At 51.6% G+C, this 57671-nt stretch carries 54 protein-coding genes (2 of these 54 cut by a window edge); 39 read left to right on the top strand and 15 right to left on the bottom strand.

Annotation, left to right across the window (positions count from 1 at the left end; genetic code table 11):
- Window positions 1–1068: the 3' portion of an ATP-dependent RNA helicase DbpA gene (gene dbpA, locus NDQ72_14995; GenBank protein WKD27353.1), read on the top strand. It extends 330 nt beyond the left edge of the window; only the last 1068 of its 1398 coding nucleotides appear in the window; the start codon falls outside the window, past its left edge; the stop codon is at window positions 1066–1068.
- A gap of 213 nt (window positions 1069–1281) precedes the next feature.
- Here the strand turns inward: dbpA and NDQ72_14990 are convergent, their stop codons facing one another.
- The gene (locus NDQ72_14990) at window positions 1282–2226 is read right to left on the bottom strand and encodes an IS5 family transposase (protein WKD27352.1); all 945 of its coding nucleotides are present in this window, start codon (window positions 2224–2226) and stop codon (window positions 1282–1284) included.
- A gap of 28 nt (window positions 2227–2254) precedes the next feature.
- Here NDQ72_14990 and NDQ72_14985 point away from each other — a divergent pair, with 28 nt between their 5' ends.
- Window positions 2255–3145 carry a serine protein kinase RIO gene (locus NDQ72_14985; protein WKD30412.1) on the top strand — a complete coding sequence of 297 codons (891 nt, stop codon included), beginning with the start codon at window positions 2255–2257 and terminating at the stop codon, window positions 3143–3145.
- A gap of 73 nt (window positions 3146–3218) precedes the next feature.
- Here NDQ72_14985 and tkt read toward each other — a convergent pair whose 3' ends face one another.
- Window positions 3219–5213, bottom strand: coding sequence for a transketolase (gene tkt / locus NDQ72_14980; GenBank protein ID WKD27351.1), 1995 nt, complete (start codon window positions 5211–5213; stop codon window positions 3219–3221).
- A gap of 32 nt (window positions 5214–5245) precedes the next feature.
- Complete coding sequence (gene tal / locus NDQ72_14975) at window positions 5246–6193, bottom strand: transaldolase (GenBank protein ID WKD27350.1); 948 nt, start codon at window positions 6191–6193, stop codon at window positions 5246–5248.
- A gap of 354 nt (window positions 6194–6547) precedes the next feature.
- Between tal and NDQ72_14970 the strand changes: the two genes are divergently transcribed.
- The 12 genes from NDQ72_14970 to NDQ72_14915 all read left to right on the top strand — a co-directional run bounded on the left by NDQ72_14970 (window position 6548) and on the right by NDQ72_14915 (window position 21473).
- Window positions 6548–7021 (top strand): RpiB/LacA/LacB family sugar-phosphate isomerase, encoded by a 474-nt coding sequence (locus NDQ72_14970; protein ID WKD27349.1) that lies wholly within the window; start codon window positions 6548–6550, stop codon window positions 7019–7021.
- A gap of 94 nt (window positions 7022–7115) precedes the next feature.
- Entirely contained in the window at window positions 7116–8846 is a 1731-nt protein-coding gene (locus tag NDQ72_14965; protein WKD27348.1) for a dihydroxyacetone kinase family protein, read from the top strand.
- A 93-nt stretch (window positions 8847–8939) separates the two neighbouring features.
- Window positions 8940–9920 carry a sugar-binding transcriptional regulator gene (locus NDQ72_14960; GenBank protein ID WKD27347.1) on the top strand — a complete coding sequence of 327 codons (981 nt, stop codon included), beginning with the start codon at window positions 8940–8942 and terminating at the stop codon, window positions 9918–9920.
- 444 nt (window positions 9921–10364) lie between these two features.
- Window positions 10365–11474 (top strand): alcohol dehydrogenase catalytic domain-containing protein, encoded by a 1110-nt coding sequence (locus NDQ72_14955; protein WKD27346.1) that lies wholly within the window; start codon window positions 10365–10367, stop codon window positions 11472–11474.
- Between the two features lie 49 nt (window positions 11475–11523).
- Window positions 11524–12168, top strand: coding sequence for a DUF2291 domain-containing protein (locus tag NDQ72_14950; GenBank protein WKD27345.1), 645 nt, complete (start codon window positions 11524–11526; stop codon window positions 12166–12168).
- Between the two features lie 9 nt (window positions 12169–12177).
- A complete protein-coding gene (locus NDQ72_14945; GenBank protein WKD27344.1) occupies window positions 12178–13734 on the top strand; it encodes a sugar ABC transporter ATP-binding protein in 1557 nt (518 codons plus the stop codon).
- 25 nt (window positions 13735–13759) lie between these two features.
- The gene (locus NDQ72_14940; GenBank protein WKD27343.1) at window positions 13760–14860 is read left to right on the top strand and encodes an ABC transporter permease; all 1101 of its coding nucleotides are present in this window, start codon (window positions 13760–13762) and stop codon (window positions 14858–14860) included.
- Window positions 14861–14938: 78 nt separating this feature from the next.
- Window positions 14939–15895, top strand: coding sequence for a D-ribose ABC transporter substrate-binding protein (locus NDQ72_14935; protein WKD27342.1), 957 nt, complete (start codon window positions 14939–14941; stop codon window positions 15893–15895).
- Between the two features lie 126 nt (window positions 15896–16021).
- Entirely contained in the window at window positions 16022–16933 is a 912-nt protein-coding gene (locus NDQ72_14930; GenBank protein WKD27341.1) for a ribokinase, read from the top strand.
- 543 nt (window positions 16934–17476) lie between these two features.
- On the top strand, window positions 17477–18472 hold the full coding sequence (locus NDQ72_14925; protein WKD27340.1) for an AbrB family transcriptional regulator: 996 nt from the start codon (window positions 17477–17479) through the stop codon (window positions 18470–18472).
- A 60-nt stretch (window positions 18473–18532) separates the two neighbouring features.
- A complete protein-coding gene (locus tag NDQ72_14920) occupies window positions 18533–20419 on the top strand; it encodes an ABC transporter ATP-binding protein/permease (GenBank protein WKD30411.1) in 1887 nt (628 codons plus the stop codon).
- Between the two features lie 46 nt (window positions 20420–20465).
- Entirely contained in the window at window positions 20466–21473 is a 1008-nt protein-coding gene (locus NDQ72_14915) for an NAD(P)-dependent alcohol dehydrogenase (GenBank protein WKD27339.1), read from the top strand.
- Window positions 21474–21565: 92 nt separating this feature from the next.
- Here the strand turns inward: NDQ72_14915 and NDQ72_14910 are convergent, their stop codons facing one another.
- Entirely contained in the window at window positions 21566–21832 is a 267-nt protein-coding gene (locus NDQ72_14910; protein ID WKD27338.1) for a hypothetical protein, read from the bottom strand.
- Window positions 21833–21971: 139 nt separating this feature from the next.
- Between NDQ72_14910 and NDQ72_14905 the strand changes: the two genes are divergently transcribed.
- Entirely contained in the window at window positions 21972–23174 is a 1203-nt protein-coding gene (locus NDQ72_14905) for a hypothetical protein (protein WKD27337.1), read from the top strand.
- Window positions 23175–23182: 8 nt separating this feature from the next.
- Entirely contained in the window at window positions 23183–24010 is an 828-nt protein-coding gene (locus NDQ72_14900) for a mechanosensitive ion channel family protein (protein ID WKD27336.1), read from the top strand.
- 68 nt (window positions 24011–24078) lie between these two features.
- Here NDQ72_14900 and NDQ72_14895 read toward each other — a convergent pair whose 3' ends face one another.
- A complete protein-coding gene (locus NDQ72_14895) occupies window positions 24079–24810 on the bottom strand; it encodes a YebC/PmpR family DNA-binding transcriptional regulator (protein ID WKD27335.1) in 732 nt (243 codons plus the stop codon).
- 188 nt (window positions 24811–24998) lie between these two features.
- Here NDQ72_14895 and NDQ72_14890 point away from each other — a divergent pair, with 188 nt between their 5' ends.
- Entirely contained in the window at window positions 24999–25616 is a 618-nt protein-coding gene (locus tag NDQ72_14890; GenBank protein ID WKD27334.1) for a LysE family translocator, read from the top strand.
- 77 nt (window positions 25617–25693) lie between these two features.
- Window positions 25694–26179 carry a glutathione peroxidase gene (locus NDQ72_14885; protein ID WKD27333.1) on the top strand — a complete coding sequence of 162 codons (486 nt, stop codon included), beginning with the start codon at window positions 25694–25696 and terminating at the stop codon, window positions 26177–26179.
- Window positions 26180–26195: 16 nt separating this feature from the next.
- Here the strand turns inward: NDQ72_14885 and NDQ72_14880 are convergent, their stop codons facing one another.
- Window positions 26196–26579, bottom strand: coding sequence for a hypothetical protein (locus NDQ72_14880; GenBank protein ID WKD27332.1), 384 nt, complete (start codon window positions 26577–26579; stop codon window positions 26196–26198).
- 158 nt (window positions 26580–26737) lie between these two features.
- Between NDQ72_14880 and NDQ72_14875 the strand changes: the two genes are divergently transcribed.
- From NDQ72_14875 to NDQ72_14835, 9 genes are all read left to right on the top strand, one after another.
- A complete protein-coding gene (locus NDQ72_14875) occupies window positions 26738–27943 on the top strand; it encodes a trans-2-enoyl-CoA reductase family protein (GenBank protein WKD27331.1) in 1206 nt (401 codons plus the stop codon).
- 69 nt (window positions 27944–28012) lie between these two features.
- The gene (locus tag NDQ72_14870) at window positions 28013–28228 is read left to right on the top strand and encodes a hypothetical protein (GenBank protein WKD27330.1); all 216 of its coding nucleotides are present in this window, start codon (window positions 28013–28015) and stop codon (window positions 28226–28228) included.
- Window positions 28229–28406: 178 nt separating this feature from the next.
- Window positions 28407–29381: a GlxA family transcriptional regulator gene (locus NDQ72_14865; GenBank protein ID WKD27329.1), complete on the top strand. Its 975-nt coding sequence runs from the start codon at window positions 28407–28409 to the stop codon at window positions 29379–29381.
- 100 nt (window positions 29382–29481) lie between these two features.
- Window positions 29482–30696 (top strand): aspartate aminotransferase family protein, encoded by a 1215-nt coding sequence (locus NDQ72_14860; GenBank protein ID WKD27328.1) that lies wholly within the window; start codon window positions 29482–29484, stop codon window positions 30694–30696.
- Window positions 30697–30731: 35 nt separating this feature from the next.
- Window positions 30732–31796: an arginine N-succinyltransferase gene (locus tag NDQ72_14855; protein ID WKD27327.1), complete on the top strand. Its 1065-nt coding sequence runs from the start codon at window positions 30732–30734 to the stop codon at window positions 31794–31796.
- Window positions 31796–32827 carry an arginine N-succinyltransferase gene (astA, locus tag NDQ72_14850; protein WKD27326.1) on the top strand — a complete coding sequence of 344 codons (1032 nt, stop codon included), beginning with the start codon at window positions 31796–31798 and terminating at the stop codon, window positions 32825–32827. The genes NDQ72_14855 and astA overlap by 1 nt, the downstream gene beginning before the upstream one ends.
- Before the next feature lie 144 nt (window positions 32828–32971).
- A complete protein-coding gene (astD, locus tag NDQ72_14845) occupies window positions 32972–34447 on the top strand; it encodes a succinylglutamate-semialdehyde dehydrogenase (GenBank protein ID WKD27325.1) in 1476 nt (491 codons plus the stop codon).
- A complete protein-coding gene (astB, locus tag NDQ72_14840) occupies window positions 34444–35826 on the top strand; it encodes an N-succinylarginine dihydrolase (protein WKD27324.1) in 1383 nt (460 codons plus the stop codon). Before astD ends, astB begins: the two co-directional genes overlap by 4 nt.
- 208 nt (window positions 35827–36034) lie before the next feature.
- Entirely contained in the window at window positions 36035–36529 is a 495-nt protein-coding gene (locus NDQ72_14835) for a DUF523 domain-containing protein (GenBank protein ID WKD27323.1), read from the top strand.
- Between the two features lie 56 nt (window positions 36530–36585).
- On the opposite strand, the gene NDQ72_14830 is transcribed toward NDQ72_14835, so the two are convergent.
- Both NDQ72_14830 and NDQ72_14825 read right to left on the bottom strand, forming a co-directional pair.
- Window positions 36586–37224, bottom strand: coding sequence for an NAD(P)H-binding protein (locus NDQ72_14830; GenBank protein WKD27322.1), 639 nt, complete (start codon window positions 37222–37224; stop codon window positions 36586–36588).
- Between the two features lie 43 nt (window positions 37225–37267).
- Window positions 37268–38203 (bottom strand): DMT family transporter, encoded by a 936-nt coding sequence (locus NDQ72_14825; GenBank protein ID WKD27321.1) that lies wholly within the window; start codon window positions 38201–38203, stop codon window positions 37268–37270.
- A 100-nt stretch (window positions 38204–38303) separates the two neighbouring features.
- Here NDQ72_14825 and NDQ72_14820 point away from each other — a divergent pair, with 100 nt between their 5' ends.
- Window positions 38304–38789 (top strand): MarR family transcriptional regulator, encoded by a 486-nt coding sequence (locus NDQ72_14820; GenBank protein ID WKD27320.1) that lies wholly within the window; start codon window positions 38304–38306, stop codon window positions 38787–38789.
- Window positions 38790–38859: 70 nt separating this feature from the next.
- The gene (locus NDQ72_14815; protein ID WKD27319.1) at window positions 38860–39453 is read left to right on the top strand and encodes a class I SAM-dependent methyltransferase; all 594 of its coding nucleotides are present in this window, start codon (window positions 38860–38862) and stop codon (window positions 39451–39453) included.
- A gap of 49 nt (window positions 39454–39502) precedes the next feature.
- On the opposite strand, the gene NDQ72_14810 is transcribed toward NDQ72_14815, so the two are convergent.
- The gene (locus NDQ72_14810; protein WKD27318.1) at window positions 39503–40339 is read right to left on the bottom strand and encodes a PhzF family phenazine biosynthesis protein; all 837 of its coding nucleotides are present in this window, start codon (window positions 40337–40339) and stop codon (window positions 39503–39505) included.
- Window positions 40340–40446: 107 nt separating this feature from the next.
- Between NDQ72_14810 and NDQ72_14805 the strand changes: the two genes are divergently transcribed.
- The gene (locus NDQ72_14805) at window positions 40447–41400 is read left to right on the top strand and encodes a LysR substrate-binding domain-containing protein (protein ID WKD27317.1); all 954 of its coding nucleotides are present in this window, start codon (window positions 40447–40449) and stop codon (window positions 41398–41400) included.
- Between the two features lie 25 nt (window positions 41401–41425).
- Here the strand turns inward: NDQ72_14805 and NDQ72_14800 are convergent, their stop codons facing one another.
- Window positions 41426–42322 (bottom strand): LysR family transcriptional regulator, encoded by an 897-nt coding sequence (locus NDQ72_14800; protein ID WKD27316.1) that lies wholly within the window; start codon window positions 42320–42322, stop codon window positions 41426–41428.
- 88 nt (window positions 42323–42410) lie between these two features.
- Here NDQ72_14800 and NDQ72_14795 point away from each other — a divergent pair, with 88 nt between their 5' ends.
- Window positions 42411–43166, top strand: coding sequence for an NAD(P)H-dependent oxidoreductase (locus tag NDQ72_14795; GenBank protein ID WKD27315.1), 756 nt, complete (start codon window positions 42411–42413; stop codon window positions 43164–43166).
- Window positions 43167–43174: 8 nt separating this feature from the next.
- Here the strand turns inward: NDQ72_14795 and NDQ72_14790 are convergent, their stop codons facing one another.
- Window positions 43175–44152, bottom strand: coding sequence for a YafY family transcriptional regulator (locus NDQ72_14790; GenBank protein WKD27314.1), 978 nt, complete (start codon window positions 44150–44152; stop codon window positions 43175–43177).
- Window positions 44153–44339: 187 nt separating this feature from the next.
- Here NDQ72_14790 and NDQ72_14785 point away from each other — a divergent pair, with 187 nt between their 5' ends.
- The 4 genes from NDQ72_14785 (at window position 44340) to NDQ72_14770 (ending at window position 47713) form a co-directional block, all read left to right on the top strand.
- On the top strand, window positions 44340–44975 hold the full coding sequence (locus NDQ72_14785) for a glutathione S-transferase family protein (GenBank protein WKD27313.1): 636 nt from the start codon (window positions 44340–44342) through the stop codon (window positions 44973–44975).
- A 197-nt stretch (window positions 44976–45172) separates the two neighbouring features.
- On the top strand, window positions 45173–45868 hold the full coding sequence (gene bluB / locus NDQ72_14780; protein WKD27312.1) for a 5,6-dimethylbenzimidazole synthase: 696 nt from the start codon (window positions 45173–45175) through the stop codon (window positions 45866–45868).
- Between the two features lie 30 nt (window positions 45869–45898).
- Window positions 45899–46279: a DUF1294 domain-containing protein gene (locus tag NDQ72_14775; protein WKD27311.1), complete on the top strand. Its 381-nt coding sequence runs from the start codon at window positions 45899–45901 to the stop codon at window positions 46277–46279.
- 81 nt (window positions 46280–46360) lie between these two features.
- Entirely contained in the window at window positions 46361–47713 is a 1353-nt protein-coding gene (locus tag NDQ72_14770) for a DUF2252 domain-containing protein (protein ID WKD27310.1), read from the top strand.
- Window positions 47714–47732: 19 nt separating this feature from the next.
- Here NDQ72_14770 and NDQ72_14765 read toward each other — a convergent pair whose 3' ends face one another.
- The 3 genes from NDQ72_14765 to NDQ72_14755 form a co-directional block, all read right to left on the bottom strand.
- Complete coding sequence (locus NDQ72_14765; GenBank protein ID WKD27309.1) at window positions 47733–49532, bottom strand: GGDEF domain-containing protein; 1800 nt, start codon at window positions 49530–49532, stop codon at window positions 47733–47735.
- A 296-nt stretch (window positions 49533–49828) separates the two neighbouring features.
- On the bottom strand, window positions 49829–50878 hold the full coding sequence (locus NDQ72_14760) for an SPFH/Band 7/PHB domain protein (protein WKD30410.1): 1050 nt from the start codon (window positions 50876–50878) through the stop codon (window positions 49829–49831).
- 14 nt (window positions 50879–50892) lie between these two features.
- Complete coding sequence (locus NDQ72_14755; protein WKD27308.1) at window positions 50893–51387, bottom strand: nodulation efficiency, NfeD-like protein; 495 nt, start codon at window positions 51385–51387, stop codon at window positions 50893–50895.
- 178 nt (window positions 51388–51565) lie between these two features.
- Here NDQ72_14755 and NDQ72_14750 point away from each other — a divergent pair, with 178 nt between their 5' ends.
- Window positions 51566–52282, top strand: coding sequence for a trimeric intracellular cation channel family protein (locus tag NDQ72_14750; protein WKD27307.1), 717 nt, complete (start codon window positions 51566–51568; stop codon window positions 52280–52282).
- A gap of 87 nt (window positions 52283–52369) precedes the next feature.
- Here the strand turns inward: NDQ72_14750 and NDQ72_14745 are convergent, their stop codons facing one another.
- Entirely contained in the window at window positions 52370–55333 is a 2964-nt protein-coding gene (locus NDQ72_14745; GenBank protein WKD27306.1) for a hypothetical protein, read from the bottom strand.
- A gap of 107 nt (window positions 55334–55440) precedes the next feature.
- On the opposite strand from NDQ72_14745, the gene NDQ72_14740 reads away from it, so the two are divergent.
- The 3 genes from NDQ72_14740 to NDQ72_14730 form a co-directional block, all read left to right on the top strand.
- Complete coding sequence (locus NDQ72_14740) at window positions 55441–56148, top strand: DUF3581 domain-containing protein (GenBank protein WKD27305.1); 708 nt, start codon at window positions 55441–55443, stop codon at window positions 56146–56148.
- A gap of 127 nt (window positions 56149–56275) precedes the next feature.
- Entirely contained in the window at window positions 56276–57262 is a 987-nt protein-coding gene (locus NDQ72_14735; GenBank protein ID WKD27304.1) for a TRAP transporter substrate-binding protein, read from the top strand.
- Between the two features lies 1 nt (window position 57263).
- On the top strand, window positions 57264–57671 hold the 5' portion of the coding sequence (locus tag NDQ72_14730; protein WKD27303.1) for a TRAP transporter small permease subunit. 156 nt of this gene lie beyond the right edge of the window; only the first 408 of its 564 coding nucleotides appear in the window; its start codon is at window positions 57264–57266; its stop codon lies off the right edge, out of view.

The following is a 57671-nucleotide window of genomic DNA, read 5'->3' as shown; positions in this document are numbered from 1 at the left end:
GCGCCGTTTGGGCCGCAGCTAGGCTCCTTGGAGCATGGTGCGCATATTGTCGTGGGCACGCCGGGACGTATCGACGAGCATTTGCGCAAAGGCTCGTTGACACTGGGGTCGCTTACCACCTTGGTACTTGATGAAGCCGATCGTATGCTCGATATGGGTTTTCAAGACACCATTGATGCGATCATTGATGAGACCCCAGCTGATCGCCAAACGCTGCTGTTTAGTGCGACATTCCCAGACGATCAGGCTTCAGGTGGCCTGACTGCTATGACCCGCGGCATTATGCGTGAGCCAGTGATGGTCAAAGTGGCCGAGGTTCATGATGCCACTACTATTGATCAACACTTCTATGACGTTGCCAATGAAGAGGCGCGTTTCGCGGCCCTTCAACAGCTGCTACTGGTTTATCGGCCAGCGACCAGCGTGGTGTTCTGCAACACTAAACGCGAAACTCAGGCAGTGGCTGAGCAACTGGTGGATGCTGGCTTTAGTGCCGTGGCGCTCAACGGCGACTTAGAGCAGAAAGATCGTGATCGTCGCCTAATTCTGTTTGCTAACCAAAGTGCGTCTATTCTAGTAGCAACGGATGTTGCTGCGCGCGGTTTAGATATTGCTCAGTTAGATGCGGTGTTTAATTATCAGATTGCCCGTGAGCTTGATGTCCACGTGCATCGAGTAGGGCGAACCGGGCGCGCAGGGGCTAGCGGCATTGCCTGTACGCTGGTCACACCTAAGGAGCATTATCGGCTGGAGCGGTTGGAAGGCTTGCTAGAACAACCGATTACCACCGAACCCTTGCCCAAACCCCAGCATTCAGTGCCCTTTGAACCGCCTATGGCAACACTGCAGTTGGCGGGTGGTAAGAAAGACAAACTGCGCCCGGGGGATATCCTAGGGGCGCTAACCAGCGAAGGTGGCCTGCGTGGTGATCAGGTAGGCAAAATTAAAGTGCTGGCCCGCAGTGCCTATGTGGCAGTGGAGCATGGGGCTGTTCAAAAAGCCCAGGCCAAACTTGAACGTGACAAACTTAAAGGGCGCGCTTTCCGCGTCCGCCGTATTCGCTATTGATCGATTAATGATTGTGCACAGATAGTAAAGAGGAGCCGACGCAGCTAACCATGAAAATCCCTAAGGAGGGTCTGATTAACGCCTGATTTGTCGCTGAATCGCTTTTCAATTCGAAAAAAAGCCGTTCAAACTCGATTTCGGCGTAATTTTTCCCTTTTTTGTTCGTTTTTTGCCCGTTTCCCGCCGTTTTGGCGGAATTCGGGCGCACTGGCCCTACGCCAGCAAGTATTTTTCACCGATCAGTAAATTGGTGAATGCTGCTAGCAAGTGCAACCGGGTACTGTTTTTGGCCAGGCCGCGATAGCGGACTTTGCTGTAGCCAAAGACCTGTTTGATGTAGCGGAATGGGTGTTCCACTTTGGCCCGAGCACTGGCTTTGAGCTTTTCAGCTTTCAACTGACGGTCATCCATTTTCTTGCGAGAGCCAGGACGTTTAGCAATGAACCAGGATACGTTTTTACGATTTTTATGCTCATCGCGCTTTTGAATCCCAAGATAACCAGCATCACCGAACACGCGCTGCTCGTCACCATGAAAAAGGTTACCGGCGGGCACAATGTCGTGGATGTTGGCTGCCGTGGTATCGATGCTGTGGATCAGGCCGAGCGTGTCATCGACGCCGATGTGCATCTTCATGCCGAAGTACCATTGATTGCCTTTTCGGGTCTGGTGCATCTCTGGGTCACGCTTGCCGCTCTCGTTCTTCGTGGAGCTTGGAGCAGAAATGATGGAAGCATCCACAATGCTACCTTCGCGCAGCATCAGACCGTTCTTCTCCAAGTGTTTGTTCACTTCTTTGAACAACACCTTGCCGAGGCCATGGCGTTCAAGGAAATGACGGAACTTGAGAATGGTGGTTTCATCCGGTAAGCGATCCAACTTCAGGCCGGCGAAGTGCCGCATGGATTCAATCTCGTACAGGGCATCTTCCATGGCCGGGTCGCTGAGGTTATAGAACAACTGCATGCAGTGGACTCGCAGCATGGTCGGCAGGGGATACGGTGGCCTGCCAGTCTGGCCCTTGGGATAATAACGAGCGACCTTCTTCTCCAACTGCTTCCACGGAATCAGTTTGTCCATCCGCTCCAGAAAGATCTCGCGGCGAGTCTTGCGCTTTTTGGTCTGGTACTCGGCTTCGGAGAAGGTGATCTGATCCATGGTGGCAACGAATCCTATGCGGTTGACGATGGCCGTATTATCGCTGATTTTGAGACTTAATCAGAGTCTCCCTAAGCGATTACAGCCCCTGGTCGATGATGGAATGGTCGACGAGGTGCTGGTGCAGTTAATGAGTGGTAAAGAGGCACAGGTGTATGTCGTGCGCTGCGGTGAAGAAGTACGTTGCGCCAAGGTCTTTAAAGAAGCTAAGCAGCGTAGCTTTAAACAGGCCGTGCAATACCAGGAAGGGCGCAAGGAGCGCAATAGTCGTCGTTCGCGCGCCATGGCCAAAAAGACTCGCTACGGTCAAAAAGAGCAGGAGCAGGCGTGGCTGAATGCGGAAGTCGATGCGCTATATCGTCTTGCTGCCGCTGATGTACGTGTGCCTGAGCCACATGGTTTTGTTGATGGCGTACTGCTCATGGAAATGATCAGTGATGCCGAGGGGAACGTAGCGCCACGTTTGGATGAAGTGACTCTAACCGAGGAACAAGCGCTGCGCTATCACGCCAAAGTGATTCAAGACGTAGTGCGAATGCTGTGCGCAGGTTTGATCCATGGCGACTTGTCTGAATTCAACGTGTTGGTTGATGCAGAAGGGCCGGTGATTATCGATTTGCCCCAGGCGGTGGATGCGGCGGGTAACAACAGCGCGGCGGCAATGCTAGAGCGCGATGTTGATAATATGCGCGCCTACTTCGGTCGTTTTGCCCCCGAGCTACTGACTACCCACTACGGTAAAGAAATGTGGGCCTTGTATGAAGCAGGCAAGCTACACCCTGATAGTAAGCTGACTGGCCATTTTGAACTTGATAGTCACATAGCTAATGTCGATGAGCTATTGGAAGTGATTGATGATGCCATTGAGGAAGAGGCTGATCGTCAGGCGCGCATGCGCGGTGATGATGACGAAGATTAATGTTTAATAGGGCATGGCTTTTATTGCAATGCTAGCCATGCCCTAGATTGGAAAGTTGTTTAACGCTTTCTTACTAGCTCCTTAGTATTTCCTCTGCTTCGCTTAATATATTCTCGACCGTAAAGCCGAAATGTTTGAACAGTTCGCCCGCAGGTGCAGATTCACCGTAGGTGGTCATACCGATAACACGACCATCCAGGCCAACGTACTTGTACCAGTAGTCGGCATGGCCCGCTTCGATCGCAATCCGTTTGGTGACTGCTTTGGGCAGTACACTTTCACGGTATTCCGCGTCCTGGCCATTAAAACGGTAGGTTGACGGCATGGAGACCACGCGCACCGCTTTACCCTGCTGCTCTAGTTCTGCTGCGGCGTCCATGGCAAGCGATACTTCAGAGCCGGTGGCAATCAAAATCAGCTCGGGCGTGCCGTCACTGTCTTTCAAAATGTAACCACCACGCTGAATAGCCGCTAGTTGCGCCTTGGTGCGCTGCTGATGAGGCAGGTTCTGGCGCGAGAGCACCAACGCGGTGGGGCCAGAGTGGCGTTTCACCGCGGCATCCCAGGAAGCCGCTGTTTCAACCGCGTCACAGGGGCGCCATGTGTTCAGGTTAGGCGTTGTGCGCAGGCTGGTCAGCTGCTCAATCGGCTGGTGGGTGGGTCCATCTTCGCCCAGGCCAATAGAGTCATGGGTAAATACATAAATGGCTTGTTGGCCCATCAGCGCGGCCATCCGCACGGCATTACGCATGTATTCCATGAAAATCAGGAAGGTCGCGCCATACGGAACGAAACCACCGTGAAGGGCGATACCATTCATCACCGCGCCCATGCCGAACTCACGTACCCCGTAGTGCAAGTAATTGCCGCTAGCGTCTTCCGGGGTGATAGCTTTGGCGCCCTTCCAGAAGGTCAAGTTAGACGGCGCAAGATCGGCGCTACCGCCGAGCAGCTCGGGCATTTGCGGGCCGATAACATTCAACGCTTCAAAAGAGGCCTTGCGAGAGGCAATGCTTTCACCTTTCTCTTGAGCCTGCTCAATGAGCGCGGCGGTTGAAAGTTCTGCCGGTAGCTGCGCCTTCATGCGGCGCTCAAACTCTTTGGCTTCGGCTGGGAATGCTTGGGCATAACGGGCGAAGCGGGCATCCCACTCCTGCTGGCGGGTTTTGCCAGCGTTACGGGCATCCCAAGCAGAATAAACGGGCTCGGGGATATGGAACGGTGCGTGTTCCCAGCCGAGTTGCTTACGGGCGAGGGCCACTTCGTCGTCACCTAAAGGTGCGCCGTGTGCCTCTTCTTTACCCTGTTTGTTAGGTGCGCCAAAGCCAATGATCGTTTTGCAGATAATCAGGCTAGGCTTATCGTCGTGGCTCTTGGCTAATTCAATAGCCGCTTTGATCTCTTCCGGCTTATGGCCGTCGACGTTTGGCACCACGTGCCAGCCGTACGCTTCAAAGCGCTTAGCGGTGTCGTCGGTAAACCAGCCTTCAACCTCGCCATCAATAGAGATGCCGTTGTCGTCATACAGGGCAATCAGCTTGCCAAGCTGCTGAGTACCGGCCAGCGATGCGGCTTCATGGGAGATGCCTTCCATTAAGCAGCCGTCACCCAGGAAGCACCACGTATGGTGATCAACAATGTTGTGGCCAGGGCGATTAAACTGCGCGGCCAGCGTTTTTTCAGCAATCGCAAAACCAACGGCGTTGGCGAACCCTTGGCCCAGCGGGCCGGTGGTAGTTTCGATGCCTGGCGCGTAGCCAAATTCCGGGTGGCCAGCCGTGGGCGAATGCAACTGGCGGAAGTTCTGCAGCTGTTCCAGGCTTAATTCATAGCCGCTGAGGTGCAGCAGCGAATAAAGCAGCATTGAGCCGTGGCCATTAGACAACACGAACCGGTCGCGATCAGCCCATTTGGGATCTTCGGGGTTGTGCTTGAGGTAGTCATTCCACAGCACCTCGGCGATATCAGCCATGCCCATAGGCGCGCCAGGGTGGCCAGATTTGGCCTTCTGAACAGCATCCATGGAAAGGGCGCGAATGGCATTGGCCAGCTCAAAACGGTTGTTCATATCGATTATGCCTTGAATGTTGATAGTTATCGTTAGTCGCCAGCCGTTAAGCGTTGAGCAATGAGTGTCTCTAACGTTTGCTGATCGCTGGCGAAACGCCGGATACCATCTGCCAACATGTCGTTAGCCATGGCGTCTAGATTGTGTTCCCAGCGAAACCTCGGTTCTGATAATGGTGAGGGGGCAATATGTTTAGCCTTGTGGAACTCAATAGTGGGAGTTAAATTCCCCTCCAGGCTGTTAAGTTGCTCAAGCAGCGAGGGCGAGATAGTCAGGCGATGACAGCCCGCTAATGCCAAGACTTGATCTGTCGTACGAAAACTTGCCCCCATAACGACCGTTTCATAATTGCCAGCAGCAGCCCTCCCGCAAATCCCCTTGACGAATAGCACGCCGGGATCATCGTCTGGTGTGAATTGTTTGCCTGTTTTATGTTTATACCAATCGCTAACGCGACCAACGAAAGGCGAAATCAGATAGACCCCAGCATCAAAGCAGGCTTGGGCCTGAGCGTCGCTGAACAGAAGCGTTAAGTTGCAATTGATGCCTTCGCGTTCTAACTGCTCGGCGGCGCGAATCCCTTCCCAGGTGGCAGCAAGTTTGATGAGTACTCGGTCACGCTGGATGCCGAGCTCTTCATAGCGTTCTATCAATTCGTAGGCTTTACGGATGCTCGCTTCCGTATCAAAAGAGAGATGTGCGGACACTTCTGTAGAAATTCGTCCTGGTATCACTTTGGATATCTGCTCACCAATAGCAACTGAAAGCCGGTCAACCACAAGGCTTGGGTTGCTCTTCTCAAAGCAAGAATCGGCAACCACCTTATCGATCATCGTTTGGTAGTGAGGGAATTCGAAGGCTTTAAGAATGAGCGAGGGGTTAGTGGTAGCGTCTTGCGGCTGGTAGCGGTTTATAGCATCTAAATCGCCTGTGTCGGCCACGACCAGAGAGTGCTCACGTAATTCATTCAGAAGTGACATGATGTCTCCATTTAAAATGAACGATTGCTGATCAAATGATTGTGCATTACGGGCGTATCAGTCAAATAAAATGCCGATTTTTTGCGATTTTACGCTATGCTACAAAAGTATAGTGATACTTATTTATGCAGTTTAATGATTTATTTTTGATTAAAAATCAATATTTTAATCTTTATTGCATAGGCTTTATGGTCTTGCCGTCTTTATCTTTCCTGATTGATCCTATGATCGGGTCATTTACAAATGAACAGTTGGTGGTAGATTGAACGCTGCTAGCAAATGGTTTGTGACTGAGTCTCAGCATGAATCGCTAAAAGTTGCCTTGTATCTATTGTTTGGAAAGGGAGAGCATGAATGTCTAGAGCAATGCCTTCTCTTAAAGTCGCAATTGGCGGTGATGAGGCCGCTTACGACCTGAAAGAGATCCTGATTAGTTATATCCGTGAGTTGGGCTATGACGTCGAAGATTTTGGTACGTTTAATGCTCAGCCAGTAATGTACCCGGATGTTGCCTTTGAGGTTGCTACGGCCATTAAAGAGGGGCGCTTTGATCGTGGCATACTGGTATGCGGTACGGGAATCGGCGTAGCCATTTCTGCTAATAAGGTTCCAGGGATACGCGCTGCTCAGGCGCATGATACTTACTCAGCAGCTAAAGCGCAGACCAGTAATAACGCGCAGATTGTAACGCTAGGCGCTAGAGTTGTTGGTCCAGAGCTAGCTAAGTCTATTGTTTCAACCTTTCTGGATAATACTTTTCCAGGTGGGGCATCCGAGCTGAAAGTGGCAAAAATTACCGAATATGAGTCCCGGCTGCATATTAAGTAACCGAAAACCGGTTGTACTTGTCGGCGCTGACTTTAATAACAACACCCTACAAGCTGTGATAAAGCAGTTTGTCCTCATTCCATAGGAAATGACGATGACACGCCTATTCAATGACCCAAGTGATTTCCCTGAAGAAGCCCGCTTAGGATTGGTGGCTGCACATCGCGATAAGCTTATGGCTGTGTCTGGTGGCGTTGTGCGCAGCACGCGCAGTAAGCCGGGTACGGTTGCTGTCGTGATTGGCGGTGGTAGCGGCCATTATCCAACATTTGCAGGGTTGGTCGGGCAGGGGCTGGCTCATGGAGCTGTTATGGGGAATCTGTTTTGCTCGCCTTCATCGCAGCAGGTTTACTCCGTGGCCAAAGCGGCCAGTAATGGGGGAGGCGTGTTGCTTTCGTTTGGTAACTATGCGGGTGATGTGCTGCACTTTGGTGAAGCGCGTGAACGTTTGATAGCTGAAGGTATTCCGTGTGAAATCGTTTTGGTTGCCGATGATGTGGCCAGCGCCCCTTTGAAAGAGCTTGATAAGCGCCGTGGTATTGCAGGTGATCTAACGGTTTTCAAAGCCGCTGCTGCTGCCGCTGAGCAGGGTTTATCGCTTGAAGAGGTGGTTGTTGTCGCCAAGGAAGCAAATCGCTGCACGCGTTCGTTCGGAGTCGCGTTTGCTGGCTGTACGCTGCCAGGAGCGGATGATTCGCTCTTTCATGTGCCAGAGGGCAGGATGGCCATTGGTCTGGGGATACATGGTGAGCCCGGAATTGATGAGACTGATACTCCCTCGGCGGATGGCTTGGCAGAAATGCTTGTTAGCCGGTTACTGCAAGAAGTTCCTGATGGTATCAATGTTCAAGGCGCCCGTGTCGCAGTGATTCTCAATGGTTTGGGCACCGTTAAGTATGAAGAGTTATTTGTTATTTACCGTAAAATCGATGAGTTATTGCAGGAAGTAGGGATAAGTATTGTAGAGCCGGATGTCGGTGAGCTGGTCACTAGTCTTGATATGGCTGGAGTTTCACTGACGTTTTTCTGGCTTGATCAGCAGATGGAGGCGCTTTGGACCGCTGCGGCTGATGCGCCTGGCTATCGAAAAGGCAGTGTCAAACCCGCAGAGGCGTTGGATCCAGCTGAAGTAGACGTGGTGGTGCAAGAGGCGATTCCTGAGGCAAGTGAGTCTTCTCGCAAGTTGGCGCGCGGAGTGGTCGATGCGCTGCAAGTGCTGGCCAGTACTGTCAATAATAATTGTGACCTGTTAGGCCAAATTGATGCTGTTGCTGGTGATGGAGACCATGGAATCGGCATGCAGCGTGGCAGTAAAGCGGCGCTTGAAGGCGCTAATGAAGCGCTCAATGGAGGCGCGGGGGCAGAAACAGTGCTGCAATGGGCAGGTCAGCGCTGGTCAGATAAGGCAGGGGGTACGTCAGGCGCTATCTGGCGGGTTATCTTGAAGGCACTGGGTGAGTCGTTTGGCAATGATAGGCCGCTCACAAGTCAGCGTCTTGCGGCTGGGGTGGTGAGCGCGCGTCAGCAGGTAATGGCATTCGGCAAGGCTGAACTGGGTGATAAAACGCTAGTAGATGTGTTGGCACCGGTTGCCGATGCCTTATCCTGCGCAGCTGAAAAGGGGGAAAGCGTAGTGGCCTGCTGGGAAGTTGCTGCGAATACAGCCAGTGAGGCCGCTGAGGCTACGGCAAAATTACTCCCTCGGGTCGGGCGGGCTCGCCCATTGGCAGAAAAGAGCTTGGGGACACCTGATGCTGGGTCAGTTTCATTGGCATTGATTATTCAAGCTCTTATCCCTGTGTTGAAAAAATGTGAGGCAAGCTGACATTATACGCGTTCATGCGAGGCTCTTCTTGTGTTGGAGAGCCTCGTTTTTGAGCCTGATTAAGCGCTCCTCAACAGTCCCTGGGTGCAAAGCATGAATGGTCAAGACGCTGCAGATATTGACTTAATGACAGAAATTTCAACGCTCTACTATGTGCAGGGGGAGACGCAGGAAGTTATTGCTAAAAGGCTTGGGCATTCGCGTGTGCGGATAGGGCGGCTGCTAAAGCGCGCGCAGGCGGAAGGCATTGTTGATGTTCGGGTGCGTTTGCATCCTGCTGTTAGTGTTGAGATTGAGCAGGAGTTAAAACGGCGCTTTGGTCTAAAGCGAGCGCTGATTGCGTTGGATAATTCCGACCCTGATGTACAGCGCTCGGCAGTCGCGAGTCTGGTGGCTGATCATCTTTCACGCAGTTTGACGGATGGTCAGATTGTGGCGGTTGGGATGGGACGTAACGTCGCCGCTGTGGCTGATAACGTTTTCCGGGCAGAGTCTTTAAATGTGTCTTTTGTCTGTGCGATTGGCGGCTCGTTGCGCGCGGGTGAGCATATGAACCCTGATCATATTTGTCGACGGTTGGCGAGTCGGTTCGGAGGTGATAGTGAGACCCTATATGCCCCTGCTTTGGTTCAGAACAGCGAGCTAAGGGATTCCTTGTATGAAAACTCCACCGTACGCCAGACGTTAGATCGCGCTCGACGCGCAGACACTGCTCTGATTGGCGTTGGTGACGTGAGCGAAGATAGCAATATGGTGCGTATGGGGTGGTTCTCAGCCCAGGAGATCGCTGAAGCACGGCTCTCTGGAACGGTGGGCGATATGATGGGCTATGATTTTATCGATATTCACGGACGACCCTCTGATACGCGCATGCAGGGGCGCGTGGTGGGGCTTAATATTCAGGATCTTACCCGTATTCCTGATGTGATCGCTATCGCCAGTGAGAATACTAAGGCTGTCGGTATACTGGGTGCGCTACGTACGGGGGTCATTGATACCTTGGCGACCAGCGTCACCAATGCTCATACGATTCTTCGCCTCGATGAGGCCACTCAGGGAGATGTTCAAGCTTAATAGCTGCTTATTAATTGCGAGGCGTCGGGTATTTTAGCTAGCGAATTCTGATCCTCCCTCTCTCCTGCGCTAACGTTCTATCTTCGTCTGTTACTCCTTTAGGCATGCTCAAGTTTTGGCATGCCGGGTTAGTTGCGCGCTTACTTTGCGTGGAGTGAGGGGGCGTGGATGGCAATTGGTGTGAACATTTGAACGTTGCTGGATCATATATAAGAAAGGTTTTGTTTCATTATTATGCAGACTTTATGAGTAATCTCCAATAGGTTTATTTTTTTATTATTAAAATCAATAAATTACATTGTAGTCCTAAAGTATAATAGTTAAAAATTGTGCTAGGGATTGACTCGATTGGTCTGAAAGTACTTAATTCATATGTGCATATTAAGATCTTTTGTAATGCGGGCGTAGATATTACTACAACACAAGAGACATAAGGAGTGATCCATGCGTAACACCGATAACGATAGCCACACTCAATTGCCGCTGACAATGCAAGCCGTTGTTGCCTACGCCCCTGGTGATTATCGCCTTGAAGAGGTCGATGTGCCTAAGGTGGGAGAGGGAGAGGTACTGATTAAGGTCGAAGCATGTGGCATCTGCGCAGGTGATCTAAAAGCATACGAAGGCGCTCCCAGCTTTTGGGGAGATGATACTCAGCCCGCGTACATAAAAGCGCCGATGATCCCAGGTCATGAGTTTATCGGCCATGTTGTGGCCTTCGGTGAAGATGTAAAGAGTTTTGAAATTGGTGATCGCATTATTTCTGAGCAGATTGTGCCTTGTTGGGGGTGCCGCTTCTGTAATCGCGGGCAGTATTGGATGTGCGAAAAGCACGACGTATATGGCTTTCAGAACAACGTAAACGGTGGCATGGCCGAGTACATGGTATTCCCCAAAGAGGCTATCAATCACAAATTACCAGATGAGCTACCGATAGAAAAAGCTGTACTTGTAGAGCCTTATTCCTGTTCCCTACACGCTGTTAAACGTGCCCAGGTTGAGTTGGGTGATGTAGTAGTGCTCTCAGGTGCGGGCACTTTGGGGCTTGGCATGATAGGAGCGATCAAGAAGTCAGGAGCTTCCACGCTTGTTGTGTTAGACCTCAACAATAAACGCCTGGAATTAGCCAAGCAATTTGGCGCTGATATTATTCTCAACCCTGCTGAAGTTGATGTTGTTGATTATGTGAAAGGCATTACTGAAGGTTATGGCTGCGATATCTATATTGAAGCCAGTGGTGCAGTACAGTCGGTAGAACAAGGGCTTCATATGATTCGTAAGCTTGGCCGCTTTGTTGAGTTTAGTGTATTCAAAGAGCCCGTTACTGTCGATTGGAGCATTATCAGTGACCGTAAAGAGTTGGATGTATTGGGTGCACACTTAGGCCCATATTGTTACCCACTTGTGATCGAAGGTATCGGCAATGGTGATTTCCCAACAGACCATGTGGTCACTCACAAATTACCGTTAAAAAATTTCCATGAAGGGCTAGATCTAATGCGTAATGATCCTGATGCGTTAAAGGTTGTATTGATGCCTGACTGGAAAAAATAGCGGTGGTTCTGTTTTTATATTAATAAATACAATGATAGCCGGAGTGGTTATGTCGATGACATCAAGTTCGGTGCCCCGTGATAAGCCAATAAAAGTTTATACCGCAGGGGCATTTGTTTTAATACTATTTGCACTAATGGTGTTTGATACCAAAGTGGTTAACCTCACCGAACTTGAGAGTGCGGTAGGTTTTTCGCCACAGCAGTTTGCGCAGGAGAACTTCCCTGATGTGCAAGCGTATATCGAGGCGAATGCTGTCAGTGCTCCAGTATTAGCTTCGGAAGTGCTCCAGGATGCAAGCGGGGCTGGCGATAAATATGGTATCGCAGCTGGTATTGGACATATTGTGCCGGTTTCATTGATGGGGACTGCAGTGGAAAGTCGAGCGGGTGTTTACACCATCGAGGTTGCTGATGTGCCTTCAGAGATAGAAATCCGTGTGCAGACTGGTCCGGCGATTAATGGCACTACGCTGCGAGATACAACCGGAGATATTCAATTTGGCGATTTTACCAATCAGATCGAATACCAAGATGTGGGTGCGGCACTAAATGATGAAATGAAAAAGAAAGTGTTGGCGGATATTTTGGAGCGAGATTTAACTGGGAAAACGTTAGAGATAGTCGGTTCCTTCACCATGATCAATCCCAAGAACTGGCTAATTACTCCTGTGAGTATAGCGGTCATAGAGTAAGGAACTTTTATGTATAACAATGAAAAATCATTATCAGTAGCAAAAGCGGCTTCACATGAGGTGATTCTTTCTGCTCGCAATATCGAAAAACGCTTCGGTGCGGTACAAGCACTGAAAGAGGTGAATTTCGATATACATAGAGGCCAGGTAACGACGCTCTTTGGCGAAAATGGGGCGGGTAAATCCACTTTAATGAAGATTTTGTCTGGGGTTATTACCCAGACATCAGGCGAGATTTTCTTGGAAGAAAAGAGCGTTTACTTCTCATCACCATCAGATGCGGAAGCGCTGGGCATTACCATCATCCACCAAGAATTAAGTTTGGCCCCCAACCTAAATGTTCGCGATAACATTTTTATGGGACGCGAGCTTACCAAGGCTAGTGGTAGCGTCGGCTATAAAGAGGAAGCTCGCCAAGCTGAACGACTAATGGACGAGCTAGGTGAACCGATCCATCCTCTGACAGCCGTTGAAGACCTACGGGTGGGTCAGCAACAAATTGTAGAAATTGCTAGGGCGCTGTCAAAGGATTCGCGCATTCTGATTATGGATGAACCCACTTCCGCATTGAGCGCATCGGAAGTCGAAACGCTATTCAAAGTGGTCAGAGATCTAAAAAGCAAGGGCGTGTCGATTGTTTATATTTCCCACCATCTGGAAGAGGCGCTCCAGATTACTGACCATGCTGTCGTCCTTCGAGATGGCGTTATGACGGCTTATGCGCCGCGTTGTGACATAGATCTACAGTGGATTGTTAGGCATATGGTGGGGGAAAGCTTCAATCTTGGCGCACCGCCAACAGGGTATGAGCAGGGCGATGTAGCGCTCTCTGTTCAGAATCTTTGTGTAAGCGATGACAAAGTGGCGGGACGGTATGTAGTTGATGACCTCACACTTGATGTACGTGCAGGCGAGATAGTTTGCATTTATGGACTGATGGGCGCTGGACGTACTGAGTTATTAGAGTGTGTGGCAGGGCGAACTCGGCAGTCTCAGGGAGATGTGTTACTCCACTCAAATGATATATCGCATTGCAGCATTGCGCAGCGAATCGAGAAGGGGCTGGTACTTGTGCCTGAAGACCGCCAGCGTGATGGGTTGGTGCCTACGATGACAGTAGGTAGAAATCTGTCGCTAGCTAGCATCCAGGCATTTACTCGCCAGGGACTTACCTCATCTCGTTTGGAGGAGGACATGATCACTTCTGCTATCGGTAACGTACATATCAAAACAGACGGAGGAGAGGCTGCTATCGGTTCATTGTCTGGCGGTAATCAACAGAAAGTGGTTATTGGTAAAATGTTAGCAACCAATCCAGACGTCATCATGCTCGATGAGCCGAGCCGTGGTATCGATATTGGCGCTAAGGCGGAGGTCTTCAAGCTGTTGAGCCAAGGAGCACGCCAGGGATTAGCGGTGATCTTTACAACGTCTGAGGTAAGTGAATGTTTGAGTATACCGCATAGGGTGTTGGTGATGAGCAAGGGGCATATCTCTGCTGAGTTCGGCCCGGGCGTATCGAAAGAAGAAATTATGGCTGCTTCGGGCGAGTCAATTGCCGCGTGATTACACAATCGAATAGGTGATTAGCATGTCTCAACACAACAACAAAACGCTGCAAGTTGATAAAGGCAGTATTGATGTCGTTAAAATTTTGCTGGAAGGCAGGGCCTTCTTTGCGTTAATCGCGATCATTATTGTCTTTTCAATTCTTTCGCCTGTTTATTTTTCGACGGGCAATTTTTTGACGATGTCTTCGCATGTGGCTATTTTTGGTTTGCTGGGTATTGGCATGCTATTTGTGATTTTAACCGGCGGTATAGATTTGTCGGTTGGTTCTACACTTGCTCTTTGCGGCGTATTTGCGGGCATGTTGCTTGAAGGTGTAGAGATAGAAGCCTTAAATCTAGCTTTCTTTCCTTCAGTATGGGTTGTGGTGGTACTTACCTGCTTATTAGGTGGGTTGGTAGGATGTATCAATGGCGTTCTAGTTGCCTACTTTAAAGTACCAGCCTTTGTTGCCACTCTGGGCATGCTATATGTAGCTCGTGGAGCCGCTCTGCTGTTAACAGATGGACTTACTTTCAATAGTTTAAGTGGCGACCCAACATTAGGTAATACAGGCTTTGAGTGGCTTGGCTTTAATAAGTTACTGGGTATCCCGGTCGGAATATTGATTCTCTTTAGTGTTGCGATTATTTGCATGTTGGCGTTGAATCGTACGCCTTTTGGTCGTTGGATCTACTCTACAGGAGGTAATGCACGTGCTGCAGAGTTGTCAGGGGTGCCTGTTAATAGGGTAAAGCTCTCTGTTTATATTATTTCCGGCGTATGCGCTGCTATGGCTGGAATTGTACTGGCTTCTCAACTGACATCGGCCGGCCCAACAGCGGGAACCACTTATGAACTGACTGCTATTGCTGCAGTCGTTATTGGTGGTGCCTCATTAATGGGGGGGCGTGGCACGGTACGGAATACGTTATTAGGTGCGTTTGTTATTGGTTTTCTGGCAGATGGCCTCGTTATTATTGGTGTATCCGCCTACTGGCAGATGGTATTCACAGGCAGCGTTATTGTCTTTGCTGTCATGCTCAATAATATTCAATACAGTTCAAATAATAAGTCTGCTCAAAAGGCAGAGAGAAAGCATACAGAAATAAATCGTGAAGGTTCTAGCGCAAAAGCCACGTGAGGTGGCATGGCTTAGAAGTTCGACCTGCTCAGGTCTATCCATCTAAGGACTAATAATCATAACTATGAGGTAATCATCATGTTTTTGAAAAGCAGAAATGTACTTTTTACAGCACTTGCTAGTGCTTCCATACTCTTCAGTGGTTCGCTATCTGCTCAAGATAAGGGGCTGATCTCAATCATTGTCAATGATATGTCAAATCCCTATTGGCAAACGGAAGGGACGATTGCTGAACGTACAGCAGAAGAGCTGGGTTACGAAGCAAATGTCAGTTCGCATGTGGGTGACACCAACACTGAAAGCAATCAAGTTGATACTGCGATTACCAATGGGGCGAAAGCGATTATTTTGGACCCGGCTAACGCCGATGGTTCAATTGGTGCTGTTCGACGGGCAGTTGATGCAGGTATTCCAGTATTTATTATTAATGCTGAGATCAATCAACAAGGACTGGCCGAAGCTCAGCTCGTTTCCAATAATGCGCAAGGCGCCGCGCTAGGGGCGCAAGAGTGGGCAACGCAGCTGGATGGAGAGGGTTCCTATATAGAGTTAAAGGGGCCGCCTTCTGATAACAATGCTGCCACTCGGTCTAATGGCTACGAAACAGTGCTTAGCCAGTATCCTGATTTGATCCTTGCAGCTTCTGATATTGCTAATTGGGATCGGACGGAAGGGCGTAATAAGGTACAGAGCATGCTCCGCTCTCATCCCGATATTAGTGGCATCATCAGCGGCAACGATGAAATGGCGTTAGGCGCGATTGTTGCTCTAAAGCAGGAGGACTTGCTAGATGGTGTATTGGTAGGTGGGTTTGACGGATCTCCAGACGCTGTTGATGCAGTTCGTTCGGGTGAATTAGCGTATACGGTTCTTCAGCCAGTCGCCGTATTTGCTGAAGATGTTGTGAAAATTGCTGATCATTACATTAATACAGGTGAGACGGGGCTGGATAGCGAAAAGCAGCTTTATGACTGCATTCTTATTACCCCGGATAATGTTGATAATTATACCTCTCCATTCGTGCTAGAAGAGTAAGTGATAAAAACTCTGTAGGAAAGAGAGTATGTGGGTCAGTCGGCGTTAATGCTGGCTGGCTTTTTTATTGAGAGTGTTCGTTATGCAGGTGGATGTTTTAATAGTTGATTTTTAAAGTCAGGAGTGGTGCCTGTGATTTTTAATTTTGGTTCAATTAATATTGATCATACTTATCATCTGCCATATTTTGTTCGCCCTGGGGAAACGCTGAAAAGCGATAAGTATAGTAATGGATTAGGTGGAAAAGGAGTCAATCAATCTTTGGCGATAGCGCGTGCCAAGGGTAGGGTGAGCCACTGGGGGAGAGTGGCTGTGACGGATGCCTGGGTGACTGATGAATTACAGTGCGCTGGTGTTGATGTGAGTGATATTGAACTCACTGACGAGCCAAGCGGACACGCGATTATTCAAATTGATGCGGGTGGTGAAAACGCAATCTTATTATTCTCTGGCGCTAACCATGGTTTTACCGAAGAGCGGATCCTTGCTTTGCTGGCAGAAACCAATCCTGGCGATACAATACTGATCCAAAACGAGTGCAATGGTCTTGATAAGCTTATTCCATTAGCAGTGAGTCATGGCTGTAAGGTGATATTTAATGCTGCCCCCATGGATGACGGGGTTTTATCGCTTCCCTTGAACCAGTGCCAGTTACTCTTTTTTAACCGTACAGAGGCAGCGCTTTTACTGGATATGCCGATAGAGTCGAGTGCTTCAGACTTATTAAGGCGTTTGAATGAAACACTTGGGGGGACTGAGGTCGTTCTTACGCTAGGTAGCGAGGGGGCTTGGTATCAGCGCAGTAGCGAGACTTTTTTTCAGGCGGCCATAAGAGTAAAAGCCATCGATACAACGGCTGCCGGTGATACTTTTGTTGGCTACTTCCTAGCGGCTCGTCAGGCGGGCTTGGGGCCGCGGCAGTGTTTGCACAGGGCAACAGCGGCAGCGGCTCTTACTGTTCAACGGCGTGGTGCTGCCAGTAGTATCCCGATGGCAGAAGAGGTTGATGAGTTTATATATCAAAATACTCAAGAGTAGTTGAGGCCAGAGCATTAATTTTCTAATGAACATACCCTCTACTATCAAGAGCTCTTGGCGTCACTTTTGTTATAAGCGGTCATGTAGACCGCCCGTTATTTCTGCCATATAACGTAAGGGGCTAGGTAGTGACTAACTTAGCCCGTAAATTCGGTGATGTTTTTTCAGTATTGTGACTAGAGCTTCAACGTTCACCGAGCCTCCTGCTGTTCTCATCTGGCAAGTTATTTCCGCCGTTTTAGCACTTGTGGGCTTGTCCGCATCAAATAGTGACTAGCCCCCGCTGTGAGAAAGTTCTCCATTGCTGGCTGACGGATACAGATAACATGGCAAATAAATTTGAGGTTAACCTGTGAATAGCTGAGCTAAACAACAAAAGCGATATTCCTAAGCCATCATTGAAGCCCGAGACGTTGGTTCAGTGCTAAACTACTGGAGCTATTAGCAGGTTAATTATTGCGTCAGTAGAGACTGGGTTTTTAGATATAGGGAGTCGATGTGAAGGGCGTCATGTTGAGTGCAGGGAGCACAAAAGCGCTATCCATGTCGCTTGCCGTAGGCGCCGTGGGCGGTGTCGTTTTTCACCTCGCTGGTTTACCGCTTGCCTGGATGCTAGGCCCGCTAATCGCCAACCTGCTGGTATCGGCAAAAGGAATTAACGTTGGCGTACCGGAGCCGCTGCGCAACGTGTTTTTAGCAGTTATGGGATTGGTGCTGGGCAGCCAAGTAACGCCTCAACTTGCCCATCGTGTGCTGGACTGGCCAATCTCGGCAGCACTCTTGCTGGCAGGTGTTGCGGCATCCACCGCTGTTGCTGCGGCGTGGTATCGTCGCTGTGGCTTCGACCCGGTCAGTGCTTGGTTTGGTGCATCGCCAGGGGCCATGACGGCAATGATCATGCTCGGCGATCAATGTGGCGGTGACCCGCAACGCATCGCCATTGCCCAGTCGTTACGTATTATCCTCGTCATCCTGTTTCTGCCTCCCCTGTTTTGGGCATTTGAAGGCGGTGCTGGTGACATTGGGCCAGCCCAGGCTACCCTTGAGCACGGCTGGATGCTGCTCACTATTCCTTTCTTATTACCCGTGGGGCGGTGGCTGCGCATTCCAAGTTCGGCGTTACTTGCGCCGCTTATTATGGCGGCCTTGCTATCTGGGTTTGGGCTGGCAAGCCTTACGTTGCCTGGTTGGGGAATGAACCTCATGTTGTGGGTGCTAGGCAGCGCGATTGGCTCGCGTTTTCAAGGCATGACACGACGCCTGCTCGGGCGTTATTTATGGCAGTCAGGGGTGGCGACGCTGCTTGCACTGATGGTGTTAGCACTGTTTGCTGAACTGATCCATCAGCTGTTGGGCGTGCGCCGTGACGTAGCCCTATTAGCGCTGGCTCCCGGTGGCATCGGTGAAATGGCTATTCTTGCTGTCGCGCTTAATATCGACCCCGTGTTTGTAGCATTTCACCACTTACTGCGTATGGTCACACTGATGATCGTGGCGCCTTTTTGGGCTCGTTGGCTATTGCGTCGCCAATCTTCTTAACTACGTCTGTCTACCAAGGTAACGAAAGGACTTTCCATGTTGTCACGTACGCTAGCGCCGCTGTTCCGTTACTTTGAAACGCGGGTGAACCCCTATCCCGAAGGTGAGGTTGCCACGCCACCAAAAGGTCTGCTGCCGTTTATTTGGCATTTTTCGCGCCCTGTATGGCCGTGGCTATTGCTGATGTCGGTCGCGACTGCCTTGGTTTCCGCGGCGGAGGTGGTGTTTTTTAGTTATATGGGCGACTTGGTCGATTGGCTGGGTAACGTAGAACGCGCGAATTTCTGGTCGGATCACGGGCTTTGGCTGGCAGGCGTGGGCTTGTTAGTGATTATCGGCCTGCCGCTACTGGTACTGGCGCAGTCTCTGGTGACCCACCAAAGCATCTTCGGTAACTACCCGATGATCGGCCGCTGGCTTTCTCACCGCCATATGCTTAGCCAAAGCTTGGCCTTTTATCAGGATGAGTTTGCAGGGCGAGTGTCGCAAAAAGTCATGCAAACAGCGTTGGCCATTCGTGAGACTGTCACCAAAGTGATGGATCTAATGGTTTACGCCATTGTGTACTTCACTGGGGCGGCAATTTTATTAGGCCGTGCAGACCCGTGGCTGTTGCTGCCGCTGGGGCTTTGGTTGATCGGTTATTTAGGCATTATGCGCTTTTTTGTCCCGCGCTTGCGCGACGTTTCGATGGCTCAGGCCGATGCTCGTGCCCAGATGACGGGGCGCGTGGTTGATAGTTACAGCAATATCCAAACGATTAAACTGTTCGCTGATACCGAACGTGAACAGAGCTACGCCAAGGATGCGATGCAAGGTTTTATGGATACGGTACATCGTCAAATGCGGCTAGTCACCATCATGAGCGTTTGCCTGACGCTGCTCAATACGCTGCTACTGGTGGGAACGGCGGGTATGGCGATTAGCGTTTGGTATTTTGACGCTATTTCTCTGGGCGTGTTAGCGATTGCGATAGCCCTGGTCATGCGTATCCGCTTTATGTCGGATTGGATTTTATGGGAAGTGGCGGGCCTGTTTGAAAATATTGGTACGGTGCAAGATGGTATGAATACCATCGCCCAGGACCCCACGATCAAAGATGCGTCGAATGCCAAAGCGCTTGCGGTGCCCAATGGCGAAATTGTGTTTGATGCGCTGCGCTTTCAGTACGCCCAGGCTAAAGGTGAAAGTAAAAACGTCTTTGACGGGTTGAGCCTGACGATTAAACCTGGCGAAAAAATTGGCCTGATTGGCCGATCCGGAGCGGGTAAGTCCACCCTGGCCAACCTGTTGCTGCGCTTTTATGACCTACAGGGCGGGCGTATCCTGATTGATGGACAGAATATTGCTGACGTTACTCAGACTTCATTGCGTCATCAGATTGGCATGGTAACTCAGGATACCTCGCTGCTGCACCGTTCGCTGAGAGACAATATTCGCTACGGTAGCCCTCATGCCAGCGATGATGATGTGTGGCAAGCAGTGTGCCGCGCCCATGCAGATACGTTTATTAACGAGCTGGTCGACCCTAAAGGGCGGCGCGGTTTAGACGCCCATGTCGGCGAGCGCGGTGTGAAACTCTCCGGTGGACAACGCCAGCGTATTGCCATTGCTCGCGTGCTGCTAAAAAACGCCCCTATTCTGGTGCTGGACGAGGCTACCTCAGCGTTGGATTCCGAAGTGGAAGCCGCGATTCAAGAGCAACTCGACTCGCTGATGGAAGGCAAAACGGTGATCGCCATTGCTCATCGACTCTCAACCATTGCGATGCTTGACCGGTTAATTGTGGTCGATGAAGGTCGTATGGTGGAGAGTGGTACACACCAGGAGCTGCTGGCACAGAACGGCATTTACGCCAGCTTGTGGCAGCGCCAGTCTGGTGGCTTTTTGGGGCACGATCTTGATCTTGGCCTTGATACTGACCCCAGTGCCCTCATTTCATATTAGACCAGTCGTTTACTAGGTGACGACATGTGTTCAATAGGAGGTAGTGATGCAAGCCATTCAGCTTCGAGAGCCCGGCGGTTTAGCTAAACTGGACGTGGTTGAACTAACGGCGCCAGGTGAGCCTGGTCCCGGTGAAATTAAAGTACGTCTGCACGCCAGTTCACTTAACTTCCATGACTATGCCGTGGTGGCGGGGATGATTCCCACCACAGATGGCCGTATTCCCATGTCGGATGGTGCCGGTGTGGTCGAAGCGGTTGGGGAAGGCGTTAGCGAGTTCGCAGTCGGTGATGCAGTTGTGTCGACGTTTTTCCCTGATTGGCTGGAAGGGCCCGCGCGAGTAGGCGACTTCACCACCACGCCAGGGGATGGCATTGATGGCTATGCTCGCGAGCAAGTGGTGGCCGCCGCTACCTCGTTCACCCATCAGCCGCAAGGTTACAGTCATGCGGAGTCTGCGACACTGACGACCGCAGGCTTGACCGCTTGGCGGGCATTAGTCGTTGATGGTGGATTAAAAGCAGGAGACACCGTGCTGGTGTTGGGCACCGGGGGTGTTTCCATTTTTGCGCTACAGTTTGCCAAGATGATGGGCGCGCGGGTAATTGCCACATCGTCTTCTAATGAAAAACTGAACCGCCTGCGCGAGCTGGGCGCTGAACACACCATCAACTATAAAGAAACGCCTGATTGGGGTAAGGCCGTTAAGGCGTTAACGAATGGTGAAGGCGTCGATCATGTTGTTGAAGTGGGCGGCCCTGGTACGCTGCCGCAATCGATTGATGCGGTGAAAATTGGCGGGCATATCGCGCTGATTGGTGTGCTAACCGGTCGGGAAGGCGAAATACCAACAGCCAAGCTGATGGCTAAGCAAGCTAAGCTGCAAGGGCTTATTGTGGGTAGTCTTCGTCATCAAATCGAGATGATTCATGCTATCGAAGCGGCTAATGTGAAGCCGATTATTGACCGTGAGTTTGCACTGAGCGACATTGCTGATGCCTTCCGCCACCAGGAATCCGGCAAACACTTCGGCAAGATTTGTCTGACTTTCTAGCTAGGCAGCGCTTATCACTGAATTTAGTTAACTTTTTTAGTTTTGGAATGTTGCCATTGCACGCCCACTGAGTAGTGGGTGTGCAAAAAAGGTCACGTTTCTAAGCGGCTATACACGACGCCTTTGACTTCAAGTTCCCAAATATCATCATAAGGAACGGTTACTCCGTCGATATCGCCTGGGTCACCCGTGCTGTTTTTGATCTGCGTTTCAGGAATGACTTTTAACCCCGTGAAGCCTACATGTTGAATACGTGCGCTAAATCGATTTCCCTCGTGGTCGATCAGCACCCGTTCGCCTGCAATGCACTTTGAAAGCTTCTCATGCAGTTCTGCCATAGTGACGTTAACTACGCTCATTGTCGCCTCCTGCGCTTTGCTCTCATATTAGTTAGCTACTGTATAACGACTTTATTTTAGTCGATAAGTTCGGCTAACCCCTCAATGACAATATGAGGCATGCTAACCTTAATCCACTTATTTATGTTCGAGGCGGCATATGACGCAGCGCTCAACGAAGACTGCTTTTTCGCCATGGGAAATGGTGGCACTTGAGTCGTTTCAAACACCAGAGCAGACCCAAGCCAGCCAGTGGCGGCGTAGTTGGCGAGCAGCAACTACATGGATAGTAGGTAGAGAAGCCTCGGAACGCCAAGCAAAAGAAGAGAGTGAGCTGCGTAAGTTATCTGAAGTCGCACTTTCGCACTGGGTGCCTGCTATTGATTGGACGCCGGCGGCTCGCGCCCTCAGCCAAGTAACGGAAGAGTGTGTTGATGCGCCAGTCGTGTTGTTTATTTCACCACCTCATGGTGGTCACGGAGCTGTCGTTAGCCATTGGGCGCAGCAGCAGGGCGTCAATTGCATATCTGCGCCCACCCTCAACGAGCTCACAGAGGGTTGCCTAGAGTGGGTCGAGCGCTGCGGTTCCCAACATCAGTGGGTAATCCCCACCTTAGAGCGGCATTTTTTACGCCATACCCAAGGACTGCAAGGCGTCCGTGAATTGTTAGAGCGGGCATTAAGTGGCCGTTTGGGACAGAGCGTGATTGGTTGTGATAGCTGGACGTATGCCTATCTGCAGCATGCGGTGGGTTTGGAAGGCGTACCTGTGGTTACCCTGCAAGCGCTAGAAGGCGAGCAGCTGGCACACTATTTTGCTCAGTTGGCGGATGATGGTGGCGCCCGCCCGACGGTGTATAGCTCCCGTACGGGACAGCCGATTCTTGCTGGCGTTAGTAACGATAGCGCTGGCGGTGAGCGTTCCTATAAAGAGTTGCAACGTCTAGCGGCCCACTGTCGAGGGCATTTAGGTATTGCTTGGCACTACTGGCGAGAGCGACTGCGCGAACCGGCGGGAAATGACGAAAGTGGCCGTCCCCACGAGCAGTCTCAAGGGCAGCCAAAAGAGCCGTCAAAAGAGCTGTGGCTATTGGATGCATTGGCTGAAGCGGAGCTAGCGTCAGATACGGGGGATGTGGCAACGCTGTTGCTACATACGCTGCTCATTCATGGAGGGCTAGAGGATCAAGCGTTAGAGTATGTGCTGCCATTCTCGAGTCATGAAGCGCTAAACGCACGGTTAGCACTTGCTCGCCAGGGAATTCTCCGTTGCCATCAAGGGCGCTGGCAAGTCGCCCCATTAAGCTACGCAAGCGTGCGGCAACTGCTGGAATCGCGAAACTATCTCGTTGACCCGCTTTAGGAGCTGATATGGACGATCAAGAGCAGTACGCCAAGCTGTTTAATGATATTGATAGTCAAGCGCTGATTACCTTAGGAGTCATTCTAGCGAGTACGGTGCTATTGATTATTGTCAGCCAACGAGGGTTGAACTGGTTAGCCAATCGCTTGCATGGCCAAGTGCGGTTTAGAGTATTTGCGCTGGTGCCACTCACCCGGTTATTGATTTTAATTACCGCACTGGCTGTGGCCGTTCCTATCGTTATTGAGCCTTCATTGCGCAATATGGTGACGCTGCTGGGTGCCATTGGCCTAGCGATTGGCTTTGCTTTAAAAGATTATGTAAGTAGCTTAATTGCCGGAGTAGTATCTGCCGTTGAATTACCCTACCGGCCAGGGGATTGGGTCAACATTGAAGGGACTTACGGCGAAGTAAAGCACGTTGGCATGCGCACAGTAGAAATAGTAACGCCCGACGATGATTTGGTGGCGGTGCCTCATCTTAAACTTTGGGATTCTGCTATTTATAACGCTAACAATGGCGACGTTAGTCTTCAGTGCGTGGCAAGTTTTTATCTTCACCCGGAGCACGAAGCTGGCTGGGTGCGTAAAGCGTTACGAGACGTCGCGTTAACCAGTGCTTACCTTAAGTTTGATAAGCCGATTATTGTCGTAGCGGAGGAGAAACCTTGGGGCACGCATTACCGTATTCGCGCTTATCCGGTGGATCCACGGCAGCAGTTTTTGTTTATCACTGATTTGACCGTGCGCGGTAAACAAGTGCTAAGCGCAGCGGGCGTTACTCCGGCGTTGTTACCGCCTGATGCAGCCTTGGACTCACAGGGTGCCACTAGTTAATGACGGCGACCTGTGGTCGCCGACGACATAGGTGCCGACGACCACAAGGGGGCTAACCGAATGACGGTTTAATCAGTTGCTTCCGGTAGTTCGGCACTGTGGAAAACATTCTGAACATCGTCCAGCTCTTCGAGCATGCCCAGCAGTTTCTCAAACATCACCACGTCATCGCCGTCGATGGGCGTGGGGGTTTGTGGTAAGAATTGGATTTCGTCTACTTCGAAATCAATCTCACCGAAAGCATCCAACAGCGCTTGTTTGGCTTTAGCGTAATCGGTATGCGGCGCAAACACCGTGATACGTTCCTCTTCCTGCTCAATATCGGTAACGTCGACATCGGCTTCCATGAGTGCTTCAAGCACAGCTTCTTCATCACTGCCCGCAAACGAAAAAATCGCGCAGTGATCAAACATGTGACTAACGCTACCGGGAGTGCCAATTTTGCTTTTCGTTTTGGTAAAGCAGCCGCGCACATCACCAAAGGTGCGGTTGGGATTGTCGGTCAAACAGTCGACGATCACCATCACGTTACCGGGACCAAAGCCTTCATAGCGCGCTGGTGAAAAGTCTTCGCCGCCTGCGCCGCTCGCTTTATCCAAGGCTTTATCGATAACGTGAGACGGTACCTGATCTTTCTTAGCACGCTCCATTAAACCGCGTAGCGCAAGGTTACCGTTTGGATCTGTGCCGCCTGCTTTAGCGCAGACGTAAATTTCACGTCCATACTTGCTGTAAACCTTGGTTTTCGCTGCGGCCGTTTTGGCCATGGATTCCTTACGGTTTTGAAACGCCCTACCCATATTGAAGTCCTTTATTAGCCATGAACCGCCTGCATAGCAGGCGTCATCGTTTTCAAAAAGGGGAAAATTTTACCCAACAGCGTACCATGCTAACAGCGTTATTTAAGGGGATGGATTTATTCGCTAAACGCTTGTGCGACTGTCGTATACTCAGCCAACCTACATTGTTGTCTTTCAAGGAGAGAAAAATGCCGTTGTCACTCTGGCTATCGCTGGCCGCTATCTGTGCCATGGGGGCGATGTCACCAGGACCTAGCCTGGCACTGGTACTGCGCCATACGTTAGGAGGTGGTCGCTTACCCGGCATGACGGCTGCGATTTTTCATGCGCTGGGCGTCGGGTTTTATGCGTTGCTCACCGTATGGGGCTTAGGTGCGCTTATTGTGCGCCATCCAGATTTATTTCAACTAGTGACATGGTGCGGGGCGGCCTATTTAGCCTGGCTTGGGATAAAAGCATTACGGGCGGGCAGAGGTGGAGCGCTATCCCCCGATGCCGCAGTGACGACGCCGCGACAAGCTGCCAAGGAAGGGGTGCTGGTGGCGCTGGGTAACCCCAAGTTGATCATTTTTTTTGTGGCGCTATTAAGTCAGTTCGTGACGCCTGAAATGAGTGTACTTGCCAAGGCAATTATCGTCGCAACTGCGATTATTATTGATGGGGGCTGGTACGTTTTAGTAGCAGTAGGGCTTTCACACTCTCGTGTATTGCCTTGGCTCCAGCGCCATGCCCACTGGATCAATCGAATCACTGGGGTGCTGCTTATTGCACTGGCGCTGCGCGTTGTCGCAGGGCCGATTAGTTGATAAGCCGCACTGGTGTAACTGCCAATGCCGTGGCATGGTAAAGCCTATGCTGGTGGAGTCATTTAGGGGGCCTTGAGATGATGATTTATGAGCAGGATTGTTATACCCATCAAGGCAAGCCGTTTAACTTGCGGGCGCTGCGCGGGCAGGTGTTGTTGGTCGTTAATGTGGCCAGTAAGTGTGGCTTTACTCCGCAGTTAAAAGAGCTGGAAAGTTTGTACCAGCGCTACCGAGACCGTGGCTTTACGGTGCTTGGCTTCCCCTGTAACCAGTTTGGTAAGCAGTCGCCGGAGAGTGCAGAGGCTTTCTGTATCTTCGGCGAACAGCAGTTTGGCGTCAGCTTTCCACTCATGGAAAAAGTATCAGTGAATGGCCCAAACGCCCATCCGCTGTTTGTGGTGCTTAAACAAGAAGCACCGGGCGTGTTAGGCACCAAAGCGATCAAGTGGAATTTTACCAAGTTCTTGGTGGGACGCGATGGCAGGGTGATCGCGCGATTTGCTCCCAACGATCATGGTCTGTCACTGCGGCTTGCGCTGGAAGCCGCCCTTGATAAAGAGTAAAGCGCAAGCTAAACGGTTAGAGCTCGCCACGGGTAACCATTAGTCGCTGCATTAACTCTACCCAGCGATGACGAACCATCATCGTGGTTAATCCAGAAAACAGCGCCCAACTTTTGCGCCGCCAGCCTTTCAGGCGCAGGTTGTGGCTTACCAACTGCTTCATCAGCGTATAGTCATCGAATTTTCGCCATTCACTGGCAATAGACAGCTGGTGCCTCGCCATCACTGGAGCAAGCTCCAAGCGGAACATCCACTCTAGCTCTTTCAGCGACATATCATGCTGTTCGATCATCTCAATCATATGGGCGTAGTCACGCTCGCTTGGCTCACGGTCCAGCCATAGCGGCGCAAGAGCAAGCCATAGGTCGCCGCGTTCATCGACTAGCTGCTGTGCGTTCATCAGGGTCTCGTCGGCAAGGAGTTGTCTGGTCGCTATCCTGCCGTGAATGGCGAAGAAGCTCAAGAGCGGACAGGGCGCGTCTAGACCGCTAGAATACCCCCACACGGTAATGGCACTGCCATGCTGATAGCGACATCAATCTGATAAAGGGGTCCAATGTGATCATTAAACCAAAAGTGCGTGGCTTTATCTGCACCACCACTCACCCTAAAGGCTGCGAGCAAAACGTTCTGGAACAGATCGAAGCGACCCGTGCGCGTGGTTTAGATAGAAGCCAAGGCCCAAAAAAGGTATTGGTGATTGGTGCTTCTAGCGGCTACGGCTTGGCAGCGCGTATCACGGCTGCCTTTGGTTATGGCGCTGATACCCTAGGTGTTTTCTTTGAAAAGCCTAGTAGTGAGAAAAAAACCGGCACTGCTGGCTGGTACAACAGTGCCGCATTTGACAAATTTGCCAAGCAAGAAGGCCTGTACAGTAAATCAATCAATGGTGATGCGTTCTCTAACGAAGCGCGTGAAAAAGCTATCGAGTTGATCAAGCAGGACATGGGTGAAGTTGATCTGGTGGTCTACTCCCTAGCTTCACCAGTGCGCAAGTTGCCAGATACTGGGGAAGTAAAGCGCTCGAGCCTGAAGCCGATTGGCGAAACGTATCGCGCTACCGCGATTGATACGAATAAAGACGCCATCATTGAGGCAGAAGTCGAGCCTGCCACTCAGCAAGAGATCGACGATACCATCACAGTAATGGGCGGTGAGGACTGGGAGCTATGGATGAGCGCCCTGGACGACGCGGGTGTGCTGGCGAAAGGCGCGCGTAGCGTAGCGTTTAGCTATATCGGTACTGAAATTACCTGGCCGATTTACTGGCACGGTGCGTTGGGTAAAGCGAAAGAAGATCTTGATCGCGCCGCGACTGCGATTGATGCCAAGCTGAAAGAGACAGGCGGCGGTGCCAATGTTGCCGTACTTAAGTCGGTCGTTACCCAGGCGAGTGCCGCGATTCCAGTCATGCCGCTGTATATCGCCATGGTCTACCGCATCATGAAAGAGCAGGGCTTGCATGAAGGTACGATTGACCAATTAAACCGTTTGTTTGGTGAGCGTCTTTACTCTGGTCAGCATGACGATATGGCTACTGACGACCAAGGCCGCCTACGTCTTGATGACTGGGAGCTGCGTGACGACGTACAAAAAGCCTGCCAGGACCTATGGCCAGCCGTCACGACAGAGAACCTATTCGAAATTACCGACTATGCTGGATATAAGCACGAATTTTTGAAGCTGTTTGGCTTCGAGCGTGATGACGTAGATTACGACGCAGATGTGAACCCTGATGTTCACTTTGATGTCGTTACACTATAGCGCTAAGCGTGACGAGGAGGGTTAATCGCCGCGCTGTTGATCATCTAACCGGAAAGCGGGAGGTGTTGTATGGATACCAAGGAAAGCAAAACCCGGGAAGAAGAGATAGAGCACGTAATGAATGAACGTCTGCCTGAGGACTATGAAACATCTCAGCCGCAACGGCAGCCAGAAGCGAAAAAGTCCCCTAACGGGCTACATAAGGTGCTTCCTTTAGTCATTATCGTGATGGGCATTATCGTTGCGGGCATTGTCATCCTGGGGCTTGGCAATAGCGGCGGTTAACCAAGACACATACTCCTTCTGTTGCCGGGCCTAGTGCCCGGCAATTTTGTATTTATGCCTCCTATTTTAGTTTTAAGAGCCATAGCGCTGCCTTCACTTGCGCAATTGGGTAAGATGGCTTTTTCTCTAGCTATTTATCTAAGTTGGCGGCGATTTCTATGCAGCAAAGCAACTTGTTATGTCCTCAAGTACGTTGATGTCATCCGCCAGTGAACGTCGGCGGGTGGCCTTTGTGTTGCTGCCTGGTTTTTCGCTGTTGGCCCATGCGAGCGCTATCGAGCCGCTGCAGATGGCCAATCAGCTAAGCGGGCAGATGCTTTACCACACCGTTACGTTAAGCTTAACCGATGAGCCTGTGCGCAGTGGCGCACAACTTTCCTTACTCGCTCAACATGTCTTAGGCGCGCCGCTCGGTCCGCTTGATATGCTGTTGGTATGTGCCCCTACACCACTACCCTATGCACTGCCCGCCAAGCTAAATGAGTGGCTGCGCAGTCATCAGGGCAGAGGTGTGGCTATTGGTGGCCTTGCGGGAGGCACAGAAGTGCTTGCCCGCTGCGGGCTATTAGAAGGCTACCGCGCCACATTGCCCTGGCAGCGCTTCGATGCGTTTGCACAGGCTTATCCTCAGGTCACGCTTTCTCAGCAACTGTTTGAAATTGACCGCGATCGGATAACCTGTGCCGGTGGCACTGCGGCAATGGATATGATGTTAACGCTGATTGGTAAGCATCACGGCCAGCGCCTTGCCGAGCAGGTTTCAGAGCAGTTCGTTTGTGATCGCATTCGCTTAGCCGATGAACGCCAGCATGTGCCACTGCGTAATCGCCTTGGCCATGCGCCACAAAGCCTAGTGGATGCTGTCACGTTGATGGAAGCTAATATTGAAGAGCCGCTTTCTACGTTAGAGCTGGCCGAGCATTTGGGTATTTCTCGACGCCAGTTAGAGCGACTGTTCAAAAAGTATCTGCAGGCAGTACCTAGCCGATATTACCTGGATTTGCGCCTACAAGATGCGCGTAAACAATTAAGAGAGAGTGATCGGCCGGTAGGTGATATCGCACTGATGACCGGATTCTCTTCTGGTGCGCACTTCTCTACCGCCTATCGTAATCACTTTGGCATTACACCGCGGGAAGAACGGCTTGGATAAGCGCGGCTTTTCATAATTTACCGTCCCAATACTGAAAGCACGGCGTCTATTGCCCCCCGTATACTGAATCTATCCTTTACTCCACCGGAGGTATCGTCCCATGAGCTACACCCCAAGCCGTCAGGATTTCGATAACTACATGGCGCCAAACTACTCGCCACAACAGATTATTCCAGTGCGTGGCGAAGGCAGCCGCTTGTGGGATCAGCAGGGGCGTGAATATATCGACTTTGCTGGTGGTATTGCAGTGAACTCGCTTGGCCACTGTCACCCGGTGCTAGTGAATGCGCTTAAAGAGCAGGGCGAAAAGCTTTGGCACCTGTCTAACGTATTCACCAACGAGCCAGCACTGGCGCTTGCCAAAACACTCACTGAGCGTACTTTTGCCGATAAAGTGTTCTTGTGCTCATCCGGTGGCGAAGCTAACGAAGCGGCGCTGAAGCTAGCCCGCCGTTGGGCGGTAGACCACCATGGCGAGCAGAAAGATAAAATTATCTCGTTTTATCAGTCTTTCCATGGCCGCACTTTCTTCACCGTGAGTGTGGGTGGTCAACCCAAGTATTCTCAAGGCTTTGGCCCAGTGCCAGGCGGCATTCTGCATGCCAACTTCAATGACCTGGAAAGCGTACGCAAGCTAGTGGGCGACGATACCTGTGCCATTATGGTTGAGCCGATGCAGGGCGAAGGCGGCATTGTTCCCGCTACCCAAGAGTTCCTTCAGGGCCTGCGTGATCTGTGTGACGAACACAACGCGCTACTGATTTTTGACGAAGTACAAACGGGCGTTGGCCGCAGCGGTGAACTTTACGCCTACAAAAATTTCGGTATCACTCCGGATATTCTCACCAGTGCCAAGTCATTGGGCGGCGGCTTCCCGATTGGTGCCACCTTAACCACGGATGCGATTGCGAAATCTCTGGCAATTGGTACCCATGGCTCTACCTACGGTGGCAATGCGTTGGCATCTGCGGTTGCTCTGGCGGCTGTGGAATTCATTGATACTCCTGAAGTACTTAACGGCGTTAAGCATCGTCACGACCTGTTCCGTGAACATTTAGAAACCATCAACCGCAAATATGGCGTATTTAAAGAAATTCGCGGTATGGGAATGCTGATGGGCGCACAAATGTCGGATGCCTTCGAAGGCCGCGCTAAAGACATTCTGCCGCTGGCTATTGAAGAGGGTGTGATGGCCCTGATTGCTGGTCCCAACGTGCTACGCATGGCGCCATCTTTAGTCATTCCGGAAGAAGATATTGCTGAGGGTATGGCGCGTTTAGAGCGTGCTATTGAGCGGCTAGTTGCCAGCGCATGAGTAGGCAAGAAGCCACACAAGAGGGGGCGTTAAGGATGCTGGTAATTCGACCGGTAACAATGGCTGATCTTCCAGCCCTGGAGCAGTTGGCTGAGCACGCGGTACCGCGGCTCACCAACCTGCCCGCCAACCGTGATCGGCTTGAGGAGCGCATCGTGCGCTCCCAGGAAGCCTTTAATAGTGAAATAGAGTTCCCTGGTAACGAGCATTATATGTTTGTGCTGGCGGATGATGACCGCGAGGAAGTGCTAGGCACGGCGACTATTCGTGCCCAGGCAGGCGCAGCAGAAGCCTACTACACCTATCGCCAGGAAACGCTGATTCATGCTTCTCAACAGCTGAATGTGCGCCGGGAAGTGCAAACCTTGGCGCTTTCTCATGAAGCCTCTGATGCCACACTGCTCTGCGCGCTATCGCTTAATCCGCGCTACAAAGGCACCAGTGCAGAAAGTCTGTTACGCCGTGCGCGACTAATGTTCATTGCTCAATACCCCGAGCGTTTTTCACGCATTCTGGCGGTCGCCTTTCCGGGCTATCTGGATGGCAAAAACGAATCGCCTTTTTGGGAAAGCGTCGGTCGCCACTTTTTTGCGCGCAGCTTCCAAGAAATGAATCACATTGCGGGCGTTCGCTCGAAAAGCTTTATTGCTGAAGTGATGCCGCAATTTCCGCTTTATCTACCGTTGCTAACGCCTCAGGCACGCGCTGCCATTGGCCGAGAGCATCCTGCCCATGAAGATGCACTAGCAGAAATGCTGGCAGAAGGCTTTGTGCGCTCTCGCCATGTCGATATTTTCGACGCAGGGCCGATTGTAAAAGCCGAGCGTGAGCGATTGGAAACCTTCCGTCGTGCTGCCTGGCATCCTGTCAGAGTACGCCCTGAACACGCACTGCCTGATGCAGAGCCAGCAATGATTGCCAACCAAACCTTAGGTGATTTCCGCTGTATTGTGGCGCGTTATGCGCTTTCGCCTACTGGGCAATTAATGCTTTCACCACAGCACGCTAAACGGTTAGGTGTTGAAGAGGGGCGCGCGGTGCTGGTAGCGCCGTTAAGCCTGCCAGGCGCGGTAGATGCGCTTGATGAAGGAGAAATGTAATGCGCATTCGACCCATTGCCCGAGACGATTTGGATGGGCTCCAGGCGCTTGCGCAACAGGCAGGCGTTGGCTTTACCTCACTGCCGGATAACCGTGAGTTTTTGGCTGGAAAAATTGAAGCCGCTGCCCGTGCCTTTGAAGAGCGCACGCCAGCCGATGATCGACTCTATTTCTTTGTACTGGAAGATGAACAGAGCGGAGAATTAGCGGGCTGCTGTGCTATTGAAGGCCAAGTAGGTCGTGAAGTGCCGTTTTATAATTACCGGTTAGGTACATTGGCGCACTCCTCGGTGCAGTTAGACTTACACCGTACAATCGACACGCTATTTTTAAGCTCTGATCACACCGGCGATGCGGAAGTATGCTCGCTGTTCTTACGCCCTGAATATCGCGGCGAAGCAAATAAGCACCTACGTAATGGCGCGCTGCTTTCCAAAGCTCGCTGGCTGTTTATTGCTCAGTTTCGTGACCGTTTTCCGCAAAAAGTGCTGGCGGAAATGCGTGGCGTGTTTGATGAAAATAACACCAGCCCCTTTTGGGAAAGCCTGGGTAAACACTTTTTTCCCATGGACTTTAGTGAGGCTGATCGGTTAACCGGACTAGGCCAGAAAAGCTTTATCGGTGAGCTGATGCCTAAGTTCCCGATCTACACCACGTTTATGTCGGAAGAGGCACGTGCCTGTATTGGCCAAGTGCACCGCCATACTCGACCAGCCCTTGAAATGCTTAAGAAAGAGGGACTGCGCTGGGAAGGCTATATCGATATTTTTGATGGTGGCCCCACGGTGGAAGCCTATATTGACGACGTGCGAGCGATTCGTAATTCGCAGCTCTGCCAAGTGGAAGTTTCTCAAAATGCTCCAGATGAAAGCGTCAGCCGCTGGCTAGCAGCCTCTACTGAGATGCTTAACTTCACCGCCAGTTGGATAGGCCGCAGACCCAGCGAGGAAAACACCATCGTGCTTAACCCGCAAGAAGCGGACCGCCTGGGCGTGACGACGGGTGACCACGTACGCTTATTGGAAACCTAGTTTTTCAAGAACCGTTTTTCAAAAATAGCCTTTCAAGAACAGCTTTTCGAGAACAGCTTTTCAAGAACGGTTTTAAACAGTCTTTCAGAATAAATATACATAACAAGCTCGCACAACAAGCACGCATACGGGAAGGAGATAAACATGCACGCCCAACAGCAGCAACTGATTAACGGCGCCTGGGTAACGGGCGATGCCGATACCTTCACAAAGCACGACCCGGTTTCAGGAACACTGCTTTGGCAAGGTGCTTCGGCCTCAAACGCACAGGTTGGCGCCGCTATTGATGCCGCGCGTGTGGCTTTTCCTGAATGGGCGCGCACTACGTTTGCTGAGCGCCAAGCACTTGTTGAGCGTTTTGTTGATGTACTTACCGCCCGTCGTGAAGAGTTAGCGGTAGCGATTGCCTCTGAGACCGGCAAGCCGCTTTGGGAAGCACGTACTGAAGCTGGCGCGATGGTCGGAAAGGTGGCGTTGTCTATCAAGGCTTATCATGAGCGCACTGGTGAGCGGGAAAAAGAGGTGGGTAGTGCGAAAGCCGTACTGCGCCATCGCCCCCACGGTGTCATGGTGGTCTTTGGCCCCTACAACTTCCCCGGCCACCTGCCCAATGGCCATATGGTACCCGCGTTGCTCGCCGGTAATACCGTGGTGTTTAAGCCTAGCGACCAAACCCCGCTGACCGCCGATTTAACCCTGCAGTGCTGGGTGGAAGCAGGGCTGCCTGCAGGGGTGATTAACTTAGTGCAGGGTGGCGTCGCTGTAGGCCAAGCCTTGGCAGCGCACCCCGGCATTGACGGCCTGCTGTTTACGGGTAGCGCTAAAGTGGGTGGCATGTTGCAGCAGCAGTTCGCCGGGCAGTTGGATAAAATCCTGGCGCTGGAATTGGGCGGCAACAACCCGCTGGTGGTGAAAGATGTCGACGACGAGCGTGCTGCTGTACTGACTATTCTGCAGTCGGCGTTTTTATCCGGTGGCCAGCGCTGCACCTGCGCCCGCCGCTTGATGGTGCCGCAAGGGGACGTTGGCGATCGCTTGATCGACGCGCTTTCCGATGCTATCGCCAAGCTACACGTGGCAGGGCAATTTGAAGAAGCACCGGCGGCGCCGTTCTATGGCGGCTTGGTCAGCGTGGCGGCTGCCGATGGCTTGCTTAAGGCGCAAGACGAGCTGGAAGCCCTTGGCGGTACGGTGATTAACCGGATGCAGCGCCTTAAAGAAAACACCAGCCTGTTAAGCCCGGCACTGATTGATGTCACAGGGTTGGACGTGCCCGATGAAGAGCATTTCGGCCCACTGCTGAAAATCCATCGTTACAGCGATTGGGATGAAGCGTTAGCTCTTGCCAACGATACACGCTACGGCCTGTCTGCAGGGCTGATCGGTGGTGATAAAGCCGACTGGGACGACTTCCTGCTGCGCATTCGTGCGGGCATCGTGAACTGGAACCGCCAAACCACAGGGGCTTCTGGCGACGCTCCCTTTGGTGGCGTAGGTGACAGCGGTAACCATCGCCCCAGCGCTTACTATGCGGCGGACTACTGCGCTTACCCAGTGGCGTCGATGGAAGCCGATAGCTTGGAAATGCCGGAAACGCTACCGCCAGGAGTCAACCTATGAGCGACGCGGTGAATAGCAACGCGGTTAATAACAGCGTCAGAGAAGTTAATTTTGACGGCTTGGTAGGCCCCACCCACAACTACTCAGGGCTGGCCCATGGCAACGTGGCATCGATGAGTCATGGTGGCCTGGTGTCCAACCCTAAAGAGGGCGCACTGCAAGGGCTTCTGAAAATGAAGTCACTGATGGACGCTGGCTACGCTCAGGGCGTGTTGCCCCCTCAACAGCGCCCTGATGTGGGCGCATTACGGGATTTAGGCTTCAGCGGTAGCAATAGCGATGTGCTGAACCGTGCCGCCAAAGAGGCACCCCAACTGCTGAGGGCGGTCTGCTCAGCTTCCAGTATGTGGACGGCCAACGCAGGCACCGTTACCCCGAGTGTTGATGCGCCTGACCGCCGAGTGCATTTTACACCGGCTAACCTGCAATCCAGTTTTCATCGCTACCTAGAGCCGCAAACCACCGGCCGTGTGCTACAGGCTATTTTCCATGATGAGCAGCACTTTGCTCATCACCCTGTACTGCCAGCAACGCCAGCTTTTTCTGATGAGGGCGCGGCCAATCACACCCGGCTATGCGGGGAACACGGCGAGCCAGGCGTGCACCTTTTTGTGTATGGTCGCCAAGCATTTGGTGACGTGCGTAGCGGCGAACGTGAGCCAAAACGCTTCCCCGCTCGGCAAACCCTGGAAGCCAGTCAAGCAGTGGCTCGCCAGCACGGGCTAACGGATGCACAAACGGTGTTTGCTCAGCAGCATCCGGATGCTATCGATGCGGGTGTCTTCCACAACGATGTCATTGCCGTGGGTAATGGCCCCGTATTGCTCTATCACGAAATGGCCTTTTTGGATGAAGCGCGCACCTTAGATGAGCTGCGTAGCAAAATGTCCACACCACTGATTCCCGTGCGGGTCTCGCTAGATGCGGTGAGCATGGAAGATGCGGTAGCATCGTACCTGTTTAACTCCCAGCTACTTTCCAACCCGGATGGCACCATGACGCTGGTCGTACCCAGCGAATGCCAAGAGCGTGACGCGGTTTGGCGCACGATCCAGGACTTTATTCTGGCCGGCAATAATCCGATTAGTGATGTGGTCGTTAAAGACGTTAAACAGAGCATGCGCAACGGCGGTGGCCCCGCTTGCTTGCGCCTGCGGGTTGCCCTATCCGAAGCCGAACGGGCAGCGTTGACCGGCCGCGTATTAATGAATGATGCGCTGTACGATGATCTGACTGCCTGGGTCAATCGTCACTACCGTGATCGCCTTGCGGCAGATGATCTAGCTGACCCTAAGCTCGCCACAGAAGTGCTCACGGCGTTAGATGAGCTGACGCAATTGCTAAAAGTGGGATCAGTTTACCCGTTTCAGTTGGGGTAATAAGAAGTACACCCAGCAAAAACGCCAAGGCACAGCCTTGGCGTTAATCGTATATGACTGCAACGGATTGGCTTCAAATATTTGGTAGTGCGTGGTAAACCTACAGCGCACCCGCAATGTTCGCGGCTCAGGGGGAGTGGTCAGGAGGGGAGTGTTAGTATTCGCTAAGTGCTCTAACGACTAACCACCAAAACTAGAGATCGGTATTTTGAAAAAAGTATTAATGAGTGCCTGCCTCTTAGGGAAAAAGGTTCGCTATGATGGTCGAGCCCTTCCCGTGGCTGACCAGATTATTGAGCAGTGGCATTCTGAAAGACGAATTGTTTCTGTCTGCCCTGAGGTTGAGGCGGGGATGAGTATTCCCAGACAGCCTGCAGAGATTTTTGAAGGCAGTGGTCAGAGCGTAATAAATGGCGAAGCCGATGTGATTGAAAAAGAGGGAGCCAATGTCACTGCCGAGTTTTTGGCGGGGGCTTCCGTTGCTCTAGATTTATGCCTTAAATTTAATATAAACGTCGCGGTACTCGCTGAATTTAGCCCATCATGCGGAAGTTCCGCTATCTATGATGGCAGTTTTTCCGGTAAAAAAGTGCCTGGCATGGGAGTAACAGCCGCACTGCTCCGCCAGCATGGTATTCGCGTGTTCAATCAGTATGAAATAGCGGAGGCCAATCAAGCGCTCCTCGCTACACATGGTGATTAAAGCGTTGAGAGCTTACCAGAGGCTCCCTAGCACTCGGTGTACCGCGTCTTATCGGCTTAATATCCTACGGTAAATGCTTGTTGAATATGTGTTGGCGTTTCTGCTTCATCAAGCATCGCCACCGCAAAATCCTCCATTGAAATGCGCGATTCTCCGTTCTTATCCATGACAAGAGTGTCCGAGCCAAGACGAAAGGTGCCTGTCCGTTTTCCAGGGACGAGCATGGCGGCAGGAGAGAAGTAGGTCCATGCTGTGCGAGTTTCGGCAAGGCACCGTTGGTACTGTGCTTGGCAAGCCTTAGCAATTTCTAGTGCTGTTGCTGGTAGAAAGTCGGGGGCTGTTAACACCGTTTCCCCGTTGCGTCCGGGAATTAGCAATCGAGCGGCTCCGCCCACCAGTAGCACACGTTGTTCGGCGAGGGCGCTGTTGAGAATCACATCCGTGAGTGTCACCAGCAGCGCTTCCTGCCCCTCTGGTGGGCGAACAGCGCTGATCAGTAAATCCTGGCCTTCGACCACCTGCGCTAGCTGGCGCGGGTCTGATATATCGGCAACACAGTAGTTTGCCTCAGCAGGCAGCTTATGACGCTGACTTTCAGCTCTTACTACACCTGTGACGTGATGTCCCCGCGCTAACGCCTCACTCATAATGCGTGTTCCGACGTCGCCTGCGGCACCGAGTATCGCAATTTTCATGATAGTTATTCCTTGGTTTAGTGGGTCTCGATTGAGTAGATATTCAGTTAGTACGAGAAAGCTGTTTGGCTTTGCCAATATTGAGCAGGAAAATACCAGCGCCAATTAAGACAATGCCTAGGAGTAAGCCCTCAGGGGCGGCTTCTCCCTGCAGGAAGATAGCAACAGGCACCCCCACGACAGCGCCGACGGAACCCAATAAGCTCAGGAATACGGGGCCACCGCTTTTCTGGAGCAGAAACAGTAGAAAGAACTGGCCAGCGAATACTAGCGCTTGGAGTGCGATCAGCATGATGGGCAAGTGGTGTTGAGTTGGCACACGCAACGAAAAACCTGGTAAGAAGCCTATTCCTAGCAGTATTGCAACGGCGGCAATTAGCATACCGGGGGCCAGAGCGCCGCTCGACACACCAGCAGGCCAGCGTAGGGTCCGGTAGATGTTGCCGATGGCTAAGAGTACTGGACCAGCCAGGGCAATCAGAATCCACAGGTGATTGGCATCAGGTGACGATAGCTTATTGGCTGCTAAGGTGATGGCACCCAATAGCGCAGACATAACACCAGCCGCTCGCATAAATTGAAATTTTTCTATTTTCAATAACAGCGCACCAATGTAGGTGAGCAGCGGCGGTAGCGTAATGATCAAGGCAACGAACCCAGCGCCCACATGTGGGATAGCGGAGAAAAAGATCAAGTTAGAGCCAGCCACGCCAAGCAGTGCGGAGACGGAGTAGTACTCAACCGAACGCAAGCTAATAGGTGGTAAATGACCACGCAGTGCTGAGACGACCAACAGAATTAATGCCGCCCCAGTGATTGACCAAAACAGAAATGCGAGTGCAGATAGCTGCATTTCCCCGGCAAATTTAGCCAGGTTTGTTGACAGGCCTAGTAGTGCGCCGCCTGACAGTAGGTAAATCAGTGGTGCAAGCCAGACCCTTTTTGGTGAGTGTGTTGCAATTGTGTTTGATAATGCCATTAGATATGCTCTCAATTAATGTCTTGATGTCAAGATATATACAGGTTCTCTTGACGTCAAGATAAATGAGCTAAACGATAATTAGGAGCGCGGTACTTCTATGGATCATGTGGATAGAATTCTTAATCAGTGGCGACAGGAAAGGCCTGACCTTAATGTTGCACCGATGGCCACCCTTGGGCGGATTAAGCGACTGAGCTACTGCTTAACCCGTGAACTGGAAAAGACCTGGACAAAGTACGGGCTGAACGGTGCAAGCTTTGACGTTTTGGCGACCCTTCGTCGAGAAGGCCCCCCTTTTGCGTTATCGCCAGGGGGATTAATGGCTTCCACGATGGTGACCTCTGGCACCATGACTCACCGTATCAACCTGTTGGAAAAGGCTGGTTTGATTGAGCGGGTCAAAAACCCAGAAGATGGGCGCGGTTTTTTGATCTCTCTTTCACAGCGTGGATTTGAATTGATTGATGAGGCGGTTACCGCTCATGTGGAAGCGCAGGCGCAACTGGTGAGTGGCCTGAGTGAAGAGCAGCTGGCGCAATTAGATGCTCTGCTGAAGCAGTTCTTAGCGGGATTGGAGCAGTAGTGATGTGTGCCATAACTGCTTACACATCGATATCTGCTGCGCCTATTTGCTAAAGCGTTGAGGTGTTGGAATGAGCGAGCAAATATATCTCGAAAAGTCACTCAGCGCTGCGGTTTATCCGCCATTAAAGCGGGCGCTTGGTGTTGTGGACACTACCTTGCCTATGGTCACCGTTGATGCAGGCTGCGGAGCAGGGCGCGATGCACTATTCATGGTAGAACACGGCTATACAGTGCATGCCTATGATAAAAGCGATGCAGCGATAGCGCGTCTGGAGGAGATTGGAGGGCGTTATATTCATCAAACTCTATTTCCTAACGTGTCCTGCTTTGAACAGTTTGTGTATCCCAGAACTGCGCTCATTAATGCATGCTCAAGCCTGTTTTTTTGTGACCCTGGGCTATTTGCCAGCGCTTGGCAAAACCTTACGTGTTCACTATTGAAGGGCGGTGTATTCTGTGGCCATTTCATGGGGCCTGATGACAGCTGGGCAAAAATGGGGCGAGGAGATTTATCGATACACACCTATTCTGACATCCAAGCGCTTTTTAAGGATGCGTTTAGAGTCATCGATATTATCGAGCATAATACGCAGGGTAAGACACTGCTTGGTAAGCCCAAGCAGTGGCATATTTACGCCGTTGTTGCTCAGAAGGTTTTGTGACCAACATCGATAGAGTTTGAATGACTGCTTCTAAGCAGCATGGCAACAATTAAGTGATTTCTACGGCTGTGCCAGCCACTACGATTCCTCCTTGCGCAGGTACTTCGACCTGCAGCAGGCTTAAGCGTCCCATTGTTTCCCCTTGTCTTATAAGAAACTTCCCAGGTGCATCAATCAACTTGGCATCTCGCAGATACCCACCTAGCGCTGCAGCTGCAGCGCCGGTGGCAGGGTCTTCCACGACGCCGCCTATTGGGAAAGGATTCCGAGAGTGAAACAGGCCGTTGTGCTCTCGAAAGACTAGCTGCAGCGTGGTCAATTCCTCTCGTAACATTAACGCCTTCAGTTTTTCAAAATCGTAATCAAGTTGGCTCAATCGAGACTGTGAGTTGACCGCCAAAATAAGGTGCCACACGCCACCGTAGGCGAGAGCTGGGGAGATCGCTAGATCCAGCTCATCAGATGACCATTGCAGTAGCGCTAACACATCATCGACCAACGCTGTTGAGGCAGGTTTATGCGAGGGGGCTACCGAGGTTAGTGCTGCTTGAATCTGGCCATCGACCGAGCGAACCTCCACAGGTACTCGGCCAACGGCAGTATCCAGTTGGTAGGTGCCGGTACCACTTAAGCGCCCTAGCATAACGGCACTAGCAATCGTGGCATGACCACAAAAGTTGATCTCTGTCAGTGGGCTATAGTAACGAATGGTTCTAATGTTTCCACTAGCTGGGGCGATAAACGCGGTTTCCGAGTAACCGACCTCTGCGGCTATGCTTTGCATCGTCTTAGTATCCGGCAACTCATCGCCAATCCAAACGCCGGCAGGGTTGCCTTTGCTAGGGTCGGTTGAAAACGCTGTTAGGTGGTATAGAGATTTACTCATGATGTTCTGCTCCGGAAGGAATTATGTTAGAGAGAACATCATTGTGACCTTAAAAAAAATAATGGAAACTGCATTATTGTCATCCATAGGGTTACTAAATTTTAGCCATGAGCAGAATCCCTTTTCCACCTTTAAACACGCTTCGAGCCTTTGAAGCCGCCGCACGGTTAGGTAGCTTCGCTTCTGCTGCTCAGGAGCTGAACCTGACTCCAGCAGCCGTCAGCCATCGTATTAAAGAGCTAGAAGGTAGGCTCGATATTGCGTTATTTGTACGCCTACCACGTGGCGTACTTTTGACGGAGTCTGGTCGCCGCTACTATGGGCGTTTATCTAATGTTTTTACCCAAATCGAACAAGCAACTAAAGAACTGAGGCAGCAAGGGGTGGATGGTCCGCTGACGCTATCTGCCCCTCACTCTTTTATTCACTACTGGCTGATTCCACGGCTAGGTAATTTAAAAGCTCTTTACCCTGGGCTGGAGCTAACGTTACGTGGTGAAAGTGAGTTATTGAGTTTCCGCGATAATCAAGCTGATATCGGAATCCGTTTTGGCACAGGAGACTACCCAAACCTTCATGCTGAACACCTGATGGGCGATGCCGTGACGATACTTGCCCCTTCAACCCTAATTAGCAGCCTACAGGATACTCGTCCTGAGAGTCTGTTACGTTCGCAGCTTTTATTGGAAGACAGTAGTGTTCACCCAACAGAGCCCTGGAATACTTGGCAACCTTGGTTGCGTGAAGTAGGAGTTGAGTTAGATTCATCGCTACAGAAATTACAGTTCTCTGATAGCAGTCTAGCCTTAACCGCCTGCGCTGGTGGTCTTGGTCTTTGTATTGGTCGACACTCCATTGCCAGCCGGCTTCTTTTCGATCGGAAAATCCATGCGATTATGCCTTGGCGTAGTCATGAGTTCGCTTACTATCTAGTGTCACATCCGGCTGAAATTGAAAATCCACGCGTTATGGCATTTAAACACTGGTTAATTGAAGAAATTAAAAATTTTCAAATACCTTCCGCGCATGGATCAACTTCCGAGTTGGTGAAATCGCAATAGTGAGCGCTATTAGCGCTGTGCGGAGCTAGCATCTTTGGTTGCGAATCCCCTCCGCCATTGCTTCCATAAACGTGCGTACTCTGGCTACACGGCGTAAGTCTGGGTGGGTGAGCAACCATAGTGGGGTGGTCAGCGCTTCAATGGGGGCGCTTAGCCTGAGGAGGGCTTCATCGGCATCACCGAGATAGCAGGGGAGTACTGCAATTCCCGCCCCGTGGCGGACTGCTGATTGCATACCCAACATGCTGTCTAGCTTGTAGGCGGCGCTTTTATCCATCATCCACTTTTCAAGTGCTGTATCGCCTAGATGAACATCCGGGCCTATCCAGGTTTCTTTTTGTAGTGACACTGGGTCTAGCGGCAGAGGGGGGTTTAGAAGGAGAGGAGCGTTTTGCCAAAGCGCCTTTTGTCCATAAATCGCCAGGTTGATATCGCTTACTCTGCGGCCTACGAGGGTTTCCGGTGGCTTACGGGTAGGGCGAATAGCGATATCGGCCTCACGCCGCGATAAACTTTGAAGCTGGTTGGAGATAACCACTTCCAGCGTGATATCTGGGTAGTGCTGGCGAAAATTTGCCAGTAGCGGTGAGAGTAGCCCTGCGAAAAGTGTGTCAGTGGTGGTAATTCGCAAGCTGCCGGTGAGGGTCAAATCCTGCCCAATAATGCGGCGCTCGGCGCCGTTGACTTCGCTCTGCACGCGTTTGGCTGAAGCGGTCAAATCATCCCCCGCCAAGGTCGGTGTATACCCTGTGCGGCTGCGCTCGAAAAGAGTCACCCCCAACCGCCGCTCCATATCACTTAAACGCCTAAAGACGGTGGCATGACTGATACGTAGCGCTCGGCTGGCGCCGGATAGCGATCCTGTTTCGGCAATCGCTAGCACAATTTGTAGGTCGTCCCATCTTATTTGCTGTTCATTCATGCAAACCTATCTCTTATTTTTAGCCAATTTTTGATCTTATGTGAACAGGTTAGTCTGTCATCAAACCAATCAACAGGGGAGATGCAGTATGAATGTATTGGTTGTCTTGGCTCATCCTGAACGCCAGTCGTTTAATGGCGGCTTAGTGGATATCGCGGTAAAACAGCTAGTAGATGCTGGGCACTGCGTCGAAGTGGATGATCTCTATGCCGAGCGGTTTGATCCAGTGGAGCGTACTGAGCTCTATCCGCACAAAGCAGTGGATGAGAACTATTTTTACCCTCTTAACGAGCAACGTGCTCACTACGAACAAAACACCTTGGCGCAGGATGTTCAGAGGGAACTGGCACGGCTGGAGTGGGCAGATTTGGTGATCTTCCAATTTCCTTTATGGTGGCACGCTCAGCCCGCCATTCTGAAAGGTTGGTTTGATCGTGTGCTGGTATATGGCGGACGCTATACAAGCCGTATGCGTTACGATCGCGGCTACTATCGTGGCAAGCGAGCAATGCTATCGGTAACCACCGGTTCACCAGAAAAGGCGTTTCAGCCCTTTGGCCGCGCTGGCAATATGGTTCATTGGCTATGGCCAATTCATTCATCGCTGTACTACGTTGGCTTTGAGGTGTTGGCTCCCCAGGTTAGCTATGGCATCCAGGGCGGTGGTATTCGCTATCAAGAGGAGACCGAAATCATTGGCCACTTAGAGGCATGTAAAACGGCTTGGGCTTCCCGGGTTGTAAGTTTGGATGCCGAGTCACCCATTCCCTTTACGGGCTGGAATGACTGGGACGCTGATGGTGTTTTAGACCAAACAGCGCCGCTGCGCTGGCGACTAAATTGATCTCGCTATTAACTAGCGTCGCTAACGGAGTGTCCACAACTTGCCAGTAAATCATTGGCTCGTTCACGCAAGGCATCCTTCAACGCCGTTGGCTGCAGTATGGTGAACCGAAACGGGAGCTGTGCCAGCCAACTGGCAAGCCATTCGAAGCTGTCGGTTTGAGTATTGATGAGCAGACCGCTTTCCACCTGTTCGAGGCGGCTTGCGCACAGAGCCTGGAAACCGAATACCGCATTAGCCGTGGGGAGATCGGTGTGGAGTATTAGTGACACCTCATAGGGTTGGCTCCAGGACGACAAACTGTCACTTAAAAAATCTGCTGCATCGAAATTGGCTGGGCGGATAAAGGTATCGCACTGAAGCTGAACATTGCTGATACGATCCAGACGAAAGGATCGCATCGCCCCCCGAAGATGGCATAAACCAGCGACATACCAGCGTCCCTGTTGAAAAACCAAGCCGTAGGGGTCAATCCTACGCGCTATCGGTCCCTGCTGTGGAGAGTGGTAGATAAGCCCTACGGTTCGCATGCTTTCTGTAGCTTTGGTCAGTGTTTCAAGGGCTCGGTTGTCAAGGCTGGGCGCACCCCGAGGTAGGATTACCCGAGTGGTATCACTGACACCCCGCATGCGGCTCTTAAGGTTGGCGGGCATCACACGCTCAAGTTTCGCCTGAGCACTGGCAATGGCGGGTGCTGCCTCCGTAAGGCCGAGTTGGTGGGCGGCTAGCAACCCCAGGGATATAGCGAGGGTCTCTTCGTCGGTAAACATCATGGGGGGGAGTTTAAACCCAGCCACTAATCGGTAGCCGCCATAACGTCCCTGCTCGGTCATAATCGGCACGCCCATGTCTTCCAGCAGCGTCATGTAACGGCGGATGGTGCGCCGGTCGACGCCGAGGCGTTCCGCTAGTTCGGCACCACCCAGCTGTCCATGAGCCTGCAATAATTCAAGCACAGCAAGCACGCGTGTTGTGGGGTTCGCCATGCGGCCTTCCTCCTGGAACGAGTTTTGAAGCCTTAATTCTGCATTGCAGACAAATTAAATTATTGCGTTTATATAGGACAAGTTCTTACCTATTTACAAATTAACCTGATCTCGCAGTAACTCACGTCATCTGAAGCATTGACGGAAGAAGCATTGACTGAAGAAGTGACTGAAAAAGGAGATCAGCATGTCAGAACTAATTTTTTACACTCACCCTATGTCCCGTGGCCGCGTAGTGCGCTGGATGCTAGAAGAACTGGGTATTTCCTACGTCACAAAGACCATGGAATACGGCGCTGAGATGAAGAGCCAGGAATACCTAGCCATTAACCCCATGGGTAAAATACCGGCGATTAGGCATGGCAACATCGTCGTCACCGAGGTGGCGGCCATCGTTGCCTATCTTGCAGATCAGTTTCCAAGTAAAAAACTAGCGCCGCCGCTGGAATCACCTGAGCGCGGCGCTTACTATCGCTGGCTGTTTTTCATGGCCGGTCCCTTTGAAATGGCCACCAGTGCAGTCGCCTATGGGTGGAGCATTGATGACAGTAACGCCCAGGCCGTTGGTTGTGGCCGCATAGACGACAGTATTAATACCTTGGAAAAGGTGCTGGAAACGTCGCCATATATCTGTGGCGATCAATTCACCGCAGCGGATATCGTGCTCAGCAGCTATCTCTGGTGGGGGATAATGCAGAAAAATATTCCGCCAAAAGAGGTATTCAAAGAGTACATAGAACGCACGGAAAGCAGGCCTGCCGCTAAACGCGCGAATGCAATAGATGACGAGCTGGCTACGAAAATGAAACCTGTTTCATTCTAACGATCTGGGTTACTGCCCTGGCCGGTGATGTTGGCGGGCTGGGGCTTTAGCGTATAGGCGACAGTTGATAGCATGTATTCCAGATCATTTGACTCACCGCTGCTTGGAATCTAACTCTGTATTGCTCTATTCATGAACGCAGCGAAGTTCTGGGGTAGGCTGCACCTATATTTGTATTATCAAAGGCCTTACACCCAATGAGTACCCCGAGTCACCACTTTTCAGATGCTGAGAAGCGCGGGCTATACCGCGCTATTTATGAACGGCGTGATGTGCGTTCACAGTTCTTACCCGACCCGATTGCCCCCGAGATTCTGGCCAAGCTTTTAAAGGCAGCCCACCACGCTCCCTCGGTAGGCTTTATGCAGCCCTGGGATTTCATTGTGATCGAAAGCCGCGAGGTGAGGGCGGCGATAGTGGCGATGTTCGAGCGAGAAAACCAAAAAGCCGCTGAGCGGTTTGAGGGAGAACGTAAGGAGCGCTACCAGGGTTTGAAACTACAAGGCATTTTAGAAAGCCCGATTAACCTCTGCATTACTTGTGATCGCAGCCGGGGAGGCCCCCATGTGCTAGGGCGCAATAGCATTGTGGATACCGACCTATTCAGCACATGTTTAGCCGTGCAAAACCTCTGGCTGGCAGCGCGGGCAGAGGGCATTGGCGTTGGCTGGGTTAGTATTCTCGATCAAGATCAACTGAGCACGGCGTTGAAGTTGCCTGAACATGTTTATCCATTGGCTTATCTTTGCCTTGGCTACGTCAGCGAGTTTTTAGATCAGCCCGAGCTGGAAGCAAAAGGATGGCGCTCTCGGCTTTCATTAAATGAATTGGTGCACTGTGATGGCTGGGGCGGTTCGTTGACAGAAAGCCCACTTCTAACTGCTTTAGAATAATCGAGGCTCAAGGAAAGGAGCAAAACACTCATGTTGAATCGAAAGGCTAGCGCACCTCGGCACGTGAAAGGCACAGTGGGGCGGTCACTGGTCATAACGCTGACATTTTTTGCGCTACTGGCCGCCGTGGTCGTCAGCGGAAAGCTACCTATGTGGTTGCTGTTCATCTACCTAGCGGTCAGTGTGGTGACATGTCTTACTTATGCGGTAGATAAATCCGCTGCACAAAATAATGCGCAGCGGATTTCCGAAAATACCTTGCATGTGTTGTCACTATTGGGCGGCTGGCCTGGAGCAATGGTTGCACAGCAATGGCTTCGCCACAAAACACAAAAGCGCGCTTTCAGACGTGTATTCTGGATGACGGTGCTGATCAATTTGGCGGCGCTAGTTAGCTGGGCATGGGCATAATTTGTGAATGACTTATTCTGTTAACGTTTATCTCCTACGCTAATAGCAGACTGCTTTTTACGCACCGATAAAGGCAACGCGATGAGCCATGCACTAACCGGGCATAACCGCCCACAACAAGTGATTGAGGCAATTCAGCAGGTGAATGCGCCGCTCAATGCAGCGCACCGCCAAGCAAAGTACGCCAAAATGGCCGTGTCTCCCTACCGATTCTTTCGTGGAACTAATCACTTGTATTGGCAAGACGTTTGGCACGACTGGCGCTTCGCGCTATTCGGTGGATGGCCTAATACCCAAACGTGGCTTCAAGGCGATGCGCATGTTTATAACTTCGGCGCTTATGGTCACCACGATGACCAGGTGCGCTACGGTATGGATGATTTCGATGACGCGTTGATAGGTGACTATCAATACGATGTATGGCGGCTGGCGATCAGCGTGGTACTGGATAGCCGTGAAAACGCCGCGTTAAGTTCTAAAGCGACGGATAAAGCGCTGAAAAAGCTGTTAGAGGGGTACATCCAGACGCTAGCTGTTTATAGCCAAGAATCTAATGAAAAAGATACGCTGGCTAAAGAGCAGCCCATTGAGGCGGTGACTCTGGATAGCGCCAAGGGACCACTGAAGGCCTTCATGGGCAACGTCGCTGATAAGCAGAGTCGGGCGCGTATGCTGGAAAAATGGACAACCCTCGATAGTCAGAAAGGGCGCATGTTCGCTGAGCGCTCTGGGAAGCTTGCGAACTTACCAGCAGATGTCGCCAGCCAGCTGCGTCGTTTGATTGAGCAAGAGTATCAACAGACGTTACAGCACCCGATCAAAGAGAGTGACCCAAAACATTTTCGTGTAAAAGACACCGTGCGCCGCCTTGATGCGGGAACGGGGTCGTTAGGTGTGGAGCGTTATTATGTTTTGATTGAGGGTGGTGCGAATCATGAACACGACGACGTTATATTAGATGTTAAAGAACAAGTAACGCCAGAAGCTTATGGCTTAATGAATAAAGCCCAGCAACAGGCGTGGCGAAAGCTATTTCCTAATGAAGGCATTCGCCATGCAGCGGCATTTCATGCCATTGCCGAACACCCCGATGCCTACTTGGGTTGGCTGACCATGAATGGCAAAGTTTTCTCGGTTCGGGAGCGCTCTCCGTTTAAAAAAGATGTGCCTACTCACAAGCTTTCAGGGGCTAAGTCTTACCGTAAATTAGCGCGCCAATGGGGTGAAATTCTCGCACGTGAACATTTGCGCGGTGCCCAGGCGCTTCACCGTGGTCAGTCAGCGCCATTTGCCAATGCGGTATGCCAACGCTTAGAAGGTCGCGAAGCGCAGTTTATTGAGGTAGTGACGACCCTGGCAATTGCCTATGCCGACTGCGTATCTCAGGACTATAAGGTGTTCGTGGAGCACTTTTTGAAGGCAGATTCTGCTTAACAAGCTACGCCATTAACGTTCATAGTGTTTGCCGTTTACCGAATAAAAAGCCTTGATCTTCAAGAGAGTCTTCCCAAACAACACAGCGGTTTCGCCCGCTGTGTTTTGCTTGATAAAGTGCCTCGTCGGCAAGTCGTAACAATGTCTTGGGGTCTTGGGTGTGATCAGGGTAAGTGGCGATACCGCAGGAAAGCGTGATCTGTCGAAGCGGTATACCCTGATGAGCAAATGCCGTTTGCGAGATGGATGTTAGCAGTGCTTTTGCTCTGGATTCGGCAACAGTTCGCGATGTGGCAGGCAGCAAGGCAACAAACTCCTCCCCACCAAAACGACAGATGACGTCGAGATCGCGTAGATGTTGTCGCAGCAACTGTGCAATATCCACCAGAACGGTGTCTCCTGCATCATGACCAAAATCGTCGTTGATCTGTTTGAAATAGTCCACATCCAGCATAAGTACAGAGAGTTGGCTGGTAGACTGTCGTACTCGCTGGCATTGGTGCTCAAATGCTGAGTCGAAGTGACGACGATTATGCAGGCCTGTCAATGGATCTTTGCGGGATAAGCTATCTAACTCCTGAACGAGTCGGTCAAGGTCAGCGGTACGGGACGCTACTTGTTGCTCAAGAGTTTCATTGGCAAGGGCAAGTTGTTGTTGAGTATGGCGATAGTGCCACAGGAAAATGGCAGCGTTGGCGACAGCAAAAGCTAATGTGCCATAGCTTAATGGCACGCTGCGCCAGGCTACAAAACCATGGGCAACGGCCATATCGGCTAACAGCAGTGGGGCGAAAAAAGTAAAACTCACCGTTAGTAGCCGCTGTTCTACCTTTAGCCATTGAAAGCGCATGAGTGCTAGCACCAACATTACCGGGAGCGAGATGGCTAGCATGACGTCAAAAATGGGAAACGTCAGTGAAAGGCTGATTACGTCCAACAAAACCAAACCCATGGCGAAAACGAGGTATAGCAGATGGGTCACCCATAGCCGTGTGATCCAGCGTTTGGCTGTGCCTTCGAGCCAGTCGCTGAGCAGCAATCCCAATGCCACTGGCATCGTATAGTAGCTGCCTGCTCGCAACATGTCCCAACCCAGGGCGCAATCTGAAATTAGCTGGCGAGCAGGGGTTTCAGCAAGCAACATCAACCCTGACGCATAGGCAAATAGCGCAATGGCACCAAAGCCTTGGCGTTGTGGCCCTATCAACGCGAAAATAGTTGCCAGAATTGCTAGCACTAACACCAGTGCACTCACGCCAAGGTCTTGAGCGGAGTCGTGAATAACCTGATTTAGTACATCACTAAGCTCCATCACTTGCACTTGGCCCCAGAGACCAATGCTGGTGTAGTCAGAGTAGAAGCGAAAAGTGAGTTGTTGCCCGGCAGCATCGTCGGGTAAGTCGATCATATGCCAAGGCCAACCTGCAAAACTCCCCTTACCCTGAGCGTCAAACTCACCGTATTGATAAATAAGTTTGTCACCTAGATAAACCTGCCCGATAAGATTCATGCTAGTGATAAAGAGAACGGGATCGTTCCAATCTCCGGCGGGCAGCGTCGTGCGTAACCAGAGGTGTTCGTGCCCCTCGCGGCCAGGCGGGTTAAATGGAGAATCAGTTGCCTGCCACTCGCTTGCGTTGCTGTGCAGCCATAGAAGGCGGTTATTTGAACCCTGCGGAGAATCGCCCCAGCGGTATTCCCAACTTTGCAGTGGTTGTGGCGGGGAAGCAGCGAAAAGCCCACTTGGAAGTATCCCAAGCGTGGTCAGTATTAGGAGCAACTGAGTGTAATGACGTATGGCAAGCCAACGAGGCAGCATGATGAACGTCTAATCTCCTGATTATGATCCTTCTTCTGGTAAGTACTTCAATCAAAGCCTACGAGTTGATTGAGGCGCACATGAGGCAAACAGCAAAGATTCTTCCCAGTTTAACTAAAAATATGCCTTAGGCGATGGTAGTTTCGTCAACGTTACTAAATGTTTCTAGAGAGTGACAGAGGGAGCTGAGCCTCTGTTGGCCCAGCCTTGGTAGGTTTTGCGTCGCTGATAGAAATAGCTGATAGAAGTAATTGGTAGAAATAGTAACTAGCGCAGTATTATTAAAAGCATACTTTTTAAGTGGATGCGGCGCCGCCGACGATGCCGCTGCGAAAGCCGCTCTCGCTGCTGTTGCGATTTTTGAGATGATTGGCGACAGTATCTTCAGGTGAGCCTGCCATTTCACGGAACATGCCCATTGACCCCAGTAGAGCAGAGGACTCGTAAGGCACGAATACCCGCTCACCGTCTTTCGCCATGTTGGGCAGCCCTTTGATATAGCTTTGGCCAAGTAGATAGCCTACTACGGTGCGCTTGTTCTCTTCGCTATCGCCGATGGCACTAAGCACGAGTTTGATGGACTCCTGCTCACCTTGAGCGCGTAAAATCGCTGACTCTTTATCACCCTGGGCGTTAAGAATGGCCGATTCACGCTGGCCTTGAGCCATTGCAATGGCTGCAGACTTTTCACCTTCTGCTTCTGTCACTGTCGCGCGGCGTTTACGTTCAGCGGCCATCTGCAGGCGCATCGCAGACTCTACCTCTTCTGGCATGGCGATATCCTGCACCTCTACCCGGGAGATTTTGACACCCCATTTGGAAGCGGGCTCTTCCATCGCTGCCTGGATTTCATTGTTAACTTCGGCACGAGACTCAAACAGTTTATCTAGCTCCATCTTACCGACCACTGAGCGAAGCGTGGTTTTGGCCAGAACCTCGACGGCTTGGCTCATATTCTCTACTTCATAGACAGCTCGTTTAGGGTCGATAATTTGATAGTAAAGCGCGCCGTTGATCCTCACGGTGACGTTATCCGTGGTGACGACCGGTTGGCCCGGGAAGTCCATGACCGTTTCACGGCGGTCAATGCGGATTTCATCGCTGGTAATGGCTGTGTAGTCTTCGCCCATTTTGCGATAGCGCAGCATTGTGATCGCGCGTGGCTGCTCAATAAACGGAATAATGATGTTGATGCCGCTTTCTAGTACGCGATGAAACGAACCTAATCGCTCAATCACCATCACTTCTGACTGGCGAACAATGACCAGCCCTTTCGAGATGATGAGCACGCCAATAACGACAATAATCAGGCTGATAAGCAGGCCTGGGCTAATTGATAAATCCATGAGGTTATTCATGCTTATGGCTCCTTGCGTGGGGAAATTGCATCCTGGGGACTAGCATTTTCTGGAGGTATCAGCGTCACTAAGGCCGTTGTACCCTCAAAGCGCTTAAAGATGACTCGGGTTCCTGGCGGCAAGTCGGTATCACCGCTCTCAATGACACGCAAACGGTAGAAATCACCGTTCACTTTAATGCCAGTGGCGTTGTCAAAGTCGCGAACCAGTGTTTCGTAATGATTACCTTTTTCAACGCCCGTGCCGGTCGTGCCGTAGGCCACACCTTTTGGCGAAAAGCGCGGACGAATAACCATAACGCCTAAAGGCACTAAGACACCCGCGAAAATCCCCATACTAAGTAACTGCCACGGCAGCGATAACCCCAGTGCAGTTACCGCGGCGGTCAGCGCCGCAGCAATTCCCAGCGCAAGCAGTAACATTGCGCCAGACGTCAATTCTGCGAGACTTAGCAGCAGGGCAATCACCAGCCAAGTATAAGCAGGGTTCCAGTCCATGTGTGCTCCTTGCTGTCTATGGATGAAGTTGTCCACTAGCGTAACCTACTCAGCGTATATTGGCCTGTGTACTGCATGACAGCCACTGATTAGTGATCTCATCTTCTTCGCGATGACCCGAGTACTCATAGGAGTGCTATCCTGCTCGCCTTATTAGCATGTCTCCAAGGAGAGTCGCGTGTCGGGTGTGATTTACTGGTTGGATATGGCGGGTGTCATCGTATTCGCCTTGTCAGGTGTGATTTTAGCCTGTCGTTCGCGAATGGACCCCTTCGGTATGCTGGTGCTGGCGGCGGTGACTGGCATTGGCGGTGGCACGCTCAGGGATTTGGTGCTGGGCGTTCGTCCGGTATTCTGGGTGACTGATCCAACCTATTTGTGGGTGATATTAGCCACAGTGGGTGTGTCTTTGGTGGGGTTTCACTATATTCATCGCCTTTCTCGCGGCTTTTTGCCCGTTGCGGATGCGTTCGGGCTGGCACTATTTACTGTCATCGGCACCCATAAAGCACTGTTGCTGGGCACATCAGGCGTTGTGGCGGTGTTAATGGGCATGATGACAGGAGTCGCGGGTGGCATGATTCGTGATGTGTTAGCCCAGCGGGTGCCCATGGTGCTCCGTGAAGAGATCTACGCAACGGCAGCCTTGGCGGGTGGCATTGTGTATGTGGCGTTCGATGCATTAGAGGCGCCGCTAACCGTTGCGATTGCCGCTGCATTAACGGTGACACTCGGGTTGCGCCTAGCGGCGATTCACTGGCGCCTGGCGCTACCGGTATTTGCTTGGGTTACCCTACCACCGAAAACACAAGATGGGGCTTCGGCACCGCTATCAACCCCTCAGAAAGCTAAAGAGCGGGTACGGATGATCCGGCGAGAGCGTAAAAAACGTTAGCTGGGTGGCCTTCCTTTCGCTATAACGCTAAAGGAAGGCGCGCTTATTCTTTTCTTTTTTCGTTGCTATCTTCTATTTCGTTCACTTTCAAAACGCATTTGCTTCCCGCCAGCGATCAAACCAGCGCCTTGGTTGCAGTACCTTTAACGTGGGTTCGCTGTCGATCAGCTCTACACCTATCCCTAGTGCGCCAAGGTGTGCATAGAGCGCACCATTGGCGCTTTTTTCAGCTAAGGTGACATCGGAAAGCAGCAAAAGTGGTCCGCCGCTAAGCGTGAGATCATGTAGGCGTATGCGTTCGCCGTTGATCTGAAGCTGCGCGCCACCGTTAATGTCATGCACGTTTAATAACCGTCCCAGCCAATCACTTTGTCTGGCGCGGGCGAGAAAGAGCCGGGCCAATAGCCCAGTGTCGCGCATGCCAAGGCGCAGTTGGCTGGTTAAACGAATAGGGTCATCCCACTCAAGTTGTGCTTCTTCCATCGTGAGTTGCACCCACCAGCCAGCATCTTGTGTGCCTTCCGAGCTTTGCCGAAAGACGTTTTCAAGACGCAGAAACGAGTCATTGGCGGTGAAGCGCCGTGTTTCTAAATCGCCTTCGGTGAGTTGCAGATGTAATTCAACATCGCCCTTAAGCTGTTGATCAAGTAGCGCTAGTTCGGCACCAAATGCACGTAGTGTCATGTCTCCCTGGGCGGTAAGCCCCTCCAGCAGCCATTCGCTGGTTAGGCTAGCTTGGCCGCCCAATAAGGTAACCCCGGCATTTTCAGGTAGGTAGCGGTTATAGCGGGTGAAGTCGGGCACCTCCGTAATAGGCAGTGCGATGCGAGTAGTGAAGAAATCGGGCTCTGGCGACTCCAGCACGTCACTAAAACGTTCAGTTTCGGTTGTAAGGGCAAAGTGGCGGCCTTCCAAATGGGGGCGGTCATCGTCCTGGCGCATAAGCGCAAAGTGTGGAATGCCTAGTGAAAGCTGGGCCCGCTCAGACGTGTCGAGCTGGGCAGTCAGTTCGCCACGCCCAGTAGCAACGTAATCTAAAAATGCCACCTCAAGCTGATTGGCATTCACTCGTAGGCGGGTGGGGGCTAGTAAACGGTCATTATGAAAAGCCCCTTGAGCGAACAGTTGGCCGTTACCTGCAATTGCCAAGCCATGGGCGTCGGGTAAAAAGGTATTTAAGAATCCCAGTCGCTGAACGCTACCTTCGAGTGAAAACTCGCCACTGAGCGGTTTATCCTCATCACCGTTGCTGTCGCTGCGCTGAAAACGGCCGTCATTGAGCACTAAAATACTCTCTAGTCGCTCGTTGGTAGACTGTGTATCCGCCACTTGCCAGCGTAGGCGTGAACCGCTGATATCAAGCCTTGTGCCATCAAGGGTGGCTTGGCGAATGGCTAACCTAAGCTGTGCGTCGCTTTCCAGTACGCCGTTCTGTTCCGTGTGTTGCCAGCGGGTGGCTAGTTGCTCTCCTGCTAAAAAGAGCTCACCGCGCATTTGATCGGTGGTGAAGTCGAGCTGCCCACGGCTAGTCGCTTGGCCGCTAAGCAATTGCAATGGGGCCGGGTCGGGCAGGGCGGCTTTAAGATAAGTTTGTAACACGCTAATGTCGGGTAACCGAGCGGACTGCCAGGTTAGGCGGGCAGTGGCGTTTTCTCGCGCTAGCGCTGGGTTCAGTGGGCTAAGCGCATTCAACGTAATGGCCGCGTCCGCCATCAACGTTCGCTGATGGTGGCTAAGGGTGGCGTCAGTGAAGGTGAGAGTCGCGTCTATCGTCTCTTCGTTCGACAGTTGCGCGGCCAACGAGCCGCTTCCTTGAGCCGTGAAATCAACTAAATTAGCCGCAAGTGTTGGTGCTTGAATCGCTAAAAAGGCGTCATAAGGCTTGGCGTCACGAAGCGTCACGCTAGCTTCAATTTGGCCGTTACCTTCAAGCCGAACCCCTTGGCCGTCAAAGGTGTGTGCCAGATAGCGATCAAGCATGTCCAGACGAGTGACGTCGCCCTGTAGTTCCAGCGAGGCGCCAGTGGGCAGGTCTGGCTGGTCTAGGCGTTGATTGGGCATGCTGGTCGCTAGGTGAAGTTGCGTATTGGTGGCATAAGGGTGGGTATCCGCCAAGACGACATTGATTAGTTGCGTTGAAAAGTTGAGCTTGTTGTCTTCTACCGCCAAACGCACGGCGCCTTCACCAATGGCGGTGTGGAGCGGAGGCGGTGTTTCTGCAACCAACCAACGCAGGTTGTCTGTTTCCCGGGGTTGCAGGCGCTGTTCGTTCACCGCTAAGCGCAATTCGGGGGCATTTAAGGTTAGCTCGCTACCACGCTGTAGCTTGCCATCGCTTAGGTTAAGTTCACCCGTTAAGTTGCCGTGACCATCAAGTGTCAGCCAGGGCAGCGCTTCTAGGTAGGGCATAAATACATCCCAAGCATCTGCCTGCGCCGCGAGGGTCAGTTGTGCAGACAGGGCGCTGAGCAGTTCAGCGGTGAGCTCTTCGCGGGGAATTTGCGCGGTAGTAACACTGTCCAGGGAGGCATCTGCGCGTAACTGGATATTTTGTACTAACGAGGCTTGGTCGCTAAGGCGTATTAGGTGACCTTGGCTGATATCCAGCGACACACTTGGAACGGCTAACGCTGCGCGACTTAGCTGGGTATCCGTCACCTGCAGCTGGCCTTGTGCCTCGAGAGCAATATCGCCTACGGTCAAGCGACGAAGCCCGTTGGCATCGAGTGCCTGTATGTGCAGCTCGCCGCGCAGAAGTGCTAGTAACGACAGCGAAAGCGTTGCACGTTGGGCTTCAACGGATATCGGTAAGCTGTCGTCTTCCCGTGCCAAGTAAAGGTTCTCGACCTCCCAGCGCCCTGGATGCAGACTGTTTGCATTCGTCCAGCGTACTTCGACTCCCTCAATCTGAGACAGCCGTTTGGGTAGCCATTGACTATTTAGCAGCCAAGTACTGCCAAGTACCCATACTAAAGTCGCTACCAAAGCGCTTAACAGCGTGATTATCAGGAGGCGGAGTAGACGTTTTGACCTAGGGCTCTCTTTTGGCATACGGGCTTCCTTGCAGATGACTCCTGTCGGCGCGTGTTTTATGGCATTATGCGCGTCGTGGGGCCGTAATGGGTTTTCGATTTCAACGCTAGGCAGGCAGCAAAGCCATGTTCAAGGATTTTTACGCGCAACGCGGAGAGTATGTTGTGATCTCTGCTGAGCAGGCCAGCCGTTTCGCCAAAGGCGTGGCCGGCGATTACAACCCGATTCACAATCCAGATGCGCGCCGTTTTTGCGTACCTGGAGACCTGCTCTTTACACTGGTGCTGGTGAAGTTTGGGTTGTCGCGACAAATGGAATTTCGCTTCACCAATATGGTGGGAGCTGATACACCTCTCAAGTTTAGTGAAGAAGCGAATGGTGATCTACTTGTCTGTGATGAAGGGGGCAAGTGCTACCTGCAGGTGACGCGTGGCGGAGAGGTGACTCACGATGAAGCGGCTATTGAGGCATTTGCCCGCTGCTATGTGGCGTTTTCAGGTAAGAATTTTCCTCACTATTTAAAGCCTTTGATGGAGCAGCATGGGGTAATGTTTAATCCCAAGCGCCCCTTGGTTATTTACGACAGCATGGGGTTTTCCTTAGAGCGCCTAGACGGTTTCTCGCCAAACTTAGCCTTAACGAGCTCCTCGCTAGAGGTTCAGGGTAAGCGTGCTGATGCCTTGCTTGAGTTTTCGATTGAGTCTGCTGGAGAAGCGGTTGGAGTGGGCTCGAAGAAACTAGTGGTTAGTGGCTTATGTGAGTACGACGCGACTGAAATGGCAGCGATTGTTGATGAGTTCTACCGCTTAAAAGCAGCTTACGAGGCAGCGTAAGTGGCGTCGTTGCGTTAGCGTAATGGCGGGTGCCATTAACGCTAACGCTAAGGTATTCTCAAAGCCTATCAATTAAAAAAACACGCGAAGCGCTCTAGGCGCTTCCGCTGGATACAAGAGGCTTTGCATGAATCGTATCAAAACGCTTACGCTTGCCTGCGCAGCAGCTACGCTTGCCGTTTCAGCCATGAGTGCTCAGGCACGGGATTTTCGTCTCGGTCTTATCACGCCCGCACAGCATCTATGGTCTACCGAGGCAGAAGCCTTTGCCCAAACACTTAATGAGCGCTCTGGTGGCGAGCATAGCGTTAGTGTTTTTCCAGCTCAGCAGCTTGGCAATGAAGCGCAAATGGTTCAGCAGCTGCAAACCGGCGCATTAGATATGGCTTTCTTGACGATTGCCGAAATTTCCAACCGTATTCCAGATTTTGGCGCACTGTACGCGCCTTACTTGGTTGATGACGTTAATCACGCGGCACGGCTGTTGCGTTCTGACGCGGCTGGGGAACTACTCGAATTAATGCCACAAGAAGTCGGCTTAATTGGCGTTGGCTATGGCATGGTAGGCATGCGCCAAGTGCTCAGCCGTGACCCTATTGAAAGCGCCGACGATCTGCAGGGGCAGCGTTTACGTATTACCCCTTTCGAGCCGATTCGTGATTTTTATACGGCTACTGGTGCTGCCCCTGCACCCATGCCGCTATTAGAAGTGTATGACGCGCTGGCTAACGGTCAGGTCGATGCCATTGATATGGATTTCGACTCTATTTTGATTTTGAAATTCTACGAGCAGGCGGAAAACCTGCTGATTTCTAACCATATGATGTTCCCTATGGTGGGCGTCGTGTCTGGGCGAGTATGGCGCGATCTTTCTGAAGAAGATCGTGAGCTGATTGATACTGCGATGGCTGAGCACCTAGAGAACGTGCTGGTGGGCTTTGAAGAGAAGGATGCCGCTCAGGAAGAGGAAATCCGCGCCTTGGATATCAACATCGTTGAAGCGGATGCTGAGTTTTTCTCTGACGCCATTGCACAGTGGGAAAACATCTGGGCACCTAAGGCACCTATGTTAGAAACGTTACGCGCCGAAGCTGACCGGTTACGTGACGAGTAACATGCTGCAACGTTTTTCATCAGGGCTTGCACGCTGTGAAGAGATTGCCGCCGCTGCTTTAGCAGCGGCGGTTACCTGTCTAATTCTCACTAATATTGCGTTTCGCGCGCTAGGTAACCCGCTTTACTGGATTAGCGAGCTGGCAATTTATGCCATGATTTGGATGACTTTTTTGATAGCCGCCACGGTGTTTAAACGCCGCCAGGGGATAGCGGTCACGTTGCTAAGTGACCTGTTACCGCAAACCGGCCGAAAACTGATAGGTATCTGGGTAGATACCATGGTGCTGTTATTTGCCCTGCTGTTAGCGTGGCTTTGTTGGCGTTGGTATCAGCCCCTTGCACTGGTGCAAGCGGGGTTTGATACCCGTGCTTTTCAAGGGCAAACATTCAATTTTATTTACGCTGAA

This window comes from Halomonas sp. KG2 (genome assembly GCA_030440445.1).
Taxonomy (GTDB): domain Bacteria; phylum Pseudomonadota; class Gammaproteobacteria; order Pseudomonadales; family Halomonadaceae; genus Vreelandella.
Note: the sequence above shows the minus strand (reverse complement) of the source record. Positions and strands in the feature narration are given on the sequence as shown.

What these genes read in the sequence shown, in the direction of transcription:
- NDQ72_14785 (WKD27313.1), top strand. Translation starts at nt 44,340, where the DNA reads ATGTCAGAACTAATTTTTTACACTCACCCTATGTCCCGTGGCCGCGTA.
- NDQ72_14760 (WKD30410.1), bottom strand. Translation starts at nt 50,878, where the DNA reads ATGGATTTATCAATTAGCCCAGGCCTGCTTATCAGCCTGATTATTGTC.
- NDQ72_14795 (WKD27315.1), top strand. Translation starts at nt 42,411, where the DNA reads ATGAATGTATTGGTTGTCTTGGCTCATCCTGAACGCCAGTCGTTTAAT.
- astD (WKD27325.1), top strand. Translation starts at nt 32,972, where the DNA reads ATGCACGCCCAACAGCAGCAACTGATTAACGGCGCCTGGGTAACGGGC.
- NDQ72_14745 (WKD27306.1), bottom strand. Translation starts at nt 55,333, where the DNA reads ATGCCAAAAGAGAGCCCTAGGTCAAAACGTCTACTCCGCCTCCTGATA.
- NDQ72_14880 (WKD27332.1), bottom strand. Translation starts at nt 26,579, where the DNA reads ATGAACGCACAGCAGCTAGTCGATGAACGCGGCGACCTATGGCTTGCT.
- NDQ72_14935 (WKD27342.1), top strand. Translation starts at nt 14,939, where the DNA reads ATGTTTTTGAAAAGCAGAAATGTACTTTTTACAGCACTTGCTAGTGCT.
- NDQ72_14825 (WKD27321.1), bottom strand. Translation starts at nt 38,203, where the DNA reads ATGGCATTATCAAACACAATTGCAACACACTCACCAAAAAGGGTCTGG.
- NDQ72_14900 (WKD27336.1), top strand. Translation starts at nt 23,183, where the DNA reads ATGGACGATCAAGAGCAGTACGCCAAGCTGTTTAATGATATTGATAGT.
- NDQ72_14945 (WKD27344.1), top strand. Translation starts at nt 12,178, where the DNA reads ATGTATAACAATGAAAAATCATTATCAGTAGCAAAAGCGGCTTCACAT.
- NDQ72_14940 (WKD27343.1), top strand. Translation starts at nt 13,760, where the DNA reads ATGTCTCAACACAACAACAAAACGCTGCAAGTTGATAAAGGCAGTATT.
- NDQ72_14805 (WKD27317.1), top strand. Translation starts at nt 40,447, where the DNA reads ATGAGCAGAATCCCTTTTCCACCTTTAAACACGCTTCGAGCCTTTGAA.
- NDQ72_14755 (WKD27308.1), bottom strand. Translation starts at nt 51,387, where the DNA reads ATGGACTGGAACCCTGCTTATACTTGGCTGGTGATTGCCCTGCTGCTA.
- NDQ72_14800 (WKD27316.1), bottom strand. Translation starts at nt 42,322, where the DNA reads ATGAATGAACAGCAAATAAGATGGGACGACCTACAAATTGTGCTAGCG.
- NDQ72_14965 (WKD27348.1), top strand. Translation starts at nt 7,116, where the DNA reads ATGACACGCCTATTCAATGACCCAAGTGATTTCCCTGAAGAAGCCCGC.
- NDQ72_14985 (WKD30412.1), top strand. Translation starts at nt 2,255, where the DNA reads ATGGCCGTATTATCGCTGATTTTGAGACTTAATCAGAGTCTCCCTAAG.
- NDQ72_14790 (WKD27314.1), bottom strand. Translation starts at nt 44,152, where the DNA reads ATGGCGAACCCCACAACACGCGTGCTTGCTGTGCTTGAATTATTGCAG.
- NDQ72_14870 (WKD27330.1), top strand. Translation starts at nt 28,013, where the DNA reads ATGGATACCAAGGAAAGCAAAACCCGGGAAGAAGAGATAGAGCACGTA.
- NDQ72_14915 (WKD27339.1), top strand. Translation starts at nt 20,466, where the DNA reads ATGCAAGCCATTCAGCTTCGAGAGCCCGGCGGTTTAGCTAAACTGGAC.
- NDQ72_14820 (WKD27320.1), top strand. Translation starts at nt 38,304, where the DNA reads ATGGATCATGTGGATAGAATTCTTAATCAGTGGCGACAGGAAAGGCCT.
- tal (WKD27350.1), bottom strand. Translation starts at nt 6,193, where the DNA reads ATGTCACTTCTGAATGAATTACGTGAGCACTCTCTGGTCGTGGCCGAC.
- NDQ72_14855 (WKD27327.1), top strand. Translation starts at nt 30,732, where the DNA reads ATGCTGGTAATTCGACCGGTAACAATGGCTGATCTTCCAGCCCTGGAG.
- NDQ72_14910 (WKD27338.1), bottom strand. Translation starts at nt 21,832, where the DNA reads ATGAGCGTAGTTAACGTCACTATGGCAGAACTGCATGAGAAGCTTTCA.
- NDQ72_14735 (WKD27304.1), top strand. Translation starts at nt 56,276, where the DNA reads ATGAATCGTATCAAAACGCTTACGCTTGCCTGCGCAGCAGCTACGCTT.
- NDQ72_14810 (WKD27318.1), bottom strand. Translation starts at nt 40,339, where the DNA reads ATGAGTAAATCTCTATACCACCTAACAGCGTTTTCAACCGACCCTAGC.
- astB (WKD27324.1), top strand. Translation starts at nt 34,444, where the DNA reads ATGAGCGACGCGGTGAATAGCAACGCGGTTAATAACAGCGTCAGAGAA.
- NDQ72_14775 (WKD27311.1), top strand. Translation starts at nt 45,899, where the DNA reads ATGTTGAATCGAAAGGCTAGCGCACCTCGGCACGTGAAAGGCACAGTG.
- astA (WKD27326.1), top strand. Translation starts at nt 31,796, where the DNA reads ATGCGCATTCGACCCATTGCCCGAGACGATTTGGATGGGCTCCAGGCG.
- NDQ72_14950 (WKD27345.1), top strand. Translation starts at nt 11,524, where the DNA reads ATGTCGATGACATCAAGTTCGGTGCCCCGTGATAAGCCAATAAAAGTT.
- NDQ72_14905 (WKD27337.1), top strand. Translation starts at nt 21,972, where the DNA reads ATGACGCAGCGCTCAACGAAGACTGCTTTTTCGCCATGGGAAATGGTG.
- NDQ72_14830 (WKD27322.1), bottom strand. Translation starts at nt 37,224, where the DNA reads ATGAAAATTGCGATACTCGGTGCCGCAGGCGACGTCGGAACACGCATT.
- NDQ72_14890 (WKD27334.1), top strand. Translation starts at nt 24,999, where the DNA reads ATGCCGTTGTCACTCTGGCTATCGCTGGCCGCTATCTGTGCCATGGGG.
- NDQ72_14860 (WKD27328.1), top strand. Translation starts at nt 29,482, where the DNA reads ATGAGCTACACCCCAAGCCGTCAGGATTTCGATAACTACATGGCGCCA.
- NDQ72_14955 (WKD27346.1), top strand. Translation starts at nt 10,365, where the DNA reads ATGCGTAACACCGATAACGATAGCCACACTCAATTGCCGCTGACAATG.
- NDQ72_14895 (WKD27335.1), bottom strand. Translation starts at nt 24,810, where the DNA reads ATGGGTAGGGCGTTTCAAAACCGTAAGGAATCCATGGCCAAAACGGCC.
- NDQ72_14970 (WKD27349.1), top strand. Translation starts at nt 6,548, where the DNA reads ATGTCTAGAGCAATGCCTTCTCTTAAAGTCGCAATTGGCGGTGATGAG.
- NDQ72_14960 (WKD27347.1), top strand. Translation starts at nt 8,940, where the DNA reads ATGAATGGTCAAGACGCTGCAGATATTGACTTAATGACAGAAATTTCA.
- bluB (WKD27312.1), top strand. Translation starts at nt 45,173, where the DNA reads ATGAGTACCCCGAGTCACCACTTTTCAGATGCTGAGAAGCGCGGGCTA.
- tkt (WKD27351.1), bottom strand. Translation starts at nt 5,213, where the DNA reads ATGAACAACCGTTTTGAGCTGGCCAATGCCATTCGCGCCCTTTCCATG.
- NDQ72_14815 (WKD27319.1), top strand. Translation starts at nt 38,860, where the DNA reads ATGAGCGAGCAAATATATCTCGAAAAGTCACTCAGCGCTGCGGTTTAT.
- NDQ72_14885 (WKD27333.1), top strand. Translation starts at nt 25,694, where the DNA reads ATGATGATTTATGAGCAGGATTGTTATACCCATCAAGGCAAGCCGTTT.
- NDQ72_14865 (WKD27329.1), top strand. Translation starts at nt 28,407, where the DNA reads ATGTCCTCAAGTACGTTGATGTCATCCGCCAGTGAACGTCGGCGGGTG.
- NDQ72_14925 (WKD27340.1), top strand. Translation starts at nt 17,477, where the DNA reads ATGTCGCTTGCCGTAGGCGCCGTGGGCGGTGTCGTTTTTCACCTCGCT.
- NDQ72_14770 (WKD27310.1), top strand. Translation starts at nt 46,361, where the DNA reads ATGAGCCATGCACTAACCGGGCATAACCGCCCACAACAAGTGATTGAG.
- NDQ72_14765 (WKD27309.1), bottom strand. Translation starts at nt 49,532, where the DNA reads ATGCTGCCTCGTTGGCTTGCCATACGTCATTACACTCAGTTGCTCCTA.
- NDQ72_14990 (WKD27352.1), bottom strand. Translation starts at nt 2,226, where the DNA reads ATGGATCAGATCACCTTCTCCGAAGCCGAGTACCAGACCAAAAAGCGC.
- NDQ72_14740 (WKD27305.1), top strand. Translation starts at nt 55,441, where the DNA reads ATGTTCAAGGATTTTTACGCGCAACGCGGAGAGTATGTTGTGATCTCT.